We start from the raw sequence: 49945 nt of genomic DNA, 5'->3' as shown, positions 1-49945 counted from the left end.
CTTGGGCTTTTTCAAGGACGTAGACGAGTTCGCGCGCACGCAATAGCGGCATCGTCGCGACAGCGATCCCGCCTGCCTTCAACACGCCGAACCAGCACGCCGCCATCATCGGATTGTTGGGACCGCGCAAAAGGACGCGGTTGCCTGGAACGAGGCCGAACTCGGTCCTGAGGACGCGTGCTATTCGGTCCGAGCGATCCTTGAGATCGGCATAGCTCCAGACCGCACCCTCGAACCAGATCGCCGGCCGACTGCCGCGCCCCGCGGCAACGTGGCGGTCGAGGAGTTCGCGCGCTGCGTTGATGCGATTGGGGTATGCCTTGAGTTCCGGGAGCGGCGAATAATCCATGCGGGCCCACAGCTCGAACGGCGGGAGGTTGTCGCGCGCGAACGTGTCCGTGTGGGCGCTTGCGACTCCGCCTGGGGGGAGGGGTGGCACCTCAGGCATGAAGGACCTCGCTGCTCGGGCTCGGCGTCGTCTCGTCGAATCCGGGAATGCCGGGCTCGATCGCGACGCAGTTGCTCGGCGCACTCGCGCGCCCGCTCGCGTCGTAGGCCCTGACATAATATGTGTAGCGCAGGCCACCGAGCACGCTGCGGTCGACAAATCGAGTACCCTTGACCGCCTCGAGGCAGCGCACCTCCCCGTCATCCTCCGCACGATAGACGTCGTAACCGGATATTTTCCCCGATACCGGTTTCAACCAAAGGAGCTTGACCTTGCCGTCTTCGAAGGTGGCGCTGAGCCCCCCTCGATCCTCGCCCCAGCGCGGCCGTTCGCCGCTGCGGTCGTCGAGGGGAGCCTGCCGTGCATCCTTGGGCCACAGGAAGCAGTGGACCTCCTTGAAATTCTCGTCGAGCTGCTTGCATACGTTGCAATAGATGCAGCGCACGATTTCGTCGGCGCGGCCCTCGCGTGCCTTCCTCGGCCAGAAGGGATCGGCGAGGAGCTGGCGCGCCATGCCGATGATGTCGGCCTTGCCGTCGGCAAGAAGACGCTCGGCATCCACTGGATCCGATATCTTGCCGACCGACGCGACCGGCACGTTGAAGCCCTTCGCATCGATGAACGACTTGATCGTCGCCGCGAGGCTTGCGTGCGGCAAGGGGGGATACCAATCGCCGGGCATGCAACGATCGCCCGAATAGCCCGTATAGGGATAAAGCGGCTGTCCCTCGCGGTGAATGGCGTCCTCGAACTTGCCGCCGACGGAGAGCGAAATGTAGTCGATGCCGAGTTGCGCCATGCGCAGTCCGATCAGCTTGGCCTCCTCGACGGTGTAGCCGTCCTTGATGCATTCCTCGGCGAGGAAGCGCACGCCGACCGGCCAGTCCCGCCCGACCTTTTCCCGCACTTTGGCGAGCACCTTGCCGAACATGCGCAGACGCCCTTCGAGCGTGCGGCCGGTATATTCGTCGCGCCGCGGATTTCGCTTGGAGAGGAAGGACGAAAGTGTATAGGCATGCGCCGAGTGAAGCTCGACGCCGTCATAGCCGGCTTCGCGCGCACGGCCGGCGGCGTTGCCGAACTCGTCGACGATCCGATCGATCTCCGAAGGCGACAGGCTGTCGATCGTCTGACGCCAGCCCGAGCGCGCCACTTTCATGAAGTGGATGATCTGCGGCACGATCTTGCTCTCCGAGCAATCGTGCACACGTTTGACAAGCTCGCTATGGCCGGGCACGAAACAGTCATCACTCAACCGCAACAGAGGGCCCGATTTGGCGCCATGCACGGCTGTCGCTTCGACGACGATGAGCCCGACTTCGCCCTCAGCATAGCGCACGTAGCGCTCGATCACGGCGTCGTTGACAAAGCCGTCCTCGCCCGAGAGCCGCGTCACCATCGCGGGCACCAGCACACGATTGGGGATCGTCATGCCGTTGATGGTGAGGGGTTCGAAGAGCTTCATGCCGCCGGCTCCTTTTCCTCTTTGGCGGGCGATGACGCATTCAGCACCCCATCGTGGGCGGCGCGCGTCTGCGCTGCGATCACGAGCCTTTGAATTTCGCTCGTGCCCTCGTAGATCCTGAGCGCACGGATTTCGCGGTAGAGCCGCTCAACCACGGCACCCGAAAGAACGCCCATGCCGCCGAAGATTTGCACCGCCTCGTCGATCACCTCTTGCGCCGCCTCGCTCGCATAGAGCTTGGCCATCGACGATTCGCGGCTGACACGCCCGCCGAGTGAATCCCTGGTCCAGGCCGCACGGTAGACGAGGAGGGCCGCCGCATCGACCTTGAGCGCCATGTCCGCGAGCTTTGCCTGGATGAGCTGATGCTCGGCGATCGGTTTTCCGAAGGCAGCACGGTGTGCGGCATAGGCAAGCGCCTCGTCGAGCGCGCGCCGCGCAAAGCCGAGGGCGGCCGCCCCGACCGTTGCCCGGAAGATGTCGAGCGTCGCCATCGCGATCTTGAAGCCCTCCCCTGCCTTACCGAGGAGATGCGCGGCGGGCACGCGGCAATCCTCGAACGACAGGGTCGCGAGCGGATGGGGTGCGATGACGCGCAAACGCTCCGCGATCTTGAGGCCGGGGTTGTCCGCGTCCACCACGAGGGCCGAGAGGCCCTTGGCACCGGGTGCTTCGCCGGTGCGCACGAAAACAACATAGTGATCGGCGATCCCGCCGTTCGAGATCCACGTCTTGCGTCCGTCGATCACATAGCAGTCGCCCTCTTGCCGGGCGACACACTGGAGGGCCGAGACGTCGGACCCACCCTCGGGTTCGGATAGGGCGAAGGCGGCGATCTGCTTGCCCGCCCCGACGCGCGGGAGGTAGCGCGCCTTGAGTGCCTCCGATCCGAAAAGGGCGATCGAGGCGCTGCCGAGCCCTTGCATCGCAAAGGCGAAATCGGCGAGGCCCGTGCGATGGGCGAGCGTTTCGCGCAGCAAGCAAAGGCTGCGCACGTCGAGTGCCGCGGCAATCCCGCCGTGGGATGCCGGAACCGCGTAACGCAGCCAGCCGCCCTCGCCGAGGCGTGCCACGAAATGGCGACAGAGTGCGTCGACATCGTGTTCGTCGTGCTCGTGCGGTGCGATTTCCGCCGCCACCCACGGATCGAGCCGATCCTTCAGGCGTCGGTGCGCCTCGTCGAAGAACGGCCAAGCGAGAAAGCTCGTGTCGGGCATCGAATCAGCTTCCCTCGAAGGCCGGCTTGGTCTTCTTGACGAAGGCCTCATAGGCCCGACGAAAGTCGCCCGATTGCATGCAAATCGCTTGCGCCTGCGCTTCCTGTTCGATCGCTTCGGCAATGCCCATCGTCATTTCCTGATCGAGCATCCGCTTGGTCATCGCGTGCGCGAAGGTAGGTCCCTCCGCGAGGGAGAGAGCGAGCGAAGACGCTTCGGCCACGAGCGCATCGGGGGCGGCGATCCGGTTGTAGAAGCCCCAGGCAGCGGCCTCTTCCGCACTCATCGAGCGGCCGGTGAACAAAAGCTCGGCGGCACGCCCGAGCCCGATGATGCGCGGCAGGATGGCGCAAGCACCCATATCGCATCCAGCGAGGCCGACGCGAGCGAAGAGGAATGCAACCTTGCTTCGCGGCGTGCCGATGCGAAGGTCGCTCGCCATCGCGAGGCAGGCGCCGGCGCCTGCGCAAACGCCATCGATCGCCGCGATCACGGGTTGCGGACAGCCGCGTATGGCCTTCACGAGATCGCCCGTCATGCGGGTGAACTTCAAAAGATCGGGCATCGCCATCCCCACGAGCGGGCCGATGATGTCGTGCACATCCCCGCCCGAGGAGAAATTCCCGCCGGCCCCCGTGAGAATCACCGCCTTGACCGAACCTTCGCCGACGAGATGGCGGAAGAAGTCGCGCAACTCGGCATAACTCTCGAACGTCAGCGGGTTCTTGCGCTCCGGCCGGTCTAGGGTCACGGTCACGACCTTGCCTTCGACGTGAAGGCTAAAGTGTTTTGCCTGCCAGACCGCGGTCGACGGTTCGCTCTTCACCTGCCGCTCGCCCGCCATTACGGCCCCCTCGCCCCGGCACGCGCGTTTTTTTCAGCGTGCTCGACCGAACGCTTCAGGCGTGCGAGGAGCGCATAGAGATCCGCCAGGTCTTTTCGACTCAATTCCCGCATCATCCCTTCGATCCAATCGCCGTGCTCGGGCGTCATCGCGTCGAATGCGGCTTTCCCGGCTCGGGTGAGACGCACGACCTGTACGCGCCGGTCGTGGGGTGCGGCTGCGCGCTCGACGACACCCTCGCTCGCCATGCGCTCGATCAGTCCGGTCACGTTGCCGTTCGTCACCATGAGCCGGCGCGAGAGTGCGCCCATGGTCAATCCCTCGGGTGCGCGGTCGAGCTGCGCCATGAGATCGAAGCGCGGGAGCGTGAGATCGAAGCTGTTGCGCAAACGCTGACGCACGCGCCGCTCGATCATGCTGGCGCAGGTCAAAAGCCGCAGCCAGACCCGCAGGTCGAGCCGGTCGTCGTGCCGCGCCGAACTCTCGTAATCGAGCTGCATGGCGCCACCGGCTTCGGCCGACTCATTCATCGCATCACCTCTCCGCCCGCGACGGCGATAGCCTGGCCGGTGAGGGCACTCGATTCGGGCAGGCAAAGCCAAGCGACGGTCTGCGCCACTTCGTCCGGCTGAACAAGGCGGCCTTGCGGATTGGTCTTGGCAAGTTCGGCGCGCGCCCCCACCTCGTCGATGCCGGTCTTTTCGACGATATTCGCGACGGCCCCCGCGAGCAGGTCCGTGTCGGTGAAGCCTGGGCAAACCGCGTTCACGGTAACGCCTTTCGCCGCCACCTCGAGCGCCAAAGCGCGGGTCAGGCCGACGAGACCGTGCTTTGCGGCACAATAGGCGCTGACATAGCGATAGCCGATGAGACCGGCGGTCGACGCCACGTTGACGATGCGGCCCCAACCGGCCTCGATCATGCCGGGCAAGGCTATTTGTGCCGCATGGAATGCGCCCGTGAGATTGACGCGCAGCATCTCGTCCCAGAGGGCCGCATCGGTCTTGGCGAACGCGGCACTTCTTGCGACGCCCGCATTGTTCACGAGGATCAGCGGCGAACCGTGGGCAGCACGCGCCGTCTCGAAGGCGGATTCGAGCGCGCGCCGGTCGGCCACGTCGGCACTCGCCCACGCGATCCGGCGACCGGTTTCTTCTTCAAGCGACCGGGCGCGGGCGCCGAGCGTGTCCCGCGACCGGCCGACAAGCGTGAGATCCGCACCGAGCAAGGCAAGGCGGCGCGCGATCGCGGCACCGATGCCGCGCCCACCACCGGTGACGACGGCCGCGCGGCCGGCAAGCGGCAGGGCGTCGGATACCGGCTTGGCGATCGCCGCCGATCGAGCGCGATCCGACGCCTTGTTTGTGGCACCCGGGGACATGACCGCCAAGCTCCGTGCTTGGGAGGAAATTATTTTAAGTCTAAAGTAATTTTCGGTGGATATGCAAGCGCTTTTGTCGTGCTCACTCGTGCGCTTGCATTTCACGGCGAGATTCGACTGAGCCATTGGCTTGGGAGGATTGTTTTCATTTTTATCGCCCTCAGGATGAGGACGTTAATGTTGTGAGAGGCTCTTCATCCTTCGAGACGGTGCTGCGCACCTCCTCGGGATGAGGACTTTAATCATATAAATAAATATCCTCATGGTGAGGAGCCTCCTGGCGCGCTTCGCGCGCCTTCTTCTGCGTCACGCAAAGAGGCGGCCGCTGAGGCGGCCGCCGGCGCGAGGCGTCTCGAACCATGAGGGCGCGATCTCTTCATTCGTCAAGCCCGCGCATCCACATGTTCGGCCGTCCGCGCCTTCCAACGTTCCGGCCATGACGCGCGACAGTCTGGCTGTCAGAATGTCTGCACGATGGCGACATCGAATGCGACGAAGGGAGGTGTGCGATGAAAACCCTGCTCCCGCCGGGATGGCCTCGCCCCAAGGGCTACAGCAACGGGATGACTGCCGAAGGCCGGTTCGTTTTCGTGGCGGGGATGATCGGCTGGAACCCGGCCGGCCATTTCGAGACTGACTCCTTCCCAGGGCAGGTCCGCCAGGCGCTTCAAAACATCCTTGCCGTGCTTGCCGAAGCGGGGGCCAAGGCCGAGCATATTGCGCGCATGACATGGTATGTGACGGACAAGCAGGAATATCTCGCAAACCTGCGCGAAGTCGGCGCTGCCTATCGCGAGGTGATCGGCAACCACTTCCCGACGATGGCGCTTGTTCAGGTGTCCGGGCTCGTCGAGGATCGGGCGAAGGTCGAAATCGAGGCGACCGCCGTGCTGCCCCGGTCTTGACGGCGGCCCATGTTGGCCCGGCCCATGTTGATCCGGCCCATGTTCATCAAGCCCAGGCCGATGGAGACGCGACGATGGAGATCGAGCGGAAGATCGAGGCGATGGGAATCGAGCTGCCGGCCTATGGCGCCGGCACTTATTACGGCGCCAAGTACGGCAAGATGAAGCCCTTCCACCGGAGCGGAAATCTTCTGGTCCTTTCCGGTCAAGTGCCGGAACTTTCCGATGGGACGGCACTCCATCCCGGCCGCGTCGGCGCCGAAGTCACGGTCGCCGAAGCCTATGCGGCCGCCCGCCAGACCGCGATCAACTGCCTCGCCGGGATAAAACAGGCCGTGGGTGATCTCGACAACGTCGTGGCACTCGTGCGGACCCTCAACTTCGTCGTCTGCGCGCCCGGCTTCACCGACCCCAATCTCGTCTCGAGCGGGTTAAGCGACCTGTTTGCCGAAATCTTCGGCCCCGAGCGCGGGATCGGCTGCCGGGCCACGATCGGCGTCATGGCGCTCGCCAAGAACCATTGCTTCGAAACCTGGATGGACCTCGAGGTCCGTTGACCGCACCCGCCGTTGTGCTGTGCGGGGCGAGTGCCCCGAGTCGCTCGCAAATGCGATTGCCGAAAGCTAATTGATTGTTTAGTTGGGTATATTCTCGGTTCACGAAATACCTTACTTTTGCCCCATTTCAGGCCTGGACGGATCACAATCCCTTCCCATCTTCATAGTCGGTAAAGACCTCCCCTCTTTGCCAGAGGCTGCCCCCTCAGCCTCCGGTCCGGGCGAACAAGGCTCGGATCCATCTTTAGCAGCCGGCGGGCTTGCCCGCTGGCTGCTTTTTTATTCAGCGGACTTCAGTCCTCACGAATTCCTGTGACGGGCGGGCAGCTTGCGGTTATTCAAGGAGCCGATGGCGCTCTTCGAGGGGCATGAACTGGTGTGCGCGCGCGGCGAGCGCATGGTCTTCGCCGGCGTCGCTTTTTCGCTCAATCCCGGCGAAGCACTCTTGCTCACGGGGCCGAACGGCAGCGGTAAATCGAGTTTGTTGCGCTTGGCCGCCGGCCTTCTTCGTCCCGCCGCCGGCACGCTCCTATGGCAAGGCAACGTGTTATCGCTCGATTGGGACGCCCACCGGGCGCGGCTTTGTCATATCGGTCACCAAGACCCGGTAAAGCCCGTTCTGACGGTGCGGGAAAACCTGATGTTCTGGGCGAGGTTGCGCGATGGCGCTGGTGCTGCGGTGGACCCAGCCCTCGATCGCCTTGGCCTTCTGGCGTCCGCCGACATCCCGGGACGTTTTCTCTCTGCCGGGCAAAAGCGCAGGCTCAATCTCGCACGCCTCCTCGCGAATCCCGTCCCGTTATGGCTGCTCGATGAGCCGACCGCAGCACTCGATCGTCCCTCCACGGCAGCACTCGAAGACATGCTTGCGGCACACCGCGCCGCCGGCGGGGTGGTGGTGCTGGCGACGCATGCATCGTTGGCCCTGCCAGGTGCGAGCGAGTTGCGCCTCGACAGTTTCGCGGCCGAGGCTGCGCCGTGAACGCCCTTTTCGCCATCTTGAGCCGAGATTTGCGCCTCGCCCTGCGCCAAGGTGCGGACACGTTGGTCGTCGTACTCTTTTTCGTAATTTCCGTGGCTCTTTTTCCGTTCGGCGTTGGTCCGGAGCCGGAAACGCTCGCGCGGATTGCGCCGGGCGTCATTTGGGTCATGGCGCTGCTTGCCTCGTTGCTTTCATTAGAACGCCTGTTCCAGAACGATTTCGAGGATGGCGGGCTCGATCTTTTGGTGCTCTCGCCCGTCTCGCTCAGCTCCATTGTCCTTGCCAAATGCGCGGCGCACTGGTTGACAACGGGCCTGCCCCTGATCGTCGCTGCACCCTTGCTTGCTGTCCTGCTCGACCTGCCGGCGATGGGCTTCGCCCAGCTTTTGCTTGCCATGCTGCTTGGAACGCCGACATTGACCTTGGTTGGGGCGATTGGGGCCGCCCTCGTTCTTGGCGCTCGCCGCGGCGGGGTGTTGATCTCGCTTCTCGTCTTGCCGCTTTACGTGCCCGTGCTGATCTTCGGCGTGGCGGCGGTTGACGGCGCCATTGCCGGGCTCGCCGTTCGGCCCCACCTCACGATCCTGGCGGGGTTTCTCCTGGCAGCGCTTGTGCTCGCACCTTGGGCGAGTGCCGCAGCCCTCAAGCAGGCGGTGGAATAGGAGGTCGTCGTAATATCCTTCCATACCCCTGCCTCCGTTAACCCTTGGCAAGTACGATTGGCGAGGGTCGGATCGAACCGGGGTCGCGAGGGCTGGCCAAGGTCAGCCATTGGGGGTAGAAGGCGCAATCGAGGGAATCGAGGCTCGATTTGAGCATGCATCGTTTCGCCAATCCCAATCGATTCCTGCGGCTCGCGGCCGCCATCCTGCCGTGGTGCTCCATAGGGGCCGTGGGCTTCCTTGGGCTCGGTCTCTATTTCGCGCTCTTCGCTTCCCCGCCCGATTATCAGCAGGGCGAGGCCGTCCGCATCATGTATGTCCACGTGCCGGCGGCGTGGATGGCGCTCTTCGTTTATACGGTTGTCGCCGTCGCAAGTGCGATTGCCCTCATCTGGCGTCATCCGCTCGCCGATCTTGTGGCCCAGGCGGCGTCGCCCATCGGTGCTTCGTTCACGTTTCTCGCCCTTGTGACGGGATCGCTCTGGGGCAAGCCGATGTGGGGGGCGTGGTGGGTATGGGACGCTCGGCTGACGTCGGTCCTCGTCCTCTTCTTCCTCTATCTCGGGCACATCGCCTTGTCGCGTGCGTTCGAAGACCCGACCCGGGGCAATCGGGCCGCCGCCATCCTCGCGGTGGTCGGATTCGTCAACGTGCCGATCATTCATTTCTCGGTCGAGTGGTGGAACACGCTCCACCAACCTGCGAGCGTCTTCCGCATGGGTGGGCCGACCATCGCCCCCGAGATGCTGCTGCCGCTCTTTCTCATGGCGTTCGGCTTCACGTTCTATTTCGTGACGGTGCTGCTTCTCTGCGTACGCACGGAAATCGCGGCGCGGAAGCTGCGCGTCCTGCGCCTCAGCGCGTTTCAAAAAGCCGCGGGTGCCGAAAGCCTCCCGCAGCTTTCCTGACGGCACGCGGGGGAGCCACGATCATGAATGGAGTTGCAGAGTTTCTCGACATGGGCGGCCGTGCCGCATTCGTTTGGCCGGCTTATGGGTTCACCCTTCTCGTGCTGATCGGCATTCTCGTCGTGGCCATCCGCGGATTGCGATCGCGCGAGCGGGAACTTGAGCGCTTCGAGGGTCGGCCGCGACGGGAGCCGCGGAAGTGAAGCTCAAGCCGAAACGCAAGCGGCTTGTTTTTGTAACCGTCGGCGCGGCGATCCTTGGCGTCGCGGTGTTGCTCGTGCTGAATGCGTTTCGGGAAAACATCGTGTTCTTCTTGAGCCCGACTGAGCTTCTGGAAAAGGGAGCGCCGTCCGACCGGGTCGTGCGCCTTGGGGGGCTCGTCGAGGACGGCAGTGTCACGCGCGGGCCCGATTCATCGGTGCGCTTCAAGGTCACCGATCTCAAGCACGATATTCCGGTCCGCTATGTCGGTATCCTGCCCGATCTCTTTCGCGAGGGCCAAGGCGTCGTCGCCGAAGGCAGGCTGCAACCGGACGGCAGCTTCCAGGCGTCGAGCGTGCTTGCCAAGCATGACGAGAAATACATGCCGCCCGAAGTGGCTGAGGCCCTCAAGAAGTCCGGCCGCTGGCAAGAAGGCCCCAAGCCGTGATTGCCGAAATCGGTCACTTTGCACTCGTGCTCGCACTCGTCGTCGCCTTGGCGCAGGCGAGCTTGCCGCTTTACGGGGCGGCGCGCGCCAATGCGCCACTTGTCGCCGTGGCGCGGCCGGCGGCGCAAATGCAATTCGTCCTCGTGCTCGCCGCATTTCTCGCCCTCGTCCACGCCTTCGTAACGTCCGACTTCTCGGTCTATGCGGCGGCGATCAATTCCCATTCGACGATGCCGCTCGTTTACAAGATCGCGGGCGTTTGGGGAAACCACGAGGGTTCGATGGTGTTGTGGGTCCTCATCCTTGCCCTATTCGGTGCCGCGGTCGCCACCTTCGGCGCCAACCTGCCGCCAACCCTTCAGGCGCGCGTGCTGGCCGTGCAGGCGATGATCTCGTTCGGTTTCCTCGCCTTCATCCTCTTCACCTCCGATCCCTTCGCCCGCGTGTTCCCGCCGCCGCCCGACGGCCAGGGCCTCAATCCGATCCTGCAGGACCCCGGTCTCGCCTCCCATCCGCCGGTCCTCTATCTCGGCTATGTCGGCTTTTCGATGGCGTTCTCTTTTGCGATCGCCGCCCTCATCGAGGGTCGCGTCGATGCGAGCTGGGCGCGTTGGGTCCGGCCCTGGACGCTTGCCGCGTGGTGCACGCTCACGCTCGGCATCGCGATGGGAAGCTGGTGGGCCTATTACACGCTCGGCTGGGGCGGCTTCTGGTTCTGGGACCCGGTCGAGAACGCGTCCTTCATGCCGTGGCTGGCCGGGACGGCGTTGCTTCATTCGGCGATCGTCGTCGAGAAGCGCGACGCGCTCAAGAGCTGGACCGTCCTTCTCGCGATCGTGACGTTTTCCCTGAGCCTTATCGGCACGTTCCTCGTGCGCTCGGGGGTGCTCACCTCGGTGCACGCTTTCGCGAACAGTCCGGCGCGCGGCATCTTCATTCTTGCCCTTCTCGTCATCGCCATCGGCGGCTCGCTTATCCTTTACGCCGTGCGCGCGCCGAACCTGGCCCCCGGCGGCCTCTTTGCACCGATCAGCCGGGAGGGAGCACTCATGCTCAATAACCTGATCCTCGCGAGTGCCGCGGCGACGGTTCTGGTCGGAACGCTCTATCCGCTGTTTCTCGAGAGGATCGGCGGGCCGAAGATCTCCGTGGGGGCGCCATTTTTCAATTTGACCTTCGTTCCTCTGATCTCGCCACTCCTCGTCGCGGTCCCGATCGGCCCGCTTCTCGGCTGGAAGCGCGCCGATCTGGCGGCAGCACTTCAAAGGCTCTGGGTGGCCGGGGCCGCGGCCTTCCTCGCCGGGCTTGTCGCACTCTATCTGCATTCGGGCGGGCCGATTCTTGCGGTCTTCGGCCTGGCGCTCGCGGCGTGGCTCTTCGTTGGCGCCTTTGCCGAGCTTGCGGCGCGCACGAACCTCGGAAGGGCAGCTTTGGGCGAGACGCTGCGGCGTGCGCGCCATCTGCCGCGTTCCACTTACGGCGCCGCCTTGGCCCATGCTGGGCTCGGCATCGCCCTAGCCGGCATTGTCGGGACGACCGCGTGGCGGGTCGAGCGCATCGCCACCATGCATCCGGGCGAGAAGGTCGCGCTCGCGGGCTACGAAGTCTCCCTCGACGACGTAGCACCCGCGAACGGCTCCAATTACGAGGGTCAGCGCGCCGACATGACGGTGACCCGCGACGGGCGACTCGTCGCGCGCCTCACGCCGCAAAAGCGCACCTTCGCACTCTCGGGTGCCGATACCGCCGTGACCGCAATCCACACCACCGGCATCGCCGACATTTATGCCGCCCTTGGGGACAGCGATGGACAGGGTGGGTGGACAGTACGGCTTTACGATAATCCGCTCGCACCCTGGATTTGGCTCGGCGCCGTCGTGATGGCCGCGGGCGGCATTCTCTCGCTCAGCGACCGCCGCCTGCGGGTGGGAGCCCCCGCACGCCGCCGGCTTCCCGAATCCGCCGCGACCGCGTCCGGGGATTGAAGGCGGCGATGGCGAAGCGGCTTGTCTACATCGCACCTCTCCTTGTCTTCGCCGCGATCGCGGTATTCTTCTTCGCGGGCCTCGGACGCGATCCGGCAATCGTGCCCTCGGCCCTCATCGACAAGCCTGCGCCGAAATTCAATCTGCCAGCGCTCATCGACGGCAAGCCGGGGCTGTCGAGTGCCGATCTCAAGGGCAAGCCCGTCCTCGTCAACGTCTTCGCGTCCTGGTGCGTGCCGTGCAAGGAGGAGCATCCGATTCTCATGGACCTCGCCAAGGAGGGGGTGGTGCTCTACGGCATCGACTACAAGGACAAGCCGGAGGATGCGCGGCAGTTGCTGGCCGCGATGGGCGATCCCTATGAGCGCATCGGTGCGGACCGCGACGGAAGCACGGGCATCGATTGGGGGGTTTACGGCGTGCCCGAGACCTACGTCGTCGATTCGACGGGAACGATCCGTTACAAGCAGGTCGGCCCGCTCGACCGCGAGGCCGTGGAAGGTGTGATCCGCCCTCTCCTCAGTCGACTCGCCAAATGATGCGCACGATCCTTGCCATGATTGCCGTGCTATGGATGGCGCTCGGCCTCGCGCACGCGGTCACACCCCAGGAAATGCTGGCCGATCCAGCGCTCGAGGCGCGCGCGCGGGCCATCGGCCAAGGCTTGCGCTGTCTCGTGTGCCAGAATCAATCGATCGACGATTCGAATGCGGATCTCGCCCATGACCTTCGCGTCCTGGTGCGGCAGCGACTGATGGCAGGCGACAGCGACGCGCAGGTCGTTCAATACATCGTCGAGCGCTACGGCCAGTTCGTCCTGTTGAAGCCTCCGGTCGAGCCAGCGACATATTTGCTCTGGCTGTCGCCGGGGATCGTCTTCCTGATCGGTCTCGTGGGGGCGGTCGCCTACGTCAGGAAGCGCCAGCGGGATTTGGGGGAGGTGCCGCCGCTCACCATCGAAGAGCAGCGCCACCTCGCCAAGCTCCTCAAGTCGGACGGCGAGCGATGATTCTCTGGCTCGTACTCGCCGCCATTACGATTTTCACCGCGTGGATGCTGCTTCGACCCATCCTTCGCAGCGCCAAGTCGCCCCCACCGCGCGACGACTACGATCTCGAGGTCTACCGCGACCAACTCGATGAGCTGAAGCGCGAAGTCGGCCGTGGCGTCATCGGCGGAGAGGAAGCGCAGGCGGCCGAGCGGGAAATCGCACGCCGGCTTCTCGCCGCGGCGAAGGCCGAGCGCCGACAAATGCCGGCAGCGACGGAACAGCCGCAGATGCCGGGACGGACCGGTCGCCGCTGGGCGGCGTTCGGGATCGTCGCTTTGATGCCGCTTACGGCCTTCGTTCTTTACCTCGGGGTCGGCGCTCCCGGCCTGCCGGATTACCCCTTCGCCGGCCGCAACGATGCGGGTACTTCCGCGGGAATGCCGCCGATCGCCGAAGCGATCGCAAAGCTCGAAGCGCGTCTCAAGGAAACGCCGGACGATCTCAGCGGATGGTTGCTTCTGGGCCGGACCTATGCGGCACTTAACCGCTATAAGGAGGCCGCCGACGCCTATCGGCATGTGGTCGAGCTATCCGGGGCACGGTCGGATGCGCTCTCCGCCTATGGAGAGATGCGCGTGATGGAGGCGAAGGGACAAGTCGGCGAGGAAGCGCGAACGTCCTTCGAAAAGGCATTGGCCCAGAATCCCGGCGATGTCCGTGCAGCGTTCTATCTCGGGCTTGCAAAGGCGCAAAGTGGGGATGGCGAGGCGGCTTTGAGGTCGTGGCTGGCGCTCGAAGCTAAGGCGCCGGCCGATGCGCCTTGGCTGCCGGCGCTGAAATCGGAGATCGACCGCGTCGCCAAGGAATACAAGCTGGACCCGGCGAAACTCGCACCCGCCGGCGGGCCTGCGGCAGCACCCTGAACCCCCGGCGCTCCATTCCCAACGAGACCATTTCCGGGCCCTCCTTCTCCCTCCAAGGCGGAAATCCGAATAAGCTTCCCCGATCGTGCCGTTTCTGTAGGGTATTGGCCACACTTGCGCCGTGGCACCGAAAAATGGCAATCCTTCGGTCCTACGATCCGCCCGCAGAAGCGGAATCGAGAAAGGAAGCGTCAGGGGGGCCGGCGTCACTTGTAAGCGGCCCGGAAATGCGGAATTTGCGGCGGTGTCGACGGATCGCGACGTCACCGCAGCGGCTGGCGGCGTGTCCGCCGGCGCGAAAGGGCCTGCGGCGCCATGGATGTGAAGCATCTTTTGTTGGATTTCGGCCCACTCGTCATCCTTGTATGGACGTTTTTCGAGGGCGAGACGGTGCTGCTCGTCGCGGGGTTCCTTGCTCACCAGGGCTATATTTCGCTCGAATGGTCGATCCTTGCCGCGTTCGTCGGCAGCACGTCCGGCGATCAGCTTTATTTTTGGATCGGCCGGAAGTTTGGCGAGCAAATCCTCGATTGGCGTCCGGCTTGGCGAGTTCGGATCGAACGTCCGCTGCGTCTGCTGGTCAGGTACCAGAACCTTTTTATCCTCAGTTTTCGCTTTATTTATGTCGTGCGCAACGTGGCCTCGTTTTCAATCGGTTTGGCCGGGGTGTCGTTCAGGCGCTTCACGATCCTCAACGCGATTGCCGCGGCGATCTGGGCGCTTAGTTTTGGCCTTGGCGGTTACTGGTTCGGCTCGACCCTCGAAACCGTTGCCGGCGGGGTCCAGGAGATCGAAACTGTTGCAGTCGTCGTCGTGGCGCTGGCGCTCGTGGCTTATTTCGTCTGGCGCCGCAGGCGCCGCCGCGACGCGGCAAAGGGTAGAGGCGGGCTACGCGAGGCGACGGGCGACGAGTAGGGCGGGACCCCTCGCCTTCGTCGATTTCCGTCCCCATATTTCTTTCTGCGACCACGAGCTTGCCCTCGCCATTGGCATTCCAGGGCAACCGTTCCCGAGCGGAGGCGACGATGAAAGTGGAGACGATTCTGAAGGCGAAGGGCTCGCGGGTCGCCACGACGCGGCCGGATCTGACAATCGAGACGATTGCTCATCGCCTCAACATGGAGAGTTTCGGCGCCGTCGTCGTCAGCAACGATGGCAAGAGCGTGCTCGGCATGATCACCGAGCGGAATATCGTGAACGGGCTTTCACAACACGGGCCCGAGTTGCTCAATATGACGGTCGAATCGTTGATGAGTGTGGGTATTCCCACGTGCTCGCCCGACGACACGCTCGACAAGGTGATGCGCCAGATGACGCTCGAGCGGGCGCGTTATTTGCCGGTTCTTCGCGACGGACAGCTTTGCGGAATTATTTCGATCGGGGACGTGGTGCGAAGCCGCCTCGACGAGATCGAGTTCGAGACGAACGTCTTGCGCGACGCCTATCGTGCGAATCTTTGATTGCCGTTGCCATCGTCGATTGCATGGTGCTTGGAGAATTACGGCATATCAAGGACCGCCCAAGAATGCGATAATCAAACGCGCATATGCAACCGCACCCTTTCGGGGAGGGTGCCACCCGAAGAGGCGCTCCGGGGGCTTCGCTCTACCTGTGCGTTCGTTTGGATAGGAGGTTGCGACATGCAGGTTAGCCATATTCTCAAGACGAAGGGCAGCACGGTCACCACGATCGCGCCGGAGGTCACCATCGCGGAAGCCGTGCGCACACTGTCGAAGAAGCGGATCGGTGCTGTTCTGGTGATGGGCCCCGATGAAAAGCTCCAGGGCATCCTCTCGGAACGCGACATCATTCACGGCCTGGCCGAGCACGGGATCCGACTCCTCGACATGCGCGCTGCCGAACTCATGACCAAGGCGGTCGTGAGCTGCAAGCCCGACAACACCGTCGATGAAATCATGCGCGAGATGACGAACCGGCGCATTCGCCACCTCCCTGTCGTTGAAGGCGGCCGCCTCAAGGGCATCATCTCGATCGGCGACGTCGTGAAGAGCAGACTAGAGGAGCTTTCGGCCGAGAGCGACATGCTGCGCAACTATATCGCCGGCGCTTAGATCGCTAACCGGGTTGATCGGGTCGATTTAGACCCCACTGATCGAGCCCCCGCGGTCGATCGGAGTTCGCTCGGCTTCGTATTGCCAGGCCCTCGCATTCCTCTGCCTTCGTGCGCACTCGAATGAAGCCCGAATCCCTCTTGCTTGCAATAAGGGCCCGATGAAATCATGGTCCCCAAGGACAATTAAGCCTGTTCGATGAGGCAAGCCGGAGGTATTCATGCGCTCGACCATCAATGCGGCCTCAGTTGCGCTCGCCGTGACAATCGCGGCGATTGCCACGACAGCGCAGGCCGCCGATACGATCAAGATCGGGATGGTGGCGCCCGCAACCGGGCCGGGTGCGGAGTCCGGGCGTTATCAGACCCAAGGTGCGAAGCTCGCGGCCGAAGAGGTCAATGAGGCCGGCGGCGTACTCGGCAAGCAAATCGAACTCGTCATCGAGGATGACCAGACGACGAACCCAGGTGTAGTCCTCGCCTTCAGCAAGCTCGCCGGCGACAGCGATTTTGTGGCCTTTCTCGGGCCTATCCGCAGCACTCAGGTACATGCGATGGCGCCCGATGCCCTCAAGCTCGGCAAGCCCGTGATGATCGGCGGCACGGATCCAGCGCTCACCCACATGGACAATCCGTGGTTCTTCCGCTTTCGCCCGAACGACACCTATTCCGCGCGTGTGATCGCGGACTATGGCGTGAACACGCTCGGCAAGAAGAAATGGGCGATCGTCCATTCGACGGACGCTTTCGGCACCGCGGGCAAGAATTACCTCGTCGAAGCGCTCAAGAAATTGGGCATCGAACCGGCGCTGGTCCAAGGCTACCCCAACAATTCCCAGGACTTCACGCCTGTGGCCCTTGCGGTCAAACAATCGGGGGCGGACGTGATGGGCACTTACATGACGTTCGAACCGGATCAAGGAATCTTCGCAAAACAGCTTCGCCAACTTGGCGTCAATATCACGTGGGTCGGCTCGCCAACCACGACCACCGCGACGGCCCTCAAGCTCGCTGGTCCCGCACTTTACGGCTCCTACGCCGTTGCGGACTTCAATAAGGACTCAAATCCGGTCGCGAAGGATTTCGACGCAAAGTACCAGGCCGCATACAAGGCTTCCCCCGACCTTTTCGCCTCCTGGGCCTATGACGCGGTCCACGTCCTCGCACTTGCGATCAACAACGCCAAAAGTACCGATCCGCAGAAAATCCGCGAGGCCATTCTTGCGGTGAAGGGGTATCAAGGAGCCGAAGGCATTTACAATTTCGACCAGAACGGCGATGGCCTCCACGGCTACAATATCGTCAAGAACAACGAAGGAACGATCGTTTACGACAAGCACATCGACTTCAACGACTGATCGCTGATCGGGCCGGGTCCGAAGCGCCGCCCGAAAACAATTCGGAGTATCGATGGGCTTTGCACTCCAGCTTCTGTTCACCGGCATCGGTGTAGGCAGCATTTATGCCCTCGTGGCACTTGGCTTCGTGCTGATCTACAGAACGACGAACGTCGTCAACTTCGCCCAAGGCGATTTTGCGATGCTGGGCGCTTTCGGGATGGTGGTACTCGCGATCGACCTTGGGCTTCCGTACTGGCTGAGCATCGTGATCACGCTCGCGGCCCTCGTCTTGTTCGGCGCGCTCTTCAATTTCTGCGTTTACTATCCCTTGCGAAATCGCAGCTTTCTTCCAGTTATCATCAGCACGATTGGCGCGTCGATCTTTCTCGAGAACGGTGTACTCGCGGCCTACGGCCCGCATCCGCAAAGCCTGCCTGGCATGTTCGCGAGTCAAGGCTTCAATATCGGGGAGGTCTTTTTCGACAGCCAGTATCTTCTTATCCTCGCTGTAACGATCGCAATGGTGGCGCTGCAATACCTATTCTTCGAGCGCACCTTGCTCGGCAAGAAAATGCAGGCGACGTCCCAGGACAAGGAGATGGCGAGCCTCCTCGGCATTCCCGTCGCCTCGATGATCGTGCTCACGTTCGTCTACAGCGCGGTACTCGGCGGGCTTGCGGGCGTGCTGGTGGCGCCGATTCTCTTCGTCTCGGTGGGCATGGGCTCATCCATCGCGCTCAAAGCCTTCGCCGCAAGCATCATCGGCGGCTTCGGTAACGTAACCGGCGCCATTGTCGGTGGCCTCTCGCTCGGTGTCGTCGAAACGTTCGGGGCGGCCTATCTCTCGGTTCCCTACAAGGACGCCTTCGCCTTCCTCGTGCTGTTCGTGTTCCTGCTGTTCCGCCCGCAGGGAATCTTCGGCGAGAAGATCGCGGAAAAGGCATGACGGCCGGCCAAGCCACGGCGGCTGCAAGCACGCGCACTTCGGCGGGTAAGCACCCGCTCGGCGGCGTTACGTACCTTGCGATTGCGGTCGTCGCCGTCGGTTTTGCGCATTTCACGCCACTTCCGGCCTATTGGCTGAATCTGTTGATGCAGGCCTCGACTTACGCGATCGCCGTCCTCGGCCTTACCATCGTGCTCGGCTATGGCGGGCAGATCAATCTCGCTCAGGCGGCATTCTTCGGCCTGGGGGCCTACAGCGTAGCGCTCGGCACCACGACGTTTGCGCTGCCATTCTTCCCCTCGCTCGTCGTCGGGATCGGCCTCGCGGCACTGGCGGGAGCGATTCTCGGGCTCACCTCGCTTCGCCTCGGCGGCCATTACCTCGCGATGGTAACGATCAGTTTCCAGACCATCATGGCGCTCGTGCTGACGAACTGGGTTTCGCTCACGCGCGGACCCGACGGTGTTACCGGCATCAAGCGTCCCGTGCTCTTCCACAATTATTTCGCCCCGAGCGCGCATTATCTTGCCGTCTCCATCGCCATCCTGTTCATCGTGGGTTATTTCGTTTGGCATCTCAGGAAGACCAAGCTCGGCCGCGCCATGCAGGCCGTGCGCGACAACGAGCTTGCGGCGGGCGTGGTTGGGGTCAACACCTACCGGGTCAAGGTCGTCGCCTTTACGCTCTCGGCCCTGCTCGGCGGGATCGGTGGCGGCCTTTTTGCGGGCGGCTTCGCCTATATCAGCCCCGATCAATTCACGTTCAACGAGTCCGTCGTCTTCCTTACCATGGTGCTTTTGGGCGGCTCGCGTTCGCCCGCCGGGACGGTGCTGGGTACCGGCCTTCTGATCCTCCTGCCGGAATGGTTGCGTTTTCTCAAGACCATATACCTTGCGGTTTACGGCTGCGCCGTCATCCTCATCATGGTCTTCATGCCGGCGGGGATTTGGGGCTTCGCGACAGCACTCTGGCGCAAGCTGAATCCGGTCAGGCCGATCCGTCCTGGAGCGATCCCACCCTTGCCGCTGACCGAGGAAACCGGCCGGGCGGACGGATCGACGATCCTGGAGGTAACAGGTCTTGCCAAGTATTTTGGCGGCCTGAAGGCAGTCGATGGCGTCGGACTTGCGGTCAAGCGCAACGCCGTGCATGCGCTCATCGGACCGAACGGCTCGGGCAAAACGACGATGCTCAACGTATTGAGCGGCATCTACCGGCCGACGAAGGGTGTCGTCATTCTCGAGGGCCTCGATATCACCAATCTCGCACCTCATGAGCGGGCGGGCCACGGCATGGGCCGAACCTTCCAGAATATTCGTCTGTTCGGCGCCATGACCGTGCTCGACAACGTCATGGTCGGGGCCGAGCGGCCGAATCACAGGGTCGCGGGCAAGACCGCGGGACTCGAGCATCACGCACTCGCAGCACTCGACTTCGTGGGCCTTGTGGATCGCGCGCACCTGCAGGTCGCAAGCCTCTCCTACGGACACCAGCGGCTCGTCGAAATCGCGCGCGCCCTCGCCGGTACGCCGAAGCTCCTCCTGCTCGACGAGCCGGGTGCAGGGCTCAACCACGTCGAGAAGGCGGAACTGGTCAGCCTGCTCAAGCGCCTCAAGGGCCACGGTCTCACGATCTTCATCATCGACCACGACATGAATCTCGTGGAGCAGGTCGCCGAGCACATTACGGTGCTCAATTTCGGCCGGTGCATCGCGGACGGGTCGCCGTCCGACGTATTGCGCGATCCCGAGGTGGTCGCCGCATATCTTGGAGAGGTGCGGGCGAATGCCGCTACTTGAACTTCACGAGGCCGTCTCGGCCTATGGAAAGGTCGAAGCGCTCAAAGGCCTCTCGCTTCATGTCGATGAAGGCGAGATCGTCGCCCTGCTTGGCGCCAACGGGGCCGGCAAGAGTACGACGCTTCGCACGATCTCCGGCCTCATGAAACCCCAATCGGGCAGCATTCTTTTCCACGGCCGGCCGATCGGCGGGCTTTCGCCCGAAGCAATCGTGAAGCTCGGCATCGCCCACGTGCCGGAGGGAAGGCGCGTCTTTCCGGGCCTGACGGTGTGGGAGAATATCGTCCTCGGCGCCTCCAATCGTCGCAAGGTAACCCGGCGCGACATCGATGCGGACGTCGGACGTATGTTCGCCATCTTCCCGGAACTCAAGAAATTCGAAAAAGCGCTCGGCTGGACGCTCTCGGGCGGTCAGCAGCAGATGGTGGCGATCGCACGTGGCCTGATGTCGAGGCCGAAGCTCCTCCTCCTCGACGAACCCTCCCTTGGCTTGGCCCCCCTCATCGTGCAACAGGTCTACAAAGTGATCGCCGAAATTCGCAAGGAGGGTACGACAGTCCTGCTCGTTGAGCAAAACGCCCACATGGCGCTCTCGGTTGCCGACCGGGGCTACGTGCTCGAGACCGGACGCCTCGTCGCCGAGGGCAAGCCCGAAGCGCTTTGGAGCAATGACGACGTGCGCGCTGCCTATCTCGGCGGCCGGACCGCGGGTGCCGGCTGAGCGGCTTGGTTGGCGCTTGTCCTCTATTCTCTTTTGCCCTAGTGGTGGCGTTCGCGGAGGTTGCGCAGATTGGGGTCGACGGCGCCTGCATGCTGCCTGTGACGGAAAAACGATGACGACCGAGGATCTCATTCGCGCGTATTATGCGGCCTTCAATCGTCGCGATGTCGAAGGCTTTTTAGCCCTCCTTGCCGAGGAGGTTATGCATGACGTCAACCAGGGCGGGCGTCAGGTCGGCAAGGGCGCATTCCGCCGCTTTCTCGATCGCATGAATGAACGCTATGAGGAGCGCATTGTCGATCTCGTGGTCACGACGGGCGTTGACGGCGCCCATGCTGCCGCGGAGTTCACGGTACTCGGACGATATTTAAAGACCGACGACGGCTTGCCGCCGGCACGGGGCCAACGTTACCGTCTTGCCGCCGGGGCCTTCTTCGAGGTGCGGGACGGCAAGGTGGCGCGGATCACCAACACGTACAACGTCCGGAATTGGATAAGCCAAGTGTGCGAGCCCGCAAGTGTGGTCGCCGGTATCCGCGTCGAGCGGCTCACGCGAGACGGCTTTGCGAAATCGCTTCCTGGCCTCGCGCGTTTGCGAATGACCGTGTTCCGGGATTTTCCGTATCTCTACGAGGGCGACGAGGCCTACGAGACACGTTACGTCGAGACTTATGCCAAAAGCCCGGACAGCGTCATTGTCGCCGCCTTCGATGGGGATAATCTAATCGGGGCCGCGACCGGCGCACCGCTCGAGCATGAGCACGAATATATTAAGGCCCCGTTCCACGCCGCAGGCTTCGACGCATCGAAAATCTTCTATTTCGGGGAGTCCGTACTTTTGCCGACCTATCGCAACCGCGGGATCGGCGTTGCCTTCTTCGAGCATCGGGAAGCCCATGCCCGCGTGCTTCAGCGCTTCGATCGGGTGGTCTTCTGTGCCGTCACCCGGTCGGCCGATCATCCCAAACGGCCGAGCGATTATGCCCCGCTCGATGGCTTCTGGCGAAACCGCGGCTATCGCCCCCTTGCGGGCATCGAAAGCGTCTTTTCATGGCGTGATATCGGCGACAACGTACCAACCGAAAAGCCGATGCGCTTTTGGATCAGGGAGATCTAGCCAGCCATGCGCATCGCCGCGGCACAGTACCCGATCGAGCTTTTGGCAAGCTGGGACGCCTATCGCATGAAGCTCGAAAGCTGGGTCGGCGAGGCCGCCGGCAACGGCGCTGAACTCCTTCTCTTTCCCGAATACGGTGGAATGGAACTTGCCTCCCTCCTTGATGAGAATTCGCGGGGCGATCTCAAGGCATCGATCGAAGGAATGAAGCAGTTCGTCGAGCCCTTCTTGGAACTGCACGCCGAGCTCGCCCGACGGTATGGCGTTCACATCGCCGCCGCGAGCCTGCCGGTCGGCAACTCTGTCGGACAATTTCACAACGTGACGCACCTCTTTTCGCCCGACGGCCCATACAGCAGCCAGGAGAAGATCGTCATGACGCGCTTCGAGCGCGAGCTTTGGGGTATCGAGGGCGGAAATCGTCTTCGCCTCTTCGAGACGGACCTCGGACCGATCGGAATCGCGATCTGCTATGACGTGGAGTTTCCGCTTCTTGTGCACCGCCTGTGCGATTCCGGCGCACGCCTGATCCTGGTGCCGAGCTGCACGGACGCCGTCGCGGGCTACAGCCGCGTTAACATTGCCTGCCGGGCCCGTGCCATCGAGAACCAGTGCTACGTGGCGATGGCGCCGACGGTCGGCGAGGCGCCGTGGTCTCCCGCGGTCGACGTCAATGTGGGTGCTGCCGGCGTTTATGCGCCACCCGATCGTGGGCTCCCGGATACAGGGATCATCGCCGAGGGTGCGCTCAACGGTGCACAGTGGCTCTACGCCGATATCGATTTCACGCATACGGAGCGGGTACGAAGGGACGGGCAGGTGCTCAACAGCCGCGATTGGGCCGAGCAGGAAGGACTCGGACGCGCCGAGAGAGTTCAGCTTAGCCGAGCGGTCAAAAGCGCCTGATCCCGCGATCTTCCTGCTTATTCCACGGCAACTTTGTCGATAACGCCCTTGAGCCCCGCGATGAGTTCGCCCCCATAGGCGCCGCCGTCGCCCGTGATGTTCTTTTCAATCAGCAGCGTAAGCGCCCGGACATGGGTCTCGAGCGCCTCAAGCGCCAACCGGGTGCTTGCATCCGTTGCGACGAGCCGTTCGGCGAGAGTCGAGAGTGAATCGGCGACCGCGGTCACGATCGGATAGCCGAACGTGGTGGCGTGGCTCCTGAGGTCGTCGGCCTTGCGGCGAATGTCGTCGAGCAGCTTGAGGTTGGAAGACGGCGCGTAGGTGAACCGCGCGAAGAGCGCCTTTAGCTCGTCGAGATCCTTTCGCCGCTCGTCCTGGTAACGCGTTGTGTGTTTCGCAATAGCGGCCAGGCCCGCACGCACCATTTCATCGGGTGTCAGGCCGCCCGGCTTCGCCGCCCGTTCCGCGAGTCGATTCGGCATGTCGATAATCTCGACACTGGTCGCCGCATTCATGTCGTGGCTCCTGTCCCCTGATCAGCCCTTGCCGGCGTCGCCGTTTCGGGCAAAATTTCCGAAACGTCGGCGGCGGAGAGATTTTTCTTTGGCCCGCTGCCGGCACTTGAGCCAGCCACCGTTTCGCTCGACGTTGCGTTCGCCGCCGCGTTTCCACGCCGCTCCGGCCCGTCGATCGGTACGACGCGCCTGCGCCGATCCGGTCCGAAGTAATCGCCATGCCGGATGAAGGGGCGCGGATGGTCGATGATATGGGTAAGCCGCGCCAGGAGAAGAACCGGCGAGATGGGCTTGGCGAGAAATTCCGTGACACCGGCATCCCGCGCGCGGGTCACATGGGCCATATCGGCATGGGCCGTCAACATGACGATCGGCACGTAGGGATCCGAACTGGCGGGGTCGCGACGAATGTGCCGTGTGAGTTCGAGACCGTCCATCTTCGACGAGGGGCCCAGGTCCCAGTCGCTGATGATGAAGTCGACGCGCTTTGCCTTGAGGGTCTCGAGTGCTTCTTCCGACGACCCGCATACGACTATCTCGCCGAACCGGAATGTCCTGCAAATGTCGCGCACGAGTTTTTGCGCGAAAACGTTGTCCTCCACGATGAGCACCGACATCGCGCTGAAATTGTATCGAGGATTCTGGGGCGGCAACGGGGGCATCTCAATACAAGCCCTTCTTTCAAATCCAGGACGGCAGTGTGCGCGACATTGGTGTACCAGATGTTAACGATGCCTTACTGCGGGAGGGGGCGGCCAAGCCTGGTGTGGCGAATCCGAAACTCGCCCACGGTCCCACACCCGGATGTGGCGAATTTCGGATTCATAGCCACGCCAGCGCGAAAATCTGGACGCCTCACGGCCTTACACATGAGCGTGAGGTCACCGCTTGCTGATGAGTTCGTGAGCGGTCCCGCACCTAGATTGCGGATGGTGCCGGCGCGCATTACCTCCCCTCGGGTCGACTCGAGCGGAGAATGCGGCCGGGAACTGGTCAAGTTCAGGAGGTTCACATGAAAAGCTCGCTTTTGATCGCATCCGCCGTCGCGGCGACCGTTGCCTTGCCGCTTCTCGCCAACGCGGGCCCCGCACCCGCACCGTCGTTCCAGGCGGAGAAATGCTACGGCGTCGCCGCCGCCGGCAAGAACGACTGCGGTGCAACCGGTGTGCATTCCTGCGCCGGTGAAGCCAAGGTTTCCAACGACCCCAAATCCTGGATCTATGTGCCCGTCGGCACTTGCTCCAAGATCCAGGGTGCGAGCCTGACCCCGAAGGCGTAACATCGGGCGCTGCCGAAGGCGGGATGGGGCGATGGATCGGGCGGATGGCATGGGCAAGACGATCGCGACGAAAGTCGGCGTGGGCTTGCGCGCGCCGCACCTGACCGAAATCCTGACCACCCACCCGCCTGTCGGCTGGCTCGAGGTTCATCCGGAGAACTACATGGGCGGGGGACCGGCACGCGCCCGTCTCCTAGCGGTGCGCGAGCATTACCCCTTGAGCCTCCACGGCGTCGGCCTATCGCTCGGCAGTGCCGAGGGTGTCGACCGTACGCATCTGGGGCACCTCAAGGCACTCGTGGCCGAGACGGAGCCTTTCGCCGTCTCCGAGCATCTTTCGTGGAGCGTGAACGAGGGGATTTACCTCAACGATCTCCTCCCCCTCCCCTACACGGAGGAGACCCTCGACGTCGTAAGCCGCAACGTAGCCATCGTCCAGGAATCTCTTGGCCGAGCGATTCTCGTCGAGAATCCTTCCGCCTATCTACGCTTCAGCACCTCATCGATTCCCGAGCCCGAGTTCCTCGCAGCACTTGCGCGACGGACTGGCTGCGGCCTTCTCTGCGACGTGAACAACGTCTACGTGAGTGCCGTCAACTTCGGCCTCGACGCCGCGGCGTATCTCAAGCGAATTCCGCGCGACATCGTGGGCGAAATTCACCTCGCCGGACATTTTAAGACCGAGCGCAGGGGCCGGCCGCTTCTTATCGACGATCACGGCGCTGCCGTGTGCGACGAGGTATGGGCGCTTTACAGCCAAGCAGTCGACCGCTTCGGCATGGTGCCGAGCCTCATCGAGTGGGACAAGAATTTGCCGGCCCTCCCCGAACTCCTTGCCGAGGCAAGGAAAGCCGGGAAGATCGCTGCATCCGCGCTGCTCGCAAATGTCGACGCTCGGTAAAGTTCAACGCAACTTCCGCGACGCCATTCTCAATGACGCGGAGGATGGTATTGCCGGGCTCATCCTCGACGACGGGCTCACGCCGGCCGAGCGGCTTGCCGTCTATCGCAACAATGTCATGGCGTCGCTCACGGCCGCACTCAAGGAAACATTCCCGGTCATCTGCCGTCTCGTCGATGAACGCTTCTTCGATTACGCCGCCCATGAGTTCATCAGGAGCCGGCCGCCGCAACAACCGTGCTTGACGACCTATGGCGCCGACTTTCCGGCGTTCCTCGGAAAATTCCCGCCCTGCGTTGAGCTTGTCTACCTCGCCGACACGGCGCGGCTCGAGTGGCTCATGCATGAAGCGGCGACTGCCGCGGAGGCGGCACCCTTGGCGCCGAGCGCCCTTGGCGCTTTCGCGCCCGAGGATACGGGGCGCCTCGTTTTTCATTTGCACCCTTCGATCCGCCACCTCGCCTCGCCCTGGCCGATCGATCGTATCTGGCGCGAGAACCAAGCGGACGCCGAGGGCGAAGGATCGATCGATATCGGCGCGGGTGGAGTCCGCCTCGAGCTTCGCCGGCGCGGTATGGATGTGGTTTATCGCCGGCTCGCTCCCGCGTCATTCGCGTTCCGCCGCGCGCTCGCGCGCGGCGAGACTCTCGAACGGGCATTCGAGCTGGCATCTGGCGAAGATGGCACGCCCCCATTCGATCTCGCCGCGGCACTTGCCGAACTTTTCCGCGATGAGGCCGTGGTTGGACTTGCAATTGCGTCGGCCGAATGGATGGAGCGTAAATCGTGAATGACCGGAGTGCCGTCTTGCCCGTGAAATTCGGTTGGCGTGAGCGCGCGGGATCAATTCTCACGGCATTGGAGCGGTTCCCGCTGTGGGCCTTTCAGCTTCTTTTCCGGCTTTGCGTCGGCGGTGTCTTCTGGAGTTCGGGACTGACGAAGATCGCGAGCTGGCAGACCACGGTGGCGCTTTTCCGCGACGAGTACAAAGTGCCCCTTCTGCCGCCCGAACTCGCCGCAACGCTTGCGGCCTCGGTCGAACTTTCGACGCCGGTCTTGCTTGTCATCGGCCTCGGCACGAGGCTCGCGACGTTGCCGATGCTCGCCATGACCTTCGTGATCGAGGTTCTCGTCTATCCCGAGGATTGGAATGAGCACTTGATTTGGACATCGATGCTCCTTTTCATCCTCACGCGCGGCCCCGGCCTGATCTCGCTCGACCACTTGATCGCGAAGTACCTCCTCGGGCGCACGACCGCCTAGTGTGGCGGATTTGAAGTTCCTAGCATTTTGGTGGCATCCGCGTTTAGGAACTTCAAACCCGAATACCACACGAGATACAATATATTCCTCGTGTGGCTGTGAATCCGAAATTCGCTCCCGGGCCCGCACCCAGATGTGGCGAATTTCGGATTCGCCACACTAGTCTCTCCAACCGACGCACGGGCGAAGATGCTCTTCAACTGCAGGGCATCAACGGGCCTCGGATTCTCGTGACATGGCATGTTATAAATTAGAATCGCCTTCGATTTTCGGAGGCGCCAAAACTCACGCGCACGTCGGCCTGCGGGGGCGCCACGTACGATCACGGGATCCGTTCACCGACGCGAGGGGGGAGGAAATCACATGACCCGTTCCATCTGCTGGAACCGTTTGGCGGTTGCGATCGCCACGTCTGCAATGTCGGCCGCATTCGGCTTATTCGCCCCAGCGGGGGCCGCCGATAAGACCGTCGCGATCGGCATCGAGCTTCCGCTCACGGGAGGGGACGCCGAATTGGCGACGACGATGAAAGATGGCGCGATGCTCGCCATTGACGACGCGAACGCCGCAGGCGGGGTGGCGGGCTACAAGCTCGATGCGGCTGTGCTCGACAGCGGTACTGCGACCACGGGACAATACGATCCAGCCCAGGCCGCCGTGAACGCGCGCAAGTTAGCGTCCGACTCGAAAGTCGTCGCGATCGTCGGTCCGGCCACGAGCGGCGAGGCCAAGGCGATGCTCCCGATCCTGTCGGAGGCAAACCTTGCGGCGATCACGATGTCTGCGACGAATCCGGACCTCACCGATCCGAAATTCGCAGGACAATTTCGCCCGAAGGGCAAGGCGGTCTTTTTTCGCATGGTCGCGACCGACGCCTATCAGGGCCCGAACATGGCCAACTACTTCAAGGACGTTCTTCACGTGAAGTCGGTCTACGTGCTCGACGATGGCGGCGCCTACGGCGTCGGCCTTGCCGACGCTTTCGAGGGTCAGGCCAAGAAGATCGGGATCAAAGTCCTGGGCCGCGACCAGCTCAACCCGAAGGAGGCCGACTACACGACCGTATTGACGAAGATCAAGGGAATGGGGCCGGACGGCCTCTATGTCGGCGGCAACGCCGTCGCGACGGTCAAGCTTGCGAAGCAGGCCTACGAGGTCATTCCCAATGCGGTCAAGGGCGGAGGAGACGGTCTGGTCGGCGGAGACTTTCTCAAGGGTGTCGGCTTTCCGGCGGCGGATGGATGGTATGCAACGGTTCCCTCGCCTCACGTAACGGACGATCCGGCTATTCAGGAATGGGCCAATCGCTTTACGGCCCGCTACAAAAAGCCCCCGGAGGACTACTCGATCACGTCCCATGACGCCGCATTCGTGATCATCGACGCCATTAAGCGCGTTGCGGCAAGCGGCAAGGAGGTGAACCGCGACACCGTGCGTGACGCCATCCAGTCGACGAACCTCAAGACCTTGCAGGGCGAGGTCGCGTTCGACGCGAACGGGGACATGGTGACCAAGGTGATCAGCGCCTACCAGGTGAAGCACGATCCGAAATACCCGGACGGGGATGTGACCCACCAATTCAAGTATGTGGGTGTCACGCCGGCTTCGGCGTCGAACTGACTGTTTGGAGTCATCCGGTCCGAAAGGTCGGGCGCCGAAAGTCCGGGCATCGTGCGTGATCGGTGCCGTGCCCGGATCGGACGCGGGGTCCGTTCAGTGCTGCTCGATCACGCGCGCGAGTAGATCGGCGGCCCGGCTGCAATGTTCGCGGCTCACGTCCAGGTGCGTTACAGCCCGGACCGTGCGGGGGGCGAGTGCCGCGATCAACACTCCCTCTGCCTTGGCGCGGGAGACGACGTTCGCGGCGTCGGGAGCGCCTTCCTCCAGTCGGAAGACGACGATGTTCGTCTGAACCGTCGATTTATCGATGCGCACGCCGCGGACATCCGCCAATCGCTCGGCCAAAAGGCGTGCATTGGCGTGGTCGTCCGCGATTCGGGCGAGATTCCGATCGAGCGCATAGAGGCCCGCGGCTGCGAGAATGCCCACTTGCCGCATCGCACCACCGAACATGCCTCGCGCGCGCACCGCGCGGGGCATGTCGAGTGCGCGGCCGGCCAGCACGCTGCCGGCAGGGCAGCCGAGCGCCTTCGAGAGCGACACGGAGACCATATCGAAAGGTTCGGCAAGCTCACCGGGTGTGAGATCGGTCGCCGCGGCGGCGTTGAAGAGCCGCGCCCCGTCGAGGTAGCTGCGCACCCCTAGGTGTGCCGCCGCCTGACAGACCGCAAGCGAGTCCTGATGGGGAAAGACAATGCCCCCGCCTCGATTGTGCGTGTTTTCGAGAGCCACCAGTGCCGTCGAGGGTATGACGACGTGTCCCGGGGCCTTGTAAGTCGCGAGGAAATCAGCGGCTGTGAAGGTCCCGCCCGAACCGGCAACGGTGAATTGCACGCCCGAATTGACCGCCGCGGCACCCAGCTCGTGCCATGCAACGTGAGCCTCTTGGCCAACGACCACGTCGTCGCCGGGCCTCGTCAGCACCCGGAGGGCGACCTGATTCGCCATGGTACCGCTCGGTAGGAAAAGGGCCGCTTCCTTGCCGAGAAGTTCCGCAATACGGTCCTGCAGCCGATTGACCGAGGGGTCCTCGCGGTACATGTCGTCGCCGACCTCGGCGGTCGCCATTGCGCGCCGCATACCGTCCGAGGGCTTGGTCACGGTGTCGGAGCGAAGGTCGATACGATCCACGGCGTACCTCCTCCTCCCGATCTTCGCACGCCGCACCGTGACTTGCCATCAACGAATGACGATTCTGGGTCCTGCTTAGCCCGCCTGGCCGAAGCGACGCGAGTTCGCGGGGTATGTGAAGGATCACGCATCCCCACATTGCCGCAGATTTCATTTTTTGAAGGCGCCATTGCGGCCGGCGCTGAGCGGAGGGCTCAACCCCAGGGCTCCGTGCGTTCCTGTCGCCGCCACGGCGAAAAGTGTTGATTCGTTCGCGTTGAACGGCCCGCCGCAAAGGGCGCTTCAGCGACGCTCGAGGCGCATTGACAGGCCATCGCGAGGCCGGATCAGGACGATGCCGACCGGCACCGGCTCCGGGCCGGGTGCCGGTCGAAGACGGAAGCGTTGCGCCACCGTCGCCAGCACCAATACCGCCTCCTGGATCGCGAAACCAGCACCGATGCAGGCGCGCGGGCCAACGCTGAAGGGAATGTACGCGAACCTGCGTCGCTCCTTTGCACGATCCGGCGAAAAGCGCTCGGGATCGAACTCGCGCGGCCGGTCCCACAATTTCTCGTGCCGGTGCAGGACCCACGGAGAGATCATCACCGTCGAGCCCTTCGGCACTTTATGGCCCATGACCTCGTCGTCCTCGAGCGCTTCGCGCGGGATTATGTTGGCGCCGGGAAGTATGCGCATCGCCTCCTCGATGACCATGCGCGTGTAACGCAACGTGCCGATATCGCCATAGGATGGCGGACGGCCGCCAAGCACGGTCGCCAGCTCCGCGTGCAGCTTGGCTTCGACCGCAGGGTGCTGTGCTAGAAGGTGGAACGTCCAGCCGAGCGCATTCGCCGTCGTTTCGTGACCCGCCGAGAAGAACGTCGCGATTTGATCGCGCAGCTCATCATCGTCCCCGGCACCGTCGCCGTCGCGTGCCGCGAGAAGGTAAGCAAGCATGTCATCGGCCGGTCCGCCGGCGCGCCGCCGCCTTGCGATGATCCCGAAGACGATCCGGTCGAGAAGCGCTCTCGCACCCGCCATCTCCGGCGGCTGCTTGCGCTCGATCCAGCGCGACAGGCCGATCATATCGGCAAGTGCCGGCCGGCTGCTGAAATTGTCGAAATTCAGGAACGCGGTGCGAAGCTCGCCCGCATGGCCGCGTATGTTGATCGAGAACAACGTTCGCGTCACGATCTGGAGCGTCAGCGCTCCAAGCGCCACCGCGAGATCGACGACCGCACCCTCCGGTTCGCGATCCCACTTTGCCAATAGCTCGTTCGTCGCCGCCACGATCTGGGGTGCAAAGCTTTCGAGCCGCTTCGGCTGGAATGTCGGCGCCACCGTCCGTCTCTGCCGGCGCCAGGTCTCGCCTTCACTGCTGATCATTCCGCGGCCGAGCGGCTTGAGGAGCTCGCGCACAAGCGAACTCTTGACGTAATTGTCAAATCGGTCGACGAGGACGTGCCTGACCGCCTCGGGGCAGTTGCATACCAGGATGCGCCGCAGCATGAAGCGCGCGGGGAAAAAATCCACTCGGTACGCCTTTTCCGGCCACGCCGTGGCCAGATTCCGTCGCATTCGCCAGGAGAGATCGTTAACGCCGAGCACTTCCCTCGCCTCTATTTGTCACGCACCGCCCGCGGCACCCCTCGCGGGCCCGGCGGGTTTCGTTAGCACATGGGCTCGATGTCCGCGCAGGGACATTTCGACGCACGGTCCTCGCAGTGCGGCCCGCCGATCAGCTGTGAATTTCATATGGGATCCCAGCGAGCCTACAATGCAAAAATCCTTGTTATGGCCAGCCCAAATGCCTTTGAAAAAACGTTTGGTAGGGGCATGACCGATCGGCACGCGTCGCTATCGCCACAACAAGGTCCACCTTCTATACGCATCCCCCGCTCGCAACCCTCGCTTATCGGGCGACAATCCCGGGCGACACGCGAGCCAAATCGGACGCTCGACACCTTGAAAACCTCGGCCGGCAGATCGTTCGAAGGGACATTGGTAGGGTCGAGGGCGAAGCACCCCCGACCTTCGTATGGCGAGCGCGACACTCTCCGTGCCGAGCGACGGCCCCCCATCCCGGAGCCCTAGGAATATTGGCCTTTTAGCCGGCGCAACATACAGGGACACGGGGTCGCGGAAAAGCCTATTTTGGCCCCGTGCGGGGTCAAATATCCGCAAGGCAGCCGTCCGAGCGATATACAATCTGCCCTGAGCTTGCCTTGGCGATGGTCTCCCGGCGCGCCAATTAATTCATGCGAGCGACGGAGGATTTGGCGATGATTCTGGTCGGGCAATACGACTCGCCATACGTGCGCCGCGTTGCAATATCGCTCCGCGTCCTCGGGTTCAGCTATGAACACGACACGCGATCGGTATTCGCCGATTTCGAGGCCATGCGGCGGATCAACCCTCTCGGCCGCATCCCGTCGCTCATACTGGCGGATGGGGAAACGCTTATCGATTCGGCGGCCATTTTGGATTGGCTAGACGAGGGCGTCGGCCCCTCCCGCGCCCTCCTTCCTCGAACGGGTGCCGAGCGACGGCGGGCCCTGCGCCACATTGCTCTTGCGACAGGTACGATCGACAAGATCGGTGCGGCCACTTATGAACGGCTGATCCGGCCATCGGCCTATCGCTGGCCCGAGTGGATCGCGCGCTGCCTCACGCAAGGGTCGGGTGCCATCGCCGAACTCGCCGCCGAACCCTGGCCAGAGGGCGCGCACCTCGACCAGGCGCAGATCACAACGGCCTGCATGATCCGTTACGTCCGCATGGTCGATCCCGAACGGCTACAGGTTGGACGCTTTCCAACCCTCGACGCCCTATCGGAGCGCTGCGAGAGGCGGGCCGAATTTCAGGCGACGCATCCCTCGGATTACGCCGTGCCGCGAAGTGCCTGAGATATGACAGATGCCGCCGGCATGAAGTCAACCGACCCGAAGACACGGCACAGGGTGTTGCGAGTTAGTCCCCGGAGTCGATCACGCGTCAATGCGCAGCGCAGGCATACGCCCTCGTGAGTGCATCGAAAATAAGAAAGCTCGCTTGCTGGTCGAGGCGTTCGGGATGCTGCTTCAGGAAATTGACGACCACCTCTCGCAGCTCTCCGGTCGAGGCCGTGCTGGGGAGGCAATAATTCAAATCCGGCAACGCCGAGCCCTTCAAGCCGTCCAACTGATCGCTGGCGCCCGAGATGTAGCCAATGCAAATTCCCGGGTTATAGCCATGCGGGGTTTTATCCTCGCAGAGACTCAGGAGCGCCTTGCCGGTCAGGAATTCGGCTCCATGCGCATGGCCTCCCGCGACGAGAATTAAGGAAGCGAAAATGAAAATAGCTAGCTTAGGTGATTTCATGTGAATGCCCCTCCCGATGGTCACACCCCTGGCACTCGCTTTTGCGTCACTTTTACTCTTTCCTACCCGCGTTAACGGTGCGAGCCGTATGGCTCAGTCCGTTTTGCCGAGCCCGCAATGGCGGACATCGATAGTCCCGGAACCCGGCCCTCGCTTCGCTCCGGCCGGTTTCATGGCTCAAGGGAGGATTGATCCCTTGGAGACAGAAGGCCAGTTTGGGCGATGACCATGGCCCGCGCAACTAGTGTGGTGGGTTCGAAGTTCCTATGATTTTGGTGGCGGCAATTAGGTACATGCGTGCAAAGCGCCCGGTCTTTACGCCGCGGCATATCGTGTACTACGCTGGCCGTCGTGGAATTTATGGCGTCTTTATCGGTGTGCGGCGACGCCCCGACGAAGCGCCTCTAAAAAAATGACGAAGAACACTTGCGGTCGGCAGTGCGGCGGTAGTGACGTTCGGTGCCACGAGAACGACCACACGCGAGGCCACAATGGATGCGGCGGAGGCGCTCCTGCGCGTCGAAAACCTGACCGTGCGCTTCAGCGTTCCAAGTGGTGTCCTCAACGCGGTCGACGGCGTTTCTTTCGCACTCCATGAGGGCGAGACCTTGGGTCTCGTCGGCGAAAGCGGCAGCGGCAAGACCTTGACCTCGCTCGCCGTTATGGGGCTGCTGGAGCAGCCGCCGGCCGAAGTGCCGGCGGGACGCATCTTCTTCCAGGGCCGCGACCTGCTCGAGCTTCCCGAGCGCGACATGGCCGATCTCCGCGGCTCGCGCCTGTCGATGGTGTTCCAGGAGCCGATGACCTCGCTCAACCCAATCATGTCGATTGGGCTGCAGATCGACGAGGCGCTCATCCGCCATCTCGGCCTCTCCGCGCGCGCCGCACGCACTCGCACGCGCGAGCTCCTGACCGTCGTTGGCATCCCGAGGCCCGACCAAGCGGCGGTGAGCTATCCGCACCAGCTCTCGGGCGGCATGCGACAGCGGGTGATGATTGCCATGGCGCTCGCCTGTCACCCCTCGTTGCTGATCGCGGACGAACCGACGACCGCGCTCGATGTCACCATCCAGGCGCAGATCCTGGAGCTGCTGACACAGCTGCAGCGCGAAATGGCGACGGCGATCCTGCTCATAACGCACGATCTAGCCGTCATCGCCGAGACCGCGCACCGTGTGGCCGTCATGTATGCCGGCTGCATCGTCGAGACGGGCCCGGCCGAGGCGCTATTCACAGCACCGCTCCACCCCTATACCGAGGGCCTGTTGCGCTCGATCCCGCGCATCGTGCGCGTCCCCGAACCGGAACTGGCCGAGATCCCTGGCGTCGTGCCGACGCCCGCCGACCTTCCCGCAGGTTGCGCGTTCGCCCCGCGCTGCGCCTATGCCGACGCGGCCTGCCACCGCTTGAGGCCGGCTCTCGTCCCTCACGGGACTGGACGTGAGGTCGCCTGCTGGAAGCCGCGCCATGGTTGAGACACTGCTCGAGGTGCGCGGCCTCCACACCCACTTCCCGATCCTCTCAAAGCTATTCCGCCGCCCCGTCGGTAATGTGCGGGCCGTCGACGGCGTCGACCTCGATCTCGCCGCGGGCGAGGTGCTCGGTATCGTCGGCGAAAGCGGTTCGGGGAAAACGACCACCGGCAAGACGATCCTGAAGCTGATCGAGCCTTCCGCCGGCTCGATCGTCTTCGAAGGACGTAATATTACGCGCCTCTCGCCCTCCATGATGACGCCGATCCGGCGACGTATGCAGATCATCTTCCAGGACCCGATGTCGTCGCTGAACCCGCGAATGACGGTAGGGCGGATTCTCGCCGCACCCTTCGAGATCCATCGCGTCGCCGCCGGGCGGGAGATCGAGGATCGCGTCGCGGAACTTCTCGCCATGGTGGGACTGCCCGCCGAGGCGGTTAGTCGCTATCCGCATGAATTCTCCGGCGGGCAGCGCCAGCGCATCGGTATCGCCCGGGCGCTGGCCTTGCGACCGCGCCTCATCGTCGCCGATGAGCCCGTTTCGGCGCTCGATGTATCAATCCAGGCGCAAATCATGAACTTGCTGAAGCATCTCAAGGACGAGCTCAAGCTTACCTTCATCTTGATCTCGCACAACCTCGGCGTCGTCAGCCATATCTGCGACCGCGTCGCCGTCATGTATCTCGGTCGGATTGTCGAGACGGCGCCACGTGAGTCGCTTTTCTTCGCGCCGAAGCATCCCTATACCGAAGCGCTCCTTCAGGCCGTGCCCACGCCCGAACCGGGGCGCACGCGCCGCCGCGCCGTGCTCGGGGGAGACATTCCGTCACCAGCGAACCCGCCCTCGGGCTGCGCCTTCCACCCGCGCTGCCCGAAGGCGATGTCGCGTTGTGCGCACGACACACCACGACCGACTCGACTGCCGGGCGGACAAGTCGTCGCCTGCCATCTTTACGGACCTTGAGGAGGCGGCATGCTCGCCTACATTGGCCGCCGTATCGTCGGGGCAATTCCGATGCTGATCGGCGTCTCGATCATCGGCTTCGCTCTTATGCACCTGGCGCCGGGGGGCCCACTTGCCGTTTACACGCTGAATCCGACGATCACGGCCCAGGACATCGAACGCATCAAAACGATCTTCGGTCTCGATCAGCCCGTCCACATCCAGTACCTCAAATGGGCGACGGGCATGTTCAGCGGCAATTGGGGCTACACTTTCTTCGGCGGTCGTCCCGTCCTCATCGTCATCCTCGAGCGGCTGCCGGCGACCTTGCTGCTTATGGGATCGGCTCTCTCGATCGCCATCCTCCTGGGTCTCAGCATCGGCATGATCGGTGCTTCGCGCCGCTACTCGATCTGGGACTACCTGGCGACGACCGGGGCGTTGGTGGCGCTCTCCTTCCCCACCTTCTGGTTCGGCCTCATGGCGATCTTCATCTTCGCCGTCGATCTTGGCTGGCTGCCGAGTGGGGGCATGTACGAGCTGGGGGAGGAAGGCAACATCGTCGACCTCTTGCGCCACCTGATCCTGCCGACCCTCGTCCTCGCCTTGGTGATCACCGCCACATATAGCCGCTACGCGCGCTCGGCCTTCCTCGAGGTGCTGCACCAGGATTACATGCGCACAGCCCGCGCCAAGGGGCTGCGGCCGCGCGAGCGCCTCTTCCGCCACGCCTTCCCCAATGCGGTGAAGCCGCTGATCGCACTTCTCGGCACCGACCTGCCGATCCTCTTCTCGGGCGCACTCGTGACGGAGTCGGTTTTCGGCTGGCCGGGAATGGGGCGGCTCTTCGTCGATGCGCTGACGATGAAGGAGTATCCGATCCTGATGGGGCTCGTCATGTTCACGGCATTCTTCGTGATCCTCGGCAACCTCCTCGCCGATGTCGCGATCGCGCTTCTCGATCCGCGCGTGCGCCTCTCATGAGCGCGCGCACCAGGCGCCAGACGCTCATTGGTCGCTTCATGCGCCACCGGCCGGCGGTCCTGGGTGCGGTCGCCGTCGTGCTCCTTTGCCTTGCAGCACTCTTCGCCCCCGTCCTCGCTCCGCATGATCCTATCGAGCTCGACACCTCCGTCCGCTTCTTCGCACCCTTGACCCATCTCGCGTTTCCACTTGGCACCGACGAACTCGGGCGCGATACGCTGAGTCGCCTCCTCTACGGCGGCCAGATCTCGCTGATCGTCGGGCTCGTCGCCATGGCGACGACGGTCCTGACCGGAGCGCTCGTCGGCCTCGTCTCAGGCTATTACGGCGGTTGGATCGACACGCTCTTGATGCGCTTCGTCGACATGATGTTGTGTTTTCCCCAGATCTTCCTTCTGCTCGTCGTCGCGGCTTTCATCACGCCCACCCTGATCTCGATCTCGCTCATCATCGGCTTGACCTCGTGGATGGAGGTGGCGCGCATTATCCGCGCCGAAATCCTGCATCTCAAAGAGCAAGACTTCGTGCAGGCGGCGCGGGCATTGGGTGCAGGCGGTATCCGCATCATGGTGCGCGAGCTCATGCCCAATATCGTGGCTCCGCTCCTCGTCGCCGCAACGCTCAAAGTCGCCACCGCCATCCTTCTCGAAAGCTATATTTCCTATCTTGGGTATGGCGTGCAGCCGCCGCTCGCCAGCTGGGGGAATATGCTGACGAACGCTCAGGGATACTTCGATTCCGAGCCTTGGCTGGCGATATTTCCGGGTGTTATGATCACAATTACTGTAATGAGCTTCAACTTTCTGGGTGATGGATTGCGCGACGCGCTCGATCCGAGGTTGCGGATGTAGCACCGACCCCGCCACGTGCGTGACATCGCGACATATCCATGGGGAGGGCCCGATGTCGAAGATGAGCCGCATGGGGATTACCCGCCGCGACGTATTGAAGGGCGCGGCGAAGGGCGCTTTGTTGGCAGCGACTGGCACGGCCGGGTTCGCCGCCCCAACGATCGCACAGCAGAACAAAGACCGCATCATCATGGCGATGTCGCAGGAGCCGGTGCAATTCAACCCGCTCCTCTACGTCAACACGGGTACAGAAAACGTACCCGAATCCTGCATGTTCGACGCGTTGTGGGACATCGACGAGAACGGCAACTTCATCCCGAACCTGGCGACCGCGGTGCCGACGCGGGCCAACGGTGGCATCTCCCCGGACGGACTTGTCTGGAAGGTCAATCTCCGGCGTGACGTCAAGTGGACCGACGGACAGCCCTTCACGGCGCGCGACGTCGAATTCACCTATCAGACGATCGTCAATCCAAAGGTCGCCGTGAGGTCGCGCGGAGGCTTCGATTCGATCAAGAATTTCAAGGTAATCGACGACTACAGCGTGGAGATGGAGCTGGCCCGGTCCTACACGCCCTTCGTGTGGGCATGGCAGAACATGCACATCGTCCCAGCGCATCTGCTGAAGGGCGAGGCCGACATCAACACCGCCCCTTACAACAGCCAGCCGATCGGAACGGGGCCCTTCATGCTTAAGAGCCGCGTCGCCGGCAGCCACATGGTCTACGAGAGGAACCCGAACTATCATCGCGGACCGGCCAAAACGGCGCAGTTCATCCACAAATTCGTGCCCGACCTCCTCGTCATGTACGAGCAGATCAAGACCGGCGAGATCGACTATCTTGGCCTCCAGGGCGTGCCGGCCGACCGCTGGGTCGAGGCAACAGCACTACCCGGCCTCGATTTCTCGAGGACGCCCACGCCCTTCGTCCAGTTCATCTACTTCAACTGCGGCAAGCCCCAATTCGCCGATCCAAAGGTCAGGAAGGCGCTCTACATCGCGGCCGAGATGCAGAAGTCGCTCGACGATGTCTATTTCAAAACATGGGCGCGGACCCTTGCTTACCTGCACCCGACGCATTGGGCATACAACCACGCGCTCAAGGAGGAAACCCCCAATCCCGAATTGGCGGTGAAAATGCTCGATGAGGCGGGGTGGCGCTTGGGCGCGGACGGCATCCGTGCCAAGGACGGCGTCAAGTTGCAGTTCACCATGTCGACGACCGCCGGCAACCAGGCGCGTCAGGGCTGCCAGGCTCTTTTCCAGCAGAACTGGAAGAAGATTGGCGTCGCGATGGAAATCAAAAACATGCCGGCCTCGGTGGTGTGGGGCGAATACACGACGAAGAGCCAGTTCGACACGCTGCTCGTGGCCTGGGAGCCGACGGTCGGCATGGACCCCGACTACACGGCGCGCTGCCACTCGAAGCAGATCCCGGTCAAAGACGGGGCGGGGTCGAACTACGTGCAATACCAGAACCCGGAGGTCGACCGATTGCTCGAGCTCGGTGTTACGCAGTCGGAGCAGGAGGAGCGCAAGCAGACCTACGCAAAGATCCAGCAAATCCTGCTCGACGAGGTGCCGTTCGCCCCGCAGGGCGGGTCCATCGAAGGCGATCTCAAGAAGAAGGGCCTGATCGGGGTAAAGCCCAACCAATACGTCACGAGCTATAGCTGGAACGTTTACGACTGGGCCTGGGCGTAGCCCAACCCCTTGCCGGAATGCCCGACGGGGGCTCGTCCGGTAATCTGGGTTTGAGTTTCGTCGTGAGCGGTCGTTCGATCACGAAGCGTGTGGCCGACGGCACTACGTGTGCGGCAGTTCGTCTCCAATATCGTGTCTCAAGCTTCGTTCCCGCGGCTGAAATCGAAGGTGAGGAGCCTATCGTACCGCCCCATCGCCCGCTCGAAAATTTCGGGATGGCGGAGTGCGCGCACGGCGTCGTAATAGCCGGCCTGCCAGTGTTCCTCCATGGAGCGGCGCGAGAACTCGTAATCCTTGGAATCCCCCTCGTAGCCCTTTGGCCTGTATATCAAGTGCACGATGTTGGCGGCGTGCGGTTTCACAACCGAATTTAGGAACTTCACTTCTTCTCTCTGTTTCATTTCCTCCGGCAGTTCCTCGAGGAGCGTCGAGAGCATATTCCGCAGCTTCGTGACATGCTTCAGGTAATCGGTAAAGGCGCGGGTTCGGCTCGAGTATTGGATCTCCTTTTGCCGGGTCGCCACCTCCGCGAGATTGCGCGGGAACTCGCCCCGCGCACTCCAGAGATCGACCTGAAAAACGAGCGAGTCCTGTGGCATCTGCGTCATGGCAATCCATTGAAGCGGTGTATTCGAGACGAGCCCGCCATCCCAAAATCGCTCACCCTCGATTTCGACCGCTGGAAATCCGGGTGGCAATGCGCCGCTTGCCATCACGTGCTCTGCATTGATGTTCTGGCTCGGCGAATCGAAATAGATCAGATTGCCGCTCCGCACATTGACGGCGCCGAGACTGAGACGCGGTTTGAGGTGGTCGGCGTTTATTCGGTCGAAGTCGATAAGAGCCTCGAGCGTCGCCTTGAGTTGTGTCGTGTCGTAGTAGCTTGTCGCCTCGACCGTGCCGGGCGGTTGAAGCCAAGGGCTCAACATCCGTGGTTTGAAGAACCCCGACGCACCCTCCACAATCGCCGTGACGGCGCTTATTTGATTGAGGACGCTGCGCGCGGCGTCCCCGCGCGCCAGCAGCGAGTCCAATTTGCCACCCATGACATTGAAGGATCGACTCGTGACACGGTCCCAGAACTCCCTCAGCTTTTCGACGCGCTGGTTCGGTGGGTTGCCAGCAATGATCGCGGCGTTGATCGATCCGATCGAGATACCCGCGACCCAGTCCGGGTGAATGTCGGCCTCCGACAGCGCCTGATAAACCCCGCCCTGGTAAGCGCCGAGAGCACCGCCCCCTTGGAGCAGCAGAATAGTTCTTTCGAACGCCGAACGTTGCTGCGTTCTGTGTGTCTTGCTCAGTTCGTAAGATTTGGGCGGCGTCGGTGGCGATCCGACTTTAAGCGCTGTCTGATCCCTCCCGACCCGCTTCGGCTCCGGCGCCAGGCCTCTGCCGGTGCTTTCATCGGTGACGGGAACATGGGTGTTCTTGACTCTGTTCATGACGATAATCCCTTTTGGGTTAGTATCGATCAGAATAGGTTTCGACTGAACTGTCCGTTCTCTCTTGACCGACTTTGGCATTCCCGCGCGCAAGTCGTGTAGGTCAAGGGGCTCTGCAAACTATTTCCGCGCATCGTGCCCGATCGGGACCGTTTCATAGCCCCCGAACAACTCCGTAGATCGCGCCGACATCAGGACCGGGCGATCCGCCGCACTGCACACATCGATAAAACGCAACTGCCCCGGTGGAAATCCGGCCCGACCGCCGCGAAGTCAAGCCAACGGCCCAAGCCGATATTGCCATAGCATACCACCCCGCCATGGAGATCGCATACGGGGCGCCATACGACCCCAGGCCCGACAAACCATCCAGATGCTGGAGTCCCATAGCGGTGGCAATACCGCCGATCACGCTGCCCGCACCTGCGAGCGGAAGGCCTTTGCGAACGGCTGCGGTTGCGTCCGACAATATGTCGACAGCGAGGAGATAGCCGGCAAGGTCGCAGAGCGCGTGTCCGAGTAGACCTAGTCGCCGCATCGCGCGACGGCGCGCGATTGCTTCCTGGCTTTGCGCGATTGCCCGCTCGAGATTACCGAGTGCCGCTTCCACCTCTGCCCCATAGACTTGGGCACGCGTGACCCACTCGTCCTTCTCCGCCGAGCGCCCGCGTGCCACGGCTTCGGCTATCGGCGATTGCGCCTCCTCAAATCGTCCCATGGCGAACCGTTCGACAACGAGATCCGTCAGGCATCGCACGTGGATCTTTCTCTCGCTGCGCCCTTCGAGTACGGCCGCAGCTTTCTTGAGCGTCGCGTCCCCATCCTCTGGCCGCCCGGCGCAAGGGGTTCGATGCCGGCTTGGGCGTAATGCGTCGCGATAGTGATAGCGGAAGACCGACGCTCTGCCGTCTCGTGGGTAACCAGCGAATGAAGGTTTGCCCAAGCGCTCGCGCAGTAAGCGATCTCGAACGCAATAAAATCAACCTTTTGTCGACGATACTTCCGACATCACGGAACTTTGTTTGGGCGATCCGTTGTCGATTTACGCAATGCAACATAAATAAACTGGCCACGTCGTTGATGCGCGTGGGGATCCCCTGAGGTTGGGTTGCCGAGTGTTGTTTCTGACTTTCGTGCGCTTGTTTCGAGGATATTTAGGCCCACCCTAGTGTGGTGGCTTTAAGGCTCGTGTCATTTTGGTGGCATCCGCGTCTTGGAACTTCAAATCCGAATACCACACTAGATGCAACGTATTCCTAGTGTGGCTTTGAGTCCGAAATTCGCTCCCCGTCGCGCACCCGAATGCGGCGAATTTCCAACTCGCCCCACTCGTGGGTACTGCCACGACCGAATGAGCCCAAAAAGGCTGTGACTGTGAGCAGAGACTGTTGACATGGGGATCGTCCGTTTTGCCTTGCGCTGGCCCTACACGTTCTTCGTCCTCGCGGCGCTGATCCTGTTCCTTGGCGTCACGGCGTTGCGGACGATGGCGATTGATATCTTCCCGCAAATCAACATCCCCGTCGTCAGCATTATTTGGCAATACACGGGCCTGAGCGTGCCCGAGATGGAACAACGCGTCACCACATACGGTCAATACGCGATCAGCTCCAACGTCAACGGCATAAAAGACATCGAGGCGGAAACCGTATACGGCATCTCGATCCAGAAGCTCTATTTCCAGCCCGACGTGAATCTCGATCTCGCAATCGCTCAAGTCGTCGCCGCCACGAACGCGATCCGCGCTCTTTTGCCGGCCGGGATAGAGCCGCCGATTGTCGTGCAATACAACGCCTCGAGCGTCCCCGTCCTGCAGCTCAGCCTCAGCTCGGACACGCTCAATGAGCAGCAGCTTTACGACTATGGCATCTACAGGCTGCGGCAGTTGCTCGCGCCCATTCACGGCGTGACGCTGCCCACGCCCGCCGGTGGCAAGTATCGGCAGATCATGGTCGACCTCGACACGAACAAGCTCCTGGCCAAGGGGCTGACCCCACTGGACATCGTGAACGCCGTAAATGCCCAGAACCTGACCCTGCCATCCGGCACGGCAAAGATCGGCGACACGCAGTACACCGTGCGAACCAACGCGATGCCGTCGACCATCGACGAGCTCAATAATATTCCCGTCAAATTCGCCAACGGTGCGACGGTATTTCTCAGGGACGTCGGTCATGTCCGGGATGGCAACCTGGTCCAACAGAACGTCGTCCGGGAGAACGGGAAACGTTCCGTTCTCCTCAGCATCATCAAAAATGGCAACGCCTCGACGCTCGATGTGGTCGAAGCGGTCAAGGCCATGCTGCATGTGGCGCGGGCGGCGGCACCACCGGGATTGAAAATAAGCGAGCTATTCGATCAGTCGGTGTTTGTGACCCAATCCGTCGACGGCGTTCTTCGGGAGGGCGCTATCGCGGCGGGTCTCACCGCCCTGATGATTCTGGTTTTTCTCGGCTCGTGGCGGTCGACGCTGGTCGTCATGATCTCGATTCCGCTTGCGATGCTTTCCTCAATCGTCGTGCTCAATTTCCTCGGCGAAACGATCAACACCATGACGCTCGGCGGCCTGGCGCTCGCCGTGGGCATTCTGGTCGACGATTCGACCGTCACAATCGAAAACACCCATCGGCTGCTGACCGAGGAGGGAAAGCCGTTACCCGAGGCAACACTTTACGGTGCGGCCGGCATCGCGGTACCGACGTTGGTCTCAACGCTCGCGATTAGCTGCGTCTTTACCTCCGTGATCTTCCTCGAGGGGCCGGCCAAATACCTCTTCACCCCACTCGGTCTCGCCGTTGTGTTCGCCATGCTTGCCTCCTACGGGCTGTCCCGCACCTTGACGCCAATCACGATTGGCCTGCTGCTCAAGGGCGAACAGCATGGCGCTGCTGACGGGGCTAAAGCACTGAGCTGGTTTGCGCGTTTCCATCGCCGCTTCGATGCCGGTTTCGAGCGGCTGCGCAAGGGTTACGTCGAGCTTCTGACCGTGCTCCTTAAGCGCCGGATCATCGTTCCCGTTGTTGCCGCGATCGTACTCGCCCTCGGGGCCACGATGTTCGTGTTCGTCGGGCGGGATTTCTTTCCCGTCATCGATGGCGGCCAGATCCTGCTCCATGTCCGCGCGCCGCCGGGAACACGGATCGAGCGGACCGAACAAATCTTCCAAGCCGTCGAGGACAAGATCCGTGAGGTCATCCCTGAACGGGATCGGAACTTGATCGTTGACAATTTCGGGGTGCCGGCGCGCTCTTACAACTGGGCATTCGCCGACGGCACTACGATCGATGTCAATGATGGCGTCATCATGGTGGCTCTCAAGGACGGCCACGCCCCTACGGCGAATTACGTTCGCACGCTGCGCGAGGTATTGCCGGCGACTTTCCCCGAGGATGTTTTCTATTTTCAGCCAGCGGACATGGTAACCCAGATCCTCAATTTCGGGCTCACCGCTCAAATCAACGTTCGGACCGTCGGTTACGACCGCGTGAAGAACCTGAAAGTCGCGCAAAAGCTTCGGCGGCGCATCGCCGCCGTGCCAGGCATAGTCGACGCGCACCTCCAACAGGAGGTTTATGACCCAGCCTTCTACGTTGACATCGACCGTGCGCGAGCCGCGGAGTTCGGCCTCACCGCGAACAGCGTCGCGACCGATGTCAATGTCAGCTTGAGCTCGTCCGAACAAGTAACGCCCAACTTCTGGACCGATCCCGCCTCGGGAATTCCTTATTACATCGCCGTCCAGACACCGGAGTACCGGGTCAGCTCGCTAGCCGATTTGGGAAATACGCCCGTGGCCACGGCGACTGCTTCCACCGGCGATCCTATTCCCGGTTTGCTCAGCAATGTGTCGACGGTGAGGCGCGGCTCGACGGTCGGCAGCGCGAACCAGGCCAATATTCAGCCCGTGTATGAAATCTATGCCAGCGTGCAGGGGCGCGATCTCGGCAGCGTCGCCACGGACATCGACAAGATCGTCGGAGAGCTGAAGGGAGAACTCTCGCCCGGAAATTTGATCCAAGTGACCGGTCAAATTCAAAGCATGAACGACTCTTTCCGCGACATGGGGATCGGGCTGTTATTCGCCGCTGTCCTCGTCTATCTGCTCATGGTTTTGAACTATCAAAACTTCGGCGATCCGCTCGTCGTCATCCTGGCGTTGCCGGCGACATTTTGCGGCATCGTTACCATGCTCTACATTACGGACACGACCTTGAGCGTGCCGTCGCTGATGGGCGCGATCATGGCCGTTGGCGTCGCATCGGCCAACTCCATCTTGCTCGTCACGTTCGCGCGCGAGCAGCAGCTCGAAGGCATGAAGGCTTTCGATGCGGCGATTTCTGCCGGGCACACCCGAATTCGACCGGTGCTGATGACCGCGGCTGCCATGATCGTCGGCATGATACCAATGGCGATCGGCGGTGCTGGTGAAGAGCAGAACGCCGCCCTCGCCCGCGCCGTCATCGGCGGTCTTTTGTTCGCGACGCCGACTACCCTGCTCGTCGTACCGTACCTGTTCTCAGTGCTGCGAAAGGGCAATGACGGCAAACGCGCCCATGGTGTCTTCGAGGAGATTCCCCAATGAACGATACGACGACCGGTCTTCAGCGGGAGGGTCGACCCGAAGCGCCGGAATCCAAGCCGCGGCCGTCACCCAGCCAGGAGATCGAGCAATCCACAAAGGCGGAGCATCGGCAGCGGGGCGGATTTGGCCGGTGGCTCTTCGGTCTCGGCATTCTCGCGGTACTTCTTGGCTCGCTCGGTTTCGCCGTGTGGCGCCACTACGTGCAGCATCGACAAACCGTGGCGACAACCGAGCAGCGTGTCAATTTCGTGCCGAGCGTACGCGTCGGCGAGGTGCAAAGCCGTGAAGGTCCAGTGCTCGAGATTCTGCCCGGCACGACCCAGGCCTTCGAGGCCGCAAACATCTATGCGCGCGCAAGCGGTTATATCGAGAAGCGCTATGTCGACATCGGCGATCACGTAAAGGCGGGACAGCTCCTCGCCGATATCACCGCCCCGGAACTCGACCACCAGATCGCTCAGGCCGAGGCGAATTTGCTGCAGGCCGAGGCGACGCTAAAACAGAACGAATCGAACCGGGAGCTGGCCCGGGTCACCACCGTGCGATCGGCGCGACTGACCGAACAAGGCTGGGTCACGCGGGAGCAAGGCGACACGGATCGGCTGACGTACGAAGCCCAGCAGCACGCCACCCAGGCGGCCGCCGCCAATATTGCGGCGATGCAGTCCCAACTCATGGTGCTGCACCAGGAGAAAGCCTACCAGCAGGTCGTGGCACCCTTCGACGGCGTTATCACGCAGCGGAACATCGATGTCGGCAGCTTGGTCACCGCGGACACAGCAAGCAGCACGCCGATGTTTGCAATGACGCAAAGCGACGTGATTCGGGTCTGGTCCTACGTGCCGCAGGACGCGGCATTCGGCGTGAGCCCAGGGGTCAGCGCAATCATCCATGTGCCGGAGATGCCGGACCGTGCCTTCCCCGGCAAAGTGACGCGGATCGCCAGCGCTCTGCAGCCGGACACCCGGACGCTGCTGACCGAAATCGACGTTCCAAATCCCGACGGGGCGCTGTCACCGGGGATTTACTGTTCCGTTACGCTGCAGATTCCCCGGAGGACACCTGCACTGATCATTCCCGCGTCCGCGATAATCTTCGACCGCAACGGACTGCAAGTCGCGGTGGTCGAAGACGGCGTGGCCCATATCAGGAAAATCACGGTCGTCCGCGACTTCGGCACCGAGGTTGAAGCCGACAAGGGAGTGGCGGATGGCGATAAGGTGATCCTGAGTCCCCCGGTCGATCTGGCCGAGGGAGAAAAAGTCGAAATCCGCGCGGACCGGAATCAGAGCGCCCCCTAGGGTGGTGTTCGGATTTGAAGTTCCTAGCCGCGGATGCAACCAAAATGACAGGGACTTCAAATCCACCACACTAGGTTCGGCTATAGCCCCAAAGTGCGACCGGCTTCAATCGGGATGATCAGCACGGTTCCGTTTGAAGCTCGAGTGTTGGGCGACCTTGGCATGCATAAGGGGCCGCTTTCGTGGAGCCTCTTCGTAAAGCGGCTTTGAGCTTCACCTCGTCGAGAACTTTGCGCACATCCTCCTGCGTGATCCGGTCATAGCGCATGATCGCGCCGACGACGGGATCGTTCAGAAGCTCATCGACTGACGGTTCGTATCCTGATGTCAGAAAACGGCGCGATCGCGTCGTCTCTTCGCTCTCACTGCGCACAGGTGCCCTCCCTTCTCGCCGCCCGTTATATCGGCCGCACGAAAACGAGGGACAAGGTTCGTCTCAAAAATTTCACAGGCACCGCATGCGAACGATGCCACTTCACCGCTAATACCGTCTCATTCTGCGTCGTTCAGGCCACAAGCCCAGTCCGCACCGCCGTCGAAGCTGAGGAGCGTTCTCCGGCGTTCATGGCCCATCGCGAGCACACGCGAGATTCCCGTTCTCCTGCAGATCAGGGATGCTTATTGCTCCCTGAATGGCGGTCCTCGAAGCACGCCTCTCTCATAACCAGGGCTGCGCTTGCGCGCGCGCTAATCAGCGAACACAATCCGCGTCCGATGCACTTCGCCGCACTAGGGCCGCGACCCCGCTGCAATGCGGTCAAGTGTCATGACCGCATCGTCCGGCAAATGCAGCTCGGTGACCGCCAGGTTTTCGCGCAAGTGCGCGAGCGATGAGGTGCCGGGGATCAAAAGAATATTTCGAGCGTGACGAAGCAGCCATGCGAGTGCCACCTGCATGGGCGTGGCGCCGAGGCGTTGAGCGACGTTGGACAAATCGGACGACTGCAAAGGACTGAACCCGCCGAGCGGAAAGAACGGTACGTAAGCGATGCCGGCACGAGCGAGGTCGTCGATTAAGGAGTCGTCTTCCCGATGCGCCAAATTATATTGGTTCTGTACACAGATGACCTCGCACATCCGCCGCGCTTTTGCGATCTGTGCCGGTGTGGCGTTGCTCAGACCGATATGTCGCACAAGGCCCTTCCGCTGGAGTTCGACGAGCGCCGCAAGCGGCGCCTCGATCGGTCCTTCGGCAGGCCCGTGCGTGTCGAACATGAGTCGGAGATTCACCACCTCCAACACTTCAAGCCGTAGATTGCGCAGGTTGTCATGTACAGCCTGGGTCAGCTCTGCGGGCGAAAAAGCCGGGAGCCAGGATCCATCTTCGCCGCGCCGGGCGCCGATTTTGGTGACAATGACCAGATCGTCAGGATAGGGATGCAGCGCCTCGCGGATAAGCTGGTTCGTAATATGCGGGCCATAATAATCGCTGGTGTCGATGTGGTTGACCCCACTCGCCACCACCGCGCGCAGCACCGCGATTGCTGTGGCACGATCTTTCGGAGGACCGAACACGCCGGGGCCGGCGAGCTGCATGGCGCCATAGCCCATGCGATTGACGGTGCGGTCCCCGAGGCGAAACGAGCCGTTGGAATCGATCTTGGCCATGACGGATCTCCTATGCCGTAAGCGTGTCCTAAAGTGCGAAGCGTCCCGGTACGGATGACCGACATCCCCCAGACGACATCCATCGGTCTTGCGATTTCGGGGAGCGCGGTGTGACCAGCGGGAATGCAACGGTCCTTACGCCGCGTGTTACAACCATCTCGTCCGTAATGGCGCGTGGCGCAACGCGCATATGGCCTCATGGTAGCCGGTGCGCCGATCCGGAAACAATATGGCCGTCATCGACTTCTGTGGCCGACCGGCGCGCTGTGGCCCAGTTTGACCTTGCGCTTGGCACGTCGTAGCAACGTCTGCGCAACGTGACCGCCCCCTCGAATCAGAGGTACATGGCGCGGATATCGATCGATGACCGCTTTCCGAGCTTGGAAAAGTGTTCGGATAACCAAGTGTGCGCCGTCTCTCGCCCGACTTCTTTGAGGCGGAGAAGGTGGTCAAGATCGGCGTTGAGCTTGCTTGCCACGCTCAATTCGCGCATCACATCTTCCGCCATGATACCGTGGACCATCATGTGTTTTAGGGAGCCGTTAGCGATCTTTCCCTCCTCAATGAGCTTAGTGACGAATGCGATCGCCCGCATTTCCCGCATCAGTGATGAATTGAAACTTATTTCGTTCACTCGATTCATGATTTCACTTGCGGTTATGGGAAGCGTCTCCCGCTCCAAGGGGTTTATATGCACGATCACCACGTCGCGGCTTTCGCATCCATAAATGAGCGGAAAGATCGCGGGATTACCCATGTAGCCGCCATCCCAATAGTGCTCGCCCTCGATTTCGACCGCTCGGAACAGGAACGGCAGGCAACCCGACGCGAGAACGGCGTCCGGGCCGATCTCGTCATTGTCAAAAACCCTGATCTTGCCGGTGCGAACATTGGTCGCGGAAAGGAAGAGCTTGACCGGGCAGTGCGTATGTCGCAGCGCTTCAAAGTCGACCGTATCGACCAGAACCTGGCGCAAGGGATTAAAGTTCAGCGGATTGAACTGATAAGGGGAAAGCAACCGCGACAGCAGGTCGAAAATCGCAAATGCGAGTGAGTTTTCGAGCGAACGATTTCCGGCGATGCGATCCAAAAAGGTCGGCTGCAGCGGACTGAGTGCCGCGGCCTGGGCGATGCGCCGCCAGAATTTTTCAAGGGCGGTCTTGGCCCCATCCCGCGCGCCCGCGGCGAGGCCATAGGCGAATACGGTCGCATTCATTGCACCGGCACTCGTGGCGCTGATGCCATCGACGGCAATACGTTCGTCTTCCAATAGCCGGTCGAGCACACCCCAGGCGAAGGCGCCATGCGCACCGCCACCCTGTAGAGCAAGATTGATCCATTTGAGTCCCGGCGTGTCGCTGCGCCAGCACATGTCGCGCGGGCTCGCAAGACTGCGGTGCCGACGTCCGGCCAGATTTTCCCGTTCGTCGATAGAGCTCGATCCCTTGGCACGCCGGCGCCGCGATTTTGGCGACGATTCCATGAGTGACGTCCTTTCAATGCGCGGAATACCTAGTGGGCCGTCCACCCGCCATCGACCGGAAGTGCAGCACCGGCGATCATTGATATTCCGCCCGAATCTCCTTTCCTTCATTCCGGCGAAAACCGCGCGTGTCGCGTGAAACGGCGCGGAGAGATTGAGGGAAAGTATCGCATTCCATTTTTCGGGCGGAAAGCTTTCGATTGGGGCAACGATTCTCTATTGCTGCCCGATGCGAACGACGTCTTGCCTCAGCAAATAAATCGAGACGGCCAGGAGCACGACGTCCTTCATGAGGAATGGAACGTTACCGGTCATCGCGGGAAAACCGCCAGCCGACTGGTCCCAGCCATCGGGCATGAACGGGATGATGGTGACGGTCGCTATGAACGTCCCCGTCGAACCGAGGGCGCCGAGGATGCCGGCCCGCTTGTCCCAGAAGCCGAGGAACAGAAGCGTTCCAAACGTCCATTCCGAGACGCCGAGGAACCAGCACGCACCACGGACGCCGAAGACGGGGTACAGCCACCAGATCAGTGGGCCGTTGCTGATGTAGGGGATCAGACGTTCCGCCTCGTACGCCCACCATTTCTGGTATCCGAAGAACAGGAAGACGATCACCATCGCGGCGCGGACAATGTGGTAGTCAAGATCCTCCGTGAGCAGGCCGGACCTGCGCAAGATGTTGACCAACGGATTTAAC

At 62.3% G+C, this 49945-nt stretch carries 50 protein-coding genes; 33 read left to right on the top strand and 17 right to left on the bottom strand.

Annotation, left to right across the window (positions count from 1 at the left end):
* The 6 genes from VEJ16_14445 to VEJ16_14420 form a co-directional block, all read right to left on the bottom strand.
* Positions 1-448, bottom strand: a 448-nt coding sequence (locus tag VEJ16_14445; protein HYB10863.1) for an AMP-binding protein, incomplete at its 3' end; no start/stop codon positions are given.
* The gene (locus tag VEJ16_14440; GenBank protein ID HYB10862.1) at positions 441-1913 is read right to left on the bottom strand and encodes an NADH:flavin oxidoreductase; all 1473 of its coding nucleotides are present in this window, start codon (positions 1911-1913) and stop codon (positions 441-443) included. The genes VEJ16_14440 and VEJ16_14445, both read right to left, overlap by 8 nt.
* A complete protein-coding gene (locus tag VEJ16_14435) occupies positions 1910-3130 on the bottom strand; it encodes an acyl-CoA dehydrogenase family protein (protein HYB10861.1) in 1221 nt (406 codons plus the stop codon). The genes VEJ16_14440 and VEJ16_14435 overlap by 4 nt, the downstream gene beginning before the upstream one ends.
* A gap of 4 nt (positions 3131-3134) precedes the next feature.
* Positions 3135-3974, bottom strand: a complete 840-nt coding sequence (locus VEJ16_14430; protein HYB10860.1) for an enoyl-CoA hydratase family protein — start codon at positions 3972-3974, stop codon at positions 3135-3137.
* Positions 3974-4504 carry a MarR family transcriptional regulator gene (locus VEJ16_14425; GenBank protein HYB10859.1) on the bottom strand — a complete coding sequence of 177 codons (531 nt, stop codon included), beginning with the start codon at positions 4502-4504 and terminating at the stop codon, positions 3974-3976. Before VEJ16_14425 ends, VEJ16_14430 begins: the two co-directional genes overlap by 1 nt.
* The gene (locus tag VEJ16_14420) at positions 4501-5355 is read right to left on the bottom strand and encodes an SDR family NAD(P)-dependent oxidoreductase (protein HYB10858.1); all 855 of its coding nucleotides are present in this window, start codon (positions 5353-5355) and stop codon (positions 4501-4503) included. Before VEJ16_14420 ends, VEJ16_14425 begins: the two co-directional genes overlap by 4 nt.
* Positions 5356-5864: 509 nt before the next feature.
* Here VEJ16_14420 and VEJ16_14415 point away from each other — a divergent pair.
* The 20 genes from VEJ16_14415 (at position 5865) to VEJ16_14320 (ending at position 22817) form a co-directional block, all read left to right on the top strand.
* A complete protein-coding gene (locus VEJ16_14415) occupies positions 5865-6260 on the top strand; it encodes a RidA family protein (protein HYB10857.1) in 396 nt (131 codons plus the stop codon).
* Positions 6261-6334: 74 nt separating this feature from the next.
* Complete coding sequence (locus VEJ16_14410; GenBank protein ID HYB10856.1) at positions 6335-6817, top strand: RidA family protein; 483 nt, start codon at positions 6335-6337, stop codon at positions 6815-6817.
* A 349-nt stretch (positions 6818-7166) separates the two neighbouring features.
* Positions 7167-7799: a heme ABC exporter ATP-binding protein CcmA gene (gene ccmA / locus VEJ16_14405; protein ID HYB10855.1), complete on the top strand. Its 633-nt coding sequence runs from the start codon at positions 7167-7169 to the stop codon at positions 7797-7799.
* Entirely contained in the window at positions 7796-8461 is a 666-nt protein-coding gene (gene ccmB / locus VEJ16_14400; protein HYB10854.1) for a heme exporter protein CcmB, read from the top strand. Before ccmA ends, ccmB begins: the two co-directional genes overlap by 4 nt.
* Before the next feature lie 155 nt (positions 8462-8616).
* A complete protein-coding gene (locus VEJ16_14395; GenBank protein HYB10853.1) occupies positions 8617-9369 on the top strand; it encodes a heme ABC transporter permease in 753 nt (250 codons plus the stop codon).
* 23 nt (positions 9370-9392) lie between these two features.
* Positions 9393-9572, top strand: a complete 180-nt coding sequence (ccmD, locus tag VEJ16_14390) for a heme exporter protein CcmD (GenBank protein ID HYB10852.1) — start codon at positions 9393-9395, stop codon at positions 9570-9572.
* Entirely contained in the window at positions 9569-10018 is a 450-nt protein-coding gene (gene ccmE, locus VEJ16_14385) for a cytochrome c maturation protein CcmE (GenBank protein ID HYB10851.1), read from the top strand. The genes ccmD and ccmE overlap by 4 nt, the downstream gene beginning before the upstream one ends.
* Complete coding sequence (locus VEJ16_14380) at positions 10015-12003, top strand: heme lyase CcmF/NrfE family subunit (protein ID HYB10850.1); 1989 nt, start codon at positions 10015-10017, stop codon at positions 12001-12003. The genes ccmE and VEJ16_14380 overlap by 4 nt, the downstream gene beginning before the upstream one ends.
* Positions 12004-12011: 8 nt before the next feature.
* Positions 12012-12542: a DsbE family thiol:disulfide interchange protein gene (locus VEJ16_14375; protein ID HYB10849.1), complete on the top strand. Its 531-nt coding sequence runs from the start codon at positions 12012-12014 to the stop codon at positions 12540-12542.
* Positions 12539-13012: a cytochrome c-type biogenesis protein gene (locus VEJ16_14370; protein ID HYB10848.1), complete on the top strand. Its 474-nt coding sequence runs from the start codon at positions 12539-12541 to the stop codon at positions 13010-13012. The genes VEJ16_14375 and VEJ16_14370 overlap by 4 nt, the downstream gene beginning before the upstream one ends.
* Positions 13009-13917, top strand: a complete 909-nt coding sequence (ccmI, locus tag VEJ16_14365; protein HYB10847.1) for a c-type cytochrome biogenesis protein CcmI — start codon at positions 13009-13011, stop codon at positions 13915-13917. The genes VEJ16_14370 and ccmI overlap by 4 nt, the downstream gene beginning before the upstream one ends.
* A gap of 315 nt (positions 13918-14232) precedes the next feature.
* Positions 14233-14832 carry a DedA family protein gene (locus VEJ16_14360; protein ID HYB10846.1) on the top strand — a complete coding sequence of 200 codons (600 nt, stop codon included), beginning with the start codon at positions 14233-14235 and terminating at the stop codon, positions 14830-14832.
* 110 nt (positions 14833-14942) lie between these two features.
* Positions 14943-15377, top strand: a complete 435-nt coding sequence (locus VEJ16_14355) for a CBS domain-containing protein (GenBank protein HYB10845.1) — start codon at positions 14943-14945, stop codon at positions 15375-15377.
* 180 nt (positions 15378-15557) lie between these two features.
* Positions 15558-15989, top strand: a complete 432-nt coding sequence (locus VEJ16_14350; protein ID HYB10844.1) for a CBS domain-containing protein — start codon at positions 15558-15560, stop codon at positions 15987-15989.
* A gap of 220 nt (positions 15990-16209) precedes the next feature.
* Positions 16210-17346: an ABC transporter substrate-binding protein gene (locus VEJ16_14345; protein HYB10843.1), complete on the top strand. Its 1137-nt coding sequence runs from the start codon at positions 16210-16212 to the stop codon at positions 17344-17346.
* Positions 17347-17398: 52 nt separating this feature from the next.
* The gene (locus VEJ16_14340; GenBank protein ID HYB10842.1) at positions 17399-18274 is read left to right on the top strand and encodes a branched-chain amino acid ABC transporter permease; all 876 of its coding nucleotides are present in this window, start codon (positions 17399-17401) and stop codon (positions 18272-18274) included.
* Positions 18271-20073, top strand: a complete 1803-nt coding sequence (locus tag VEJ16_14335; protein ID HYB10841.1) for a branched-chain amino acid ABC transporter ATP-binding protein/permease — start codon at positions 18271-18273, stop codon at positions 20071-20073. Before VEJ16_14340 ends, VEJ16_14335 begins: the two co-directional genes overlap by 4 nt.
* On the top strand, positions 20060-20794 hold the full coding sequence (locus VEJ16_14330; protein HYB10840.1) for an ABC transporter ATP-binding protein: 735 nt from the start codon (positions 20060-20062) through the stop codon (positions 20792-20794). Before VEJ16_14335 ends, VEJ16_14330 begins: the two co-directional genes overlap by 14 nt.
* A gap of 112 nt (positions 20795-20906) precedes the next feature.
* Positions 20907-21911, top strand: coding sequence for a ketosteroid isomerase-related protein (locus VEJ16_14325; GenBank protein ID HYB10839.1), 1005 nt, complete (start codon positions 20907-20909; stop codon positions 21909-21911).
* Between the two features lie 6 nt (positions 21912-21917).
* Positions 21918-22817 (top strand): carbon-nitrogen hydrolase family protein, encoded by a 900-nt coding sequence (locus VEJ16_14320; protein ID HYB10838.1) that lies wholly within the window; start codon positions 21918-21920, stop codon positions 22815-22817.
* A 17-nt stretch (positions 22818-22834) separates the two neighbouring features.
* Here VEJ16_14320 and VEJ16_14315 read toward each other — a convergent pair whose 3' ends face one another.
* Together VEJ16_14315 and VEJ16_14310 are read right to left on the bottom strand one after the other, a co-directional pair.
* Positions 22835-23332 (bottom strand): hypothetical protein, encoded by a 498-nt coding sequence (locus tag VEJ16_14315; protein HYB10837.1) that lies wholly within the window; start codon positions 23330-23332, stop codon positions 22835-22837.
* Positions 23329-23949, bottom strand: coding sequence for a response regulator (locus tag VEJ16_14310; GenBank protein HYB10836.1), 621 nt, complete (start codon positions 23947-23949; stop codon positions 23329-23331). The genes VEJ16_14315 and VEJ16_14310 overlap by 4 nt, the downstream gene beginning before the upstream one ends.
* Positions 23950-24344: 395 nt before the next feature.
* Between VEJ16_14310 and VEJ16_14305 the strand changes: the two genes are divergently transcribed.
* The 5 genes from VEJ16_14305 (at position 24345) to VEJ16_14285 (ending at position 28395) form a co-directional block, all read left to right on the top strand.
* Complete coding sequence (locus VEJ16_14305; GenBank protein ID HYB10835.1) at positions 24345-24611, top strand: DUF2282 domain-containing protein; 267 nt, start codon at positions 24345-24347, stop codon at positions 24609-24611.
* A 31-nt stretch (positions 24612-24642) separates the two neighbouring features.
* The gene (locus VEJ16_14300) at positions 24643-25512 is read left to right on the top strand and encodes a DUF692 domain-containing protein (GenBank protein HYB10834.1); all 870 of its coding nucleotides are present in this window, start codon (positions 24643-24645) and stop codon (positions 25510-25512) included.
* Positions 25496-26302: a DNA-binding domain-containing protein gene (locus VEJ16_14295; GenBank protein HYB10833.1), complete on the top strand. Its 807-nt coding sequence runs from the start codon at positions 25496-25498 to the stop codon at positions 26300-26302. Before VEJ16_14300 ends, VEJ16_14295 begins: the two co-directional genes overlap by 17 nt.
* Entirely contained in the window at positions 26299-26775 is a 477-nt protein-coding gene (locus tag VEJ16_14290) for a DoxX family protein (protein HYB10832.1), read from the top strand. The genes VEJ16_14295 and VEJ16_14290 overlap by 4 nt, the downstream gene beginning before the upstream one ends.
* Before the next feature lie 363 nt (positions 26776-27138).
* Entirely contained in the window at positions 27139-28395 is a 1257-nt protein-coding gene (locus tag VEJ16_14285; protein HYB10831.1) for a branched-chain amino acid ABC transporter substrate-binding protein, read from the top strand.
* A gap of 93 nt (positions 28396-28488) precedes the next feature.
* On the opposite strand, the gene VEJ16_14280 is transcribed toward VEJ16_14285, so the two are convergent.
* Together VEJ16_14280 and VEJ16_14275 are read right to left on the bottom strand one after the other, a co-directional pair.
* The gene (locus tag VEJ16_14280) at positions 28489-29526 is read right to left on the bottom strand and encodes a GntG family PLP-dependent aldolase (protein ID HYB10830.1); all 1038 of its coding nucleotides are present in this window, start codon (positions 29524-29526) and stop codon (positions 28489-28491) included.
* A 282-nt stretch (positions 29527-29808) separates the two neighbouring features.
* Positions 29809-31041: a cytochrome P450 gene (locus VEJ16_14275; protein HYB10829.1), complete on the bottom strand. Its 1233-nt coding sequence runs from the start codon at positions 31039-31041 to the stop codon at positions 29809-29811.
* A 749-nt stretch (positions 31042-31790) separates the two neighbouring features.
* Here VEJ16_14275 and VEJ16_14270 point away from each other — a divergent pair.
* Positions 31791-32414, top strand: a complete 624-nt coding sequence (locus VEJ16_14270) for a glutathione S-transferase N-terminal domain-containing protein (protein HYB10828.1) — start codon at positions 31791-31793, stop codon at positions 32412-32414.
* A gap of 88 nt (positions 32415-32502) precedes the next feature.
* Here the strand turns inward: VEJ16_14270 and VEJ16_14265 are convergent, their stop codons facing one another.
* Positions 32503-32868 carry a Rap1a/Tai family immunity protein gene (locus VEJ16_14265; GenBank protein HYB10827.1) on the bottom strand — a complete coding sequence of 122 codons (366 nt, stop codon included), beginning with the start codon at positions 32866-32868 and terminating at the stop codon, positions 32503-32505.
* A gap of 491 nt (positions 32869-33359) precedes the next feature.
* Between VEJ16_14265 and VEJ16_14260 the strand changes: the two genes are divergently transcribed.
* From VEJ16_14260 to VEJ16_14240, 5 genes are read left to right on the top strand one after another with little or no spacing between them, the layout of a single operon-like run.
* Positions 33360-34343, top strand: coding sequence for an ABC transporter ATP-binding protein (locus tag VEJ16_14260; protein HYB10826.1), 984 nt, complete (start codon positions 33360-33362; stop codon positions 34341-34343).
* Complete coding sequence (locus tag VEJ16_14255; protein ID HYB10825.1) at positions 34336-35307, top strand: ABC transporter ATP-binding protein; 972 nt, start codon at positions 34336-34338, stop codon at positions 35305-35307. The genes VEJ16_14260 and VEJ16_14255 overlap by 8 nt, the downstream gene beginning before the upstream one ends.
* A gap of 9 nt (positions 35308-35316) precedes the next feature.
* Entirely contained in the window at positions 35317-36270 is a 954-nt protein-coding gene (locus tag VEJ16_14250) for an ABC transporter permease (GenBank protein ID HYB10824.1), read from the top strand.
* The gene (locus VEJ16_14245) at positions 36267-37121 is read left to right on the top strand and encodes an ABC transporter permease (protein HYB10823.1); all 855 of its coding nucleotides are present in this window, start codon (positions 36267-36269) and stop codon (positions 37119-37121) included. The genes VEJ16_14250 and VEJ16_14245 overlap by 4 nt, the downstream gene beginning before the upstream one ends.
* Before the next feature lie 52 nt (positions 37122-37173).
* Positions 37174-38826, top strand: a complete 1653-nt coding sequence (locus VEJ16_14240; GenBank protein HYB10822.1) for a peptide ABC transporter substrate-binding protein — start codon at positions 37174-37176, stop codon at positions 38824-38826.
* Between the two features lie 137 nt (positions 38827-38963).
* Here the strand turns inward: VEJ16_14240 and VEJ16_14235 are convergent, their stop codons facing one another.
* Together VEJ16_14235 and VEJ16_14230 are read right to left on the bottom strand one after the other, a co-directional pair.
* Entirely contained in the window at positions 38964-40271 is a 1308-nt protein-coding gene (locus VEJ16_14235) for a patatin-like phospholipase family protein (protein HYB10821.1), read from the bottom strand.
* 154 nt (positions 40272-40425) lie between these two features.
* On the bottom strand, positions 40426-41028 hold the full coding sequence (locus VEJ16_14230) for a hypothetical protein (GenBank protein ID HYB10820.1): 603 nt from the start codon (positions 41026-41028) through the stop codon (positions 40426-40428).
* 636 nt (positions 41029-41664) lie between these two features.
* Here VEJ16_14230 and VEJ16_14225 point away from each other — a divergent pair.
* Both VEJ16_14225 and VEJ16_14220 read left to right on the top strand, forming a co-directional pair.
* Positions 41665-44853, top strand: coding sequence for an efflux RND transporter permease subunit (locus VEJ16_14225; protein HYB10819.1), 3189 nt, complete (start codon positions 41665-41667; stop codon positions 44851-44853).
* The gene (locus VEJ16_14220) at positions 44850-46154 is read left to right on the top strand and encodes an efflux RND transporter periplasmic adaptor subunit (protein HYB10818.1); all 1305 of its coding nucleotides are present in this window, start codon (positions 44850-44852) and stop codon (positions 46152-46154) included. Before VEJ16_14225 ends, VEJ16_14220 begins: the two co-directional genes overlap by 4 nt.
* Before the next feature lie 118 nt (positions 46155-46272).
* Here VEJ16_14220 and VEJ16_14215 read toward each other — a convergent pair whose 3' ends face one another.
* From VEJ16_14215 to VEJ16_14200, 4 genes are all read right to left on the bottom strand, one after another.
* A complete protein-coding gene (locus VEJ16_14215) occupies positions 46273-46527 on the bottom strand; it encodes a hypothetical protein (protein ID HYB10817.1) in 255 nt (84 codons plus the stop codon).
* 356 nt (positions 46528-46883) lie between these two features.
* Positions 46884-47762 carry an aldo/keto reductase family oxidoreductase gene (locus VEJ16_14210; protein HYB10816.1) on the bottom strand — a complete coding sequence of 293 codons (879 nt, stop codon included), beginning with the start codon at positions 47760-47762 and terminating at the stop codon, positions 46884-46886.
* 334 nt (positions 47763-48096) lie between these two features.
* On the bottom strand, positions 48097-49134 hold the full coding sequence (locus tag VEJ16_14205; protein HYB10815.1) for a patatin-like phospholipase family protein: 1038 nt from the start codon (positions 49132-49134) through the stop codon (positions 48097-48099).
* Between the two features lie 327 nt (positions 49135-49461).
* On the bottom strand, positions 49462-49945 hold a 484-nt coding region (locus tag VEJ16_14200), incomplete at its 5' end, for a DUF417 family protein (GenBank protein ID HYB10814.1).

It is taken from the genome of Alphaproteobacteria bacterium (assembly GCA_035625915.1).
GTDB lineage: Bacteria > Pseudomonadota > Alphaproteobacteria > JACZXZ01 > JACZXZ01 > DATDHA01.
Note: the sequence above shows the minus strand (reverse complement) of the source record. Positions and strands in the feature narration are given on the sequence as shown.

Bases quoted from the DNA above. Each gene is read 5' to 3' on its own strand.
- VEJ16_14245 (HYB10823.1), top strand. From the start codon at position 36,267: ATGAGCGCGCGCACCAGGCGCCAGACGCTCATTGGTCGCTTCATGCGC.
- VEJ16_14345 (HYB10843.1), top strand. From the start codon at position 16,210: ATGCGCTCGACCATCAATGCGGCCTCAGTTGCGCTCGCCGTGACAATC.
- VEJ16_14305 (HYB10835.1), top strand. From the start codon at position 24,345: ATGAAAAGCTCGCTTTTGATCGCATCCGCCGTCGCGGCGACCGTTGCC.
- VEJ16_14325 (HYB10839.1), top strand. From the start codon at position 20,907: ATGACGACCGAGGATCTCATTCGCGCGTATTATGCGGCCTTCAATCGT.
- VEJ16_14350 (HYB10844.1), top strand. From the start codon at position 15,558: ATGCAGGTTAGCCATATTCTCAAGACGAAGGGCAGCACGGTCACCACG.
- VEJ16_14420 (HYB10858.1), bottom strand. From the start codon at position 5,355: ATGTCCCCGGGTGCCACAAACAAGGCGTCGGATCGCGCTCGATCGGCG.
- VEJ16_14265 (HYB10827.1), bottom strand. From the start codon at position 32,868: ATGAAATCACCTAAGCTAGCTATTTTCATTTTCGCTTCCTTAATTCTC.
- VEJ16_14440 (HYB10862.1), bottom strand. From the start codon at position 1,913: ATGAAGCTCTTCGAACCCCTCACCATCAACGGCATGACGATCCCCAAT.
- VEJ16_14435 (HYB10861.1), bottom strand. From the start codon at position 3,130: ATGCCCGACACGAGCTTTCTCGCTTGGCCGTTCTTCGACGAGGCGCAC.
- VEJ16_14225 (HYB10819.1), top strand. From the start codon at position 41,665: ATGGGGATCGTCCGTTTTGCCTTGCGCTGGCCCTACACGTTCTTCGTC.
- ccmA (HYB10855.1), top strand. From the start codon at position 7,167: ATGGCGCTCTTCGAGGGGCATGAACTGGTGTGCGCGCGCGGCGAGCGC.
- VEJ16_14285 (HYB10831.1), top strand. From the start codon at position 27,139: ATGACCCGTTCCATCTGCTGGAACCGTTTGGCGGTTGCGATCGCCACG.
- VEJ16_14335 (HYB10841.1), top strand. From the start codon at position 18,271: ATGACGGCCGGCCAAGCCACGGCGGCTGCAAGCACGCGCACTTCGGCG.
- VEJ16_14425 (HYB10859.1), bottom strand. From the start codon at position 4,504: ATGAATGAGTCGGCCGAAGCCGGTGGCGCCATGCAGCTCGATTACGAG.
- VEJ16_14300 (HYB10834.1), top strand. From the start codon at position 24,643: ATGGATCGGGCGGATGGCATGGGCAAGACGATCGCGACGAAAGTCGGC.
- VEJ16_14370 (HYB10848.1), top strand. From the start codon at position 12,539: ATGATGCGCACGATCCTTGCCATGATTGCCGTGCTATGGATGGCGCTC.
- VEJ16_14355 (HYB10845.1), top strand. From the start codon at position 14,943: ATGAAAGTGGAGACGATTCTGAAGGCGAAGGGCTCGCGGGTCGCCACG.
- VEJ16_14395 (HYB10853.1), top strand. From the start codon at position 8,617: ATGCATCGTTTCGCCAATCCCAATCGATTCCTGCGGCTCGCGGCCGCC.
- VEJ16_14375 (HYB10849.1), top strand. From the start codon at position 12,012: ATGGCGAAGCGGCTTGTCTACATCGCACCTCTCCTTGTCTTCGCCGCG.
- VEJ16_14430 (HYB10860.1), bottom strand. From the start codon at position 3,974: ATGGCGGGCGAGCGGCAGGTGAAGAGCGAACCGTCGACCGCGGTCTGG.
- VEJ16_14340 (HYB10842.1), top strand. From the start codon at position 17,399: ATGGGCTTTGCACTCCAGCTTCTGTTCACCGGCATCGGTGTAGGCAGC.
- VEJ16_14415 (HYB10857.1), top strand. From the start codon at position 5,865: ATGAAAACCCTGCTCCCGCCGGGATGGCCTCGCCCCAAGGGCTACAGC.
- VEJ16_14295 (HYB10833.1), top strand. From the start codon at position 25,496: ATGTCGACGCTCGGTAAAGTTCAACGCAACTTCCGCGACGCCATTCTC.
- VEJ16_14205 (HYB10815.1), bottom strand. From the start codon at position 49,134: ATGTGCTGGCGCAGCGACACGCCGGGACTCAAATGGATCAATCTTGCT.
- VEJ16_14330 (HYB10840.1), top strand. From the start codon at position 20,060: ATGCCGCTACTTGAACTTCACGAGGCCGTCTCGGCCTATGGAAAGGTC.
- VEJ16_14320 (HYB10838.1), top strand. From the start codon at position 21,918: ATGCGCATCGCCGCGGCACAGTACCCGATCGAGCTTTTGGCAAGCTGG.
- VEJ16_14240 (HYB10822.1), top strand. From the start codon at position 37,174: ATGTCGAAGATGAGCCGCATGGGGATTACCCGCCGCGACGTATTGAAG.
- VEJ16_14235 (HYB10821.1), bottom strand. From the start codon at position 40,271: ATGAACAGAGTCAAGAACACCCATGTTCCCGTCACCGATGAAAGCACC.
- VEJ16_14315 (HYB10837.1), bottom strand. From the start codon at position 23,332: ATGAATGCGGCGACCAGTGTCGAGATTATCGACATGCCGAATCGACTC.
- VEJ16_14270 (HYB10828.1), top strand. From the start codon at position 31,791: ATGATTCTGGTCGGGCAATACGACTCGCCATACGTGCGCCGCGTTGCA.
- VEJ16_14360 (HYB10846.1), top strand. From the start codon at position 14,233: ATGGATGTGAAGCATCTTTTGTTGGATTTCGGCCCACTCGTCATCCTT.
- VEJ16_14210 (HYB10816.1), bottom strand. From the start codon at position 47,762: ATGGCCAAGATCGATTCCAACGGCTCGTTTCGCCTCGGGGACCGCACC.
- VEJ16_14220 (HYB10818.1), top strand. From the start codon at position 44,850: ATGAACGATACGACGACCGGTCTTCAGCGGGAGGGTCGACCCGAAGCG.
- VEJ16_14260 (HYB10826.1), top strand. From the start codon at position 33,360: ATGGATGCGGCGGAGGCGCTCCTGCGCGTCGAAAACCTGACCGTGCGC.
- VEJ16_14310 (HYB10836.1), bottom strand. From the start codon at position 23,949: ATGTCGGTGCTCATCGTGGAGGACAACGTTTTCGCGCAAAAACTCGTG.
- ccmI (HYB10847.1), top strand. From the start codon at position 13,009: ATGATTCTCTGGCTCGTACTCGCCGCCATTACGATTTTCACCGCGTGG.
- ccmD (HYB10852.1), top strand. From the start codon at position 9,393: ATGAATGGAGTTGCAGAGTTTCTCGACATGGGCGGCCGTGCCGCATTC.
- VEJ16_14255 (HYB10825.1), top strand. From the start codon at position 34,336: ATGGTTGAGACACTGCTCGAGGTGCGCGGCCTCCACACCCACTTCCCG.
- VEJ16_14410 (HYB10856.1), top strand. From the start codon at position 6,335: ATGGAGATCGAGCGGAAGATCGAGGCGATGGGAATCGAGCTGCCGGCC.
- VEJ16_14250 (HYB10824.1), top strand. From the start codon at position 35,317: ATGCTCGCCTACATTGGCCGCCGTATCGTCGGGGCAATTCCGATGCTG.